Source organism: Arenibacter echinorum (assembly GCF_003259375.1).
GTDB lineage: Bacteria > Bacteroidota > Bacteroidia > Flavobacteriales > Flavobacteriaceae > Arenibacter > Arenibacter echinorum.
Genome location: NZ_QLLN01000001.1, coordinates 735747 through 793417, shown reverse-complemented (window position 1 = coordinate 793417; position 57671 = coordinate 735747). Strand labels below are relative to the sequence as shown.

General features: G+C 41.3%; 34 protein-coding genes and 3 pseudogenes (2 of these 37 cut by a window edge). 17 read left to right on the top strand and 20 right to left on the bottom strand.

What is annotated here, in order from left to right; translation table 11 throughout:
• From LV92_RS03345 to rhaM, 6 genes are all read right to left on the bottom strand, one after another.
• On the bottom strand, window positions 1-2018 hold the 5' portion of the coding sequence (locus tag LV92_RS03345) for a glycoside hydrolase family 20 protein (RefSeq protein ID WP_111622206.1). 268 nt of this gene lie to the left of the window's left edge; only the first 2018 of its 2286 coding nucleotides appear in the window; it begins with the start codon at window positions 2016-2018; its stop codon lies off the left edge, out of view.
• 208 nt (window positions 2019-2226) lie between these two features.
• Window positions 2227-2907 carry an FAD-binding oxidoreductase gene (locus tag LV92_RS03340; protein WP_111622205.1) on the bottom strand — a complete coding sequence of 227 codons (681 nt, stop codon included), beginning with the start codon at window positions 2905-2907 and terminating at the stop codon, window positions 2227-2229.
• A 194-nt stretch (window positions 2908-3101) separates the two neighbouring features.
• Window positions 3102-3818 carry a VIT1/CCC1 transporter family protein gene (locus LV92_RS03335; protein ID WP_111622204.1) on the bottom strand — a complete coding sequence of 239 codons (717 nt, stop codon included), beginning with the start codon at window positions 3816-3818 and terminating at the stop codon, window positions 3102-3104.
• A gap of 214 nt (window positions 3819-4032) precedes the next feature.
• The gene (gene mgrA / locus LV92_RS03330; RefSeq protein ID WP_111622203.1) at window positions 4033-5049 is read right to left on the bottom strand and encodes an L-glyceraldehyde 3-phosphate reductase; all 1017 of its coding nucleotides are present in this window, start codon (window positions 5047-5049) and stop codon (window positions 4033-4035) included.
• A gap of 296 nt (window positions 5050-5345) precedes the next feature.
• Window positions 5346-6359 carry a class 1 fructose-bisphosphatase gene (gene fbp, locus LV92_RS03325; protein WP_111622202.1) on the bottom strand — a complete coding sequence of 338 codons (1014 nt, stop codon included), beginning with the start codon at window positions 6357-6359 and terminating at the stop codon, window positions 5346-5348.
• Between the two features lie 220 nt (window positions 6360-6579).
• Window positions 6580-6894: an L-rhamnose mutarotase gene (gene rhaM, locus LV92_RS03320; protein ID WP_111622201.1), complete on the bottom strand. Its 315-nt coding sequence runs from the start codon at window positions 6892-6894 to the stop codon at window positions 6580-6582.
• A 484-nt stretch (window positions 6895-7378) separates the two neighbouring features.
• Here rhaM and LV92_RS03315 point away from each other — a divergent pair, with 484 nt between their 5' ends.
• Window positions 7379-8830: a sulfatase gene (locus LV92_RS03315; protein ID WP_111622200.1), complete on the top strand. Its 1452-nt coding sequence runs from the start codon at window positions 7379-7381 to the stop codon at window positions 8828-8830.
• 125 nt (window positions 8831-8955) lie between these two features.
• Here the strand turns inward: LV92_RS03315 and LV92_RS03310 are convergent.
• A pseudogene (locus tag LV92_RS03310) lies at window positions 8956-9306 on the bottom strand (dihydrodipicolinate synthase family protein); the annotation flags it as partial.
• 29 nt (window positions 9307-9335) lie between these two features.
• Here LV92_RS03310 and LV92_RS03300 point away from each other — a divergent pair.
• The 3 genes and pseudogenes from LV92_RS03300 (at window position 9336) to LV92_RS03290 (ending at window position 15648) form a co-directional block, all read left to right on the top strand.
• Window positions 9336-10466, top strand: a pseudogene (locus LV92_RS03300) (sulfatase family protein).
• Between the two features lie 393 nt (window positions 10467-10859).
• Window positions 10860-12767, top strand: coding sequence for a ThuA domain-containing protein (locus tag LV92_RS03295; protein WP_111622197.1), 1908 nt, complete (start codon window positions 10860-10862; stop codon window positions 12765-12767).
• 13 nt (window positions 12768-12780) lie between these two features.
• Window positions 12781-15648, top strand: a complete 2868-nt coding sequence (locus tag LV92_RS03290) for a family 16 glycoside hydrolase (RefSeq protein ID WP_146613504.1) — start codon at window positions 12781-12783, stop codon at window positions 15646-15648.
• A gap of 100 nt (window positions 15649-15748) precedes the next feature.
• Here the strand turns inward: LV92_RS03290 and LV92_RS03285 are convergent, their stop codons facing one another.
• From LV92_RS03285 to LV92_RS03260, 5 genes and pseudogenes are all read right to left on the bottom strand, one after another.
• Window positions 15749-16675, bottom strand: coding sequence for a sulfatase/phosphatase domain-containing protein (locus LV92_RS03285; protein ID WP_111622195.1), 927 nt, complete (start codon window positions 16673-16675; stop codon window positions 15749-15751).
• Window positions 16676-16758: 83 nt separating this feature from the next.
• Complete coding sequence (locus tag LV92_RS03280) at window positions 16759-17037, bottom strand: sulfatase-like hydrolase/transferase (RefSeq protein WP_245946246.1); 279 nt, start codon at window positions 17035-17037, stop codon at window positions 16759-16761.
• 193 nt (window positions 17038-17230) lie between these two features.
• A pseudogene (locus LV92_RS03275) lies at window positions 17231-18985 on the bottom strand (arylsulfatase).
• Between the two features lie 143 nt (window positions 18986-19128).
• A complete protein-coding gene (locus LV92_RS03265) occupies window positions 19129-20367 on the bottom strand; it encodes an ROK family transcriptional regulator (protein ID WP_111622191.1) in 1239 nt (412 codons plus the stop codon).
• A gap of 311 nt (window positions 20368-20678) precedes the next feature.
• Complete coding sequence (locus LV92_RS03260) at window positions 20679-21170, bottom strand: YybH family protein (protein WP_111622190.1); 492 nt, start codon at window positions 21168-21170, stop codon at window positions 20679-20681.
• 224 nt (window positions 21171-21394) lie between these two features.
• On the opposite strand from LV92_RS03260, the gene LV92_RS03255 reads away from it, so the two are divergent.
• Window positions 21395-22117, top strand: coding sequence for a head GIN domain-containing protein (locus tag LV92_RS03255; protein WP_111622189.1), 723 nt, complete (start codon window positions 21395-21397; stop codon window positions 22115-22117).
• A 54-nt stretch (window positions 22118-22171) separates the two neighbouring features.
• Here the strand turns inward: LV92_RS03255 and LV92_RS03250 are convergent, their stop codons facing one another.
• The 4 genes from LV92_RS03250 to LV92_RS03235 all read right to left on the bottom strand — a co-directional run bounded on the left by LV92_RS03250 (window position 22172) and on the right by LV92_RS03235 (window position 28553).
• Complete coding sequence (locus tag LV92_RS03250; RefSeq protein WP_111622188.1) at window positions 22172-23578, bottom strand: purine-cytosine permease family protein; 1407 nt, start codon at window positions 23576-23578, stop codon at window positions 22172-22174.
• 117 nt (window positions 23579-23695) lie between these two features.
• Entirely contained in the window at window positions 23696-25069 is a 1374-nt protein-coding gene (locus tag LV92_RS03245; protein ID WP_111622187.1) for an FGGY-family carbohydrate kinase, read from the bottom strand.
• A gap of 9 nt (window positions 25070-25078) precedes the next feature.
• The gene (locus LV92_RS03240) at window positions 25079-26359 is read right to left on the bottom strand and encodes a TIM barrel protein (RefSeq protein ID WP_111622186.1); all 1281 of its coding nucleotides are present in this window, start codon (window positions 26357-26359) and stop codon (window positions 25079-25081) included.
• Window positions 26360-26447: 88 nt separating this feature from the next.
• Window positions 26448-28553 (bottom strand): bifunctional aldolase/short-chain dehydrogenase, encoded by a 2106-nt coding sequence (locus tag LV92_RS03235; protein WP_111622185.1) that lies wholly within the window; start codon window positions 28551-28553, stop codon window positions 26448-26450.
• 224 nt (window positions 28554-28777) lie between these two features.
• Between LV92_RS03235 and LV92_RS03230 the strand changes: the two genes are divergently transcribed.
• The 11 genes from LV92_RS03230 (at window position 28778) to LV92_RS03180 (ending at window position 49136) form a co-directional block, all read left to right on the top strand.
• Window positions 28778-29818 (top strand): GntR family transcriptional regulator, encoded by a 1041-nt coding sequence (locus LV92_RS03230; RefSeq protein WP_111622184.1) that lies wholly within the window; start codon window positions 28778-28780, stop codon window positions 29816-29818.
• 425 nt (window positions 29819-30243) lie between these two features.
• Window positions 30244-33339, top strand: a complete 3096-nt coding sequence (locus LV92_RS03225; protein ID WP_111622183.1) for a SusC/RagA family TonB-linked outer membrane protein — start codon at window positions 30244-30246, stop codon at window positions 33337-33339.
• 58 nt (window positions 33340-33397) lie between these two features.
• Entirely contained in the window at window positions 33398-34891 is a 1494-nt protein-coding gene (locus LV92_RS03220; protein WP_111622340.1) for a RagB/SusD family nutrient uptake outer membrane protein, read from the top strand.
• Window positions 34892-34924: 33 nt separating this feature from the next.
• Window positions 34925-37606, top strand: coding sequence for a c-type cytochrome (locus LV92_RS03215; RefSeq protein ID WP_111622182.1), 2682 nt, complete (start codon window positions 34925-34927; stop codon window positions 37604-37606).
• A 2-nt stretch (window positions 37607-37608) separates the two neighbouring features.
• A complete protein-coding gene (locus tag LV92_RS03210; protein ID WP_111622181.1) occupies window positions 37609-38838 on the top strand; it encodes an FG-GAP repeat domain-containing protein in 1230 nt (409 codons plus the stop codon).
• A gap of 3 nt (window positions 38839-38841) precedes the next feature.
• Window positions 38842-39645: a 3-keto-disaccharide hydrolase gene (locus LV92_RS03205; RefSeq protein WP_111622180.1), complete on the top strand. Its 804-nt coding sequence runs from the start codon at window positions 38842-38844 to the stop codon at window positions 39643-39645.
• Between the two features lie 524 nt (window positions 39646-40169).
• The gene (locus tag LV92_RS03200) at window positions 40170-43691 is read left to right on the top strand and encodes a sulfatase-like hydrolase/transferase (protein WP_111622339.1); all 3522 of its coding nucleotides are present in this window, start codon (window positions 40170-40172) and stop codon (window positions 43689-43691) included.
• A 264-nt stretch (window positions 43692-43955) separates the two neighbouring features.
• The gene (locus tag LV92_RS03195; protein ID WP_111622179.1) at window positions 43956-44918 is read left to right on the top strand and encodes a ThuA domain-containing protein; all 963 of its coding nucleotides are present in this window, start codon (window positions 43956-43958) and stop codon (window positions 44916-44918) included.
• A 10-nt stretch (window positions 44919-44928) separates the two neighbouring features.
• Window positions 44929-45171 (top strand): hypothetical protein, encoded by a 243-nt coding sequence (locus tag LV92_RS03190; RefSeq protein ID WP_111622178.1) that lies wholly within the window; start codon window positions 44929-44931, stop codon window positions 45169-45171.
• Between the two features lie 59 nt (window positions 45172-45230).
• Window positions 45231-46988 (top strand): sulfatase family protein, encoded by a 1758-nt coding sequence (locus tag LV92_RS03185; RefSeq protein WP_111622177.1) that lies wholly within the window; start codon window positions 45231-45233, stop codon window positions 46986-46988.
• 447 nt (window positions 46989-47435) lie between these two features.
• Window positions 47436-49136 (top strand): GMC oxidoreductase, encoded by a 1701-nt coding sequence (locus tag LV92_RS03180; protein WP_111622176.1) that lies wholly within the window; start codon window positions 47436-47438, stop codon window positions 49134-49136.
• A gap of 154 nt (window positions 49137-49290) precedes the next feature.
• On the opposite strand, the gene LV92_RS03175 is transcribed toward LV92_RS03180, so the two are convergent.
• The 3 genes from LV92_RS03175 to LV92_RS21725 all read right to left on the bottom strand — a co-directional run bounded on the left by LV92_RS03175 (window position 49291) and on the right by LV92_RS21725 (window position 53868).
• Window positions 49291-50745 carry a sulfatase family protein gene (locus tag LV92_RS03175; RefSeq protein WP_111622175.1) on the bottom strand — a complete coding sequence of 485 codons (1455 nt, stop codon included), beginning with the start codon at window positions 50743-50745 and terminating at the stop codon, window positions 49291-49293.
• 179 nt (window positions 50746-50924) lie between these two features.
• Window positions 50925-53693: an alpha-L-rhamnosidase gene (locus tag LV92_RS03170; RefSeq protein ID WP_111622174.1), complete on the bottom strand. Its 2769-nt coding sequence runs from the start codon at window positions 53691-53693 to the stop codon at window positions 50925-50927.
• 28 nt (window positions 53694-53721) lie between these two features.
• The gene (locus tag LV92_RS21725; RefSeq protein ID WP_170126271.1) at window positions 53722-53868 is read right to left on the bottom strand and encodes a hypothetical protein; all 147 of its coding nucleotides are present in this window, start codon (window positions 53866-53868) and stop codon (window positions 53722-53724) included.
• A 77-nt stretch (window positions 53869-53945) separates the two neighbouring features.
• On the opposite strand from LV92_RS21725, the gene LV92_RS03165 reads away from it, so the two are divergent.
• On the top strand, window positions 53946-55679 hold the full coding sequence (locus LV92_RS03165) for an alpha-L-rhamnosidase-related protein (RefSeq protein WP_211322920.1): 1734 nt from the start codon (window positions 53946-53948) through the stop codon (window positions 55677-55679).
• 741 nt (window positions 55680-56420) lie between these two features.
• Here the strand turns inward: LV92_RS03165 and LV92_RS03160 are convergent.
• Window positions 56421-57671, bottom strand: the 3' portion of a protein-coding gene (locus LV92_RS03160; protein WP_111622173.1) for a cytochrome-c peroxidase. The gene runs 627 nt beyond the window's last position; the window shows 1251 of its 1878 coding nt (coding positions 628-1878); its start codon lies beyond the right edge, outside the window; its stop codon occupies window positions 56421-56423.

Here is a 57671-nt window from a genome sequence, read left to right as displayed (position 1 = left end):
AAAAAGTTTAAGCCAACATAAGAGAGTTCATTAACACTCCCCAAATCAATAAGCACCTCAAAATCCTTTTCTTTTATTCCTTGCCAACTAGGGTCATCGCCGCGGGCAATGGCAAATTTATTATCAAACAATGCCTTATCACCCCCACCGCCATAGGTTTCATTATAGGCATTGCTATAGGTAACCTTACATTGATCTCCAAAACCAGTGGAAAACATTTTTTTCAATGGAAAGCCAATAGGTTCCCCATTTCTGAAACACATCGCATTAAGTTCTATGGCTGTGGTATATTCAATGGGGCCTGAATATAATTCTGACTGCATTGTAGGATTTGAACCGTCCAACGTATATCTAATTTCATACAGGTCCAATTCATTATGTAACCTTAAATTGAATACTTTATTAACCTTATTATAGCTAACGTCATAATCAGGGGTTAAGGAACTTCCTGAATAATTATATCCCATTTCGTCCAATCTATCAAAATGGACATCCAATTTATTTATAAAATGTTCTCTGTTCTTTTTCTCCGCCTTGGTCCAAATAGCTTCCGAAAGTGCACTAATTCTGGGAAGCATCATATATTGGATATGGCTTAAGCTTTTCACTTGTTCCGTCCAAAGATTACCCTGCGCACCCAGAATATGATGTTTTTTATCCGGAGCAATGTCTTTTGGAACGGGATTAAAATCATATATCTTCAATACATTGTTATAGCCGCCCCATGAAGGCGGTTCATATTCACTTTTACCCTGACTGTGATCCAAATACAAAGGGTCTCCCGGAGTCATTACCACATCATGTCCGGCATTAGCGGCTTCAATACCACCGGCAAAACCTCGCCATGACATAACCGTCGCCCTTTCTGGCAACCCCCCTTCCAAGATTTCATCCCAACCTATAAGTTTTCTGTTTTTGGTATTGATATATTTCTCCATTCTAGAAACAAAGTAACTCTGCAATTCCTCGGCAGTTTGCAGGTTTTCCTGTTGCATTCTTTTTTTGCATTTATCGCATTTCAACCACGATTCCTTCCCCACTTCATCACCGCCAATATGTAAATATTCATTGGGAAATATATCCACTACCTCACTAATTATATTTTGTAGAAATTCAAATGTCCCCTCGTTCCCGGCACAATAAACTCCAGTAATGAGGTCCGTATCGCAAGAAAATTCAGGAAAACATTGTAACGCAGCCTCCGAATGCCCCGGCATTTCTATCTCGGGAATTATATCTATGTACCGTTCTTTTGCATAGGCGACAATCTCTCTCAGATCATCTTTGGTGTAGTAGCCGCCATAAACTGCACTACTGCTGTCCCTGTAGGTCGCTTCAAAATCCTCCCAAGGTTTCTTATCTCCTTTAACTTTCCTCCATGCACCTTTTTTGATCAACTCGGGATAAGCATCGATTTGAATTCTCCAGCCAATACCATCTACTAAATGCCAATGGAATTTATTCATCTTGTGCATGGCAAGGATATCGAGAACTTTTTTTATGGAGTCCTTGGGAACAAAATGCCGAGCTACATCCAACATCATACCTCTCCATTTATAGGCCGGTGCATCATTTACATGTACGTAATTTAGCAGTGGTTCTTTTATGTTAGCCTTAGGCGATAACATTTGCTTTAAGGTTTGAAGGCCATAATATATTCCTTGGTCCGTACTTCCTTCTATTACCACCCCTTCCTTTCCAATATTCAAATTATAGGCGCCATAATCCCCATCCCGTGATGTTTTAATCAAATGAATTGCATTGTCCTGTGCCGTTGTGGAATATTCAAGTGTTAAATTGAATTTATCTTTTAAAAATGAACCTAGTCCATTGGCAAGCTGTTTGGCTTCAATGTTATTCTCTACGACAATTACAGTTTTGTCGTTTATTGTAAAAGCACCTTCCTGGTAATTTATTTCGTTGGGTTGGGGAATAATTCCCATTTTTGGCGGCTCTATATTTTTACATGCAGTAACAACCAATAATATAAACAAAAGGGCTAATCTACTAGAGTACATAATTCTATTACTTTACCATTTCACATTAAAAACATCAAATATAAAGTAAATTATTGGCAGGGAATTTTAGCTTAAATACATACAGCAAGTATTCTTTAGACGATAATGAGGTGTTGAACAAGCCTCTCTTTTTAATTGGTAAAAACACATTAATTTTGTTCACCAATAAGCCAGTCCCAAAATAGCATTCAATACACCTAAACTGTATCTATTCTTCAATAATCACTGTTTCGGCCGTAGCCCCAAGCCCCAACAATAGCTCCGTAATATTTTTCACAAACTTTTTAGGTCCACACAAATAAAAGTTTTGACCAAAATCGGCAATATTTTCAACAAGGAATTTTCTATCTATTCTATTCCCCTTAAATCCCACGACATTCTCTCGTGTAAATATTTTAATAAAATTACCGTCGAGCATCTGTTGCAATTCTTCCTCCATAATAACATCTTCCGAGGTTTTATTGGAATAAATCAATTTATTGCCATGTAGGTTTTTATGGGTATACAGATGTCTAAATATGGAAATAAAGGGTGTAATACCAGCACCTCCGGCAATAAAAACACCTGGGCCCTTAAATTGAATGGCTCCAAAAACCTCATGAAGAATAAGTTCCGCCCCTGCGTGGGTGCGGCCCAACATATTGGTCACCCCATCATGATCATTATAGATTTTGATCATAAATTCCAGGAAACCATGTTCCATTATGGAGGTAAAGGTAAAGGGCCTTAATTGGTCTTTCCACTCCGGCAAATTAATGGCAACCTCGGTTGCCTGCCCTGGAATAAAATCATAACCCGCAGGTCTTTCCACCACAAAACGTTTCACATCATGTGTAATGTAATGTGTCTCCAATATCTTAACAATATGTTGCTTTTTTGCTTTCGCCATAATTGTGTTTAATTTGAAAATATCAAGGTAATAAATTATCTGTTAATTCCTATCCCGCTAACTTAGGGACTAAGCCCAAGTATCTGTAATATTTGGCAGATCAGCGCTTAACATTACACTAAATTCATGATATAAGGTTGAAGGTGGTTACAAGTGCTCGTTTTAATGGAGCTTATAAGGTGTGATGTTTTTCTTTATCCAATATTCACGTTGAACAAATATCCTACCATAGCAGTCAATCCCATTGCCACAGTTCCCCAGAATGTAATTCGGATAATTGCTTTTTTTATACTAGAGCCTCCGGTTTTCGCGGCCAATGCACCCAAAACAATTAGGAAGAAAAGCGCAAAACCATAAAGAGAATATTCCATGTTATTCAACGGTAAAAAGAGGGTTACAATAAGTGGTAGTATGCCCCCAATAGTAAAAGCTGCCCCAGAAGCAAAAGCAGCTTGCATTGGTTTGGCCTTACTTATTTCATTTAGACCCAGCTCATCCCTAATATGTGCTCCCAACGCATCTTTAGCCGTTAATTCTTTTGCAACTGTTAAGGCCGTTTCTTTCTTAAGTCCTCTTTTTTCATAAATCGCTGCCAACAATTGCAATTCAATTTCGGGCGTTTCTTTTAATTCTATAATCTCCCGATCAATATCTGCTTTTTCCACATCGGTCTGTGAACTTACAGAAACGTATTCACCAGCTGCCATTGACAAGGCACCAGCCACCAATCCGGCTAAAGTTGCCAGCACAATAGGTTCCCTGATATCACTTGCCGCTGCAATTCCAATGGCAAGACTCGCCGTTGAAAGAATTCCATCATTGGCACCAAGCACTGCCGCCCTTAACCAATTACTTCTGTGGATATAATGATTGTCCAAATAATTATCAATATTCTTTGTAGTTTCACTCATCTTAGTGGTTTAAGGTAATTACCTTCAACAATTGACCAAAAACTAAGGCAACATATTGCTTTTTTGGGCAAAGTTTTTAATGTACATAATATTTCAGTGTTCAGCTTAAAGAATAAAGCATGCACCGCTATGGTTTATTTACACCCTTCGCTGTGCATGCTATAATCTTAATTGATCTTGTCTGGGCGTATTTGATAGGATTGTAAATATCCCACTATTTTAAAATACTTTCTATCTCCTTTAGTTCCGCTCCACTAAAATTAATAATCTTGAGAGCTTCCAAATTATCCAGCAATTGTTCTGTGCGACTCACACCAACAAGTACCGTAGAAATGCGTTGGTCTTTCAGCAACCAGGCAATGGCCATTTGGGCTAGACTTTGGCCACGACTCTCGGCCAACTTATTGAGTCGACCTACCTTGTCCAAAACTTCTGGTGTAATCTGGTCTTCCTTCAAATAACGGCCATCCTTGCTTGCCCTACTATCTTCAGGGATACCTTTTAAATATTTCTTGGTCAATACCCCTTGTGCCAATGGAGAGAAAGCAATGGAGCCTATCCCCTGTTCTTTTAACACATCCAGCAATCCATCCTCTACCCAACGATCGAACATATTATATCTAGGTTGATGGATTAATAATGGCGTGCCCAAATCCTTCATTATTTTTGACGCCTTGGCAGTAAGCTCTGCAGGATACTGGGAAATACCCGCATATAGTGCCTTACCACTTTGTACCAAATGATGCAATGCGCCCATGGTTTCTTCCAAGGGAGTGTCCGGATCGGGCCTGTGATGGTAAAATATATCTACGTAATCCAGCCCCATTCTTTTAAGGCTTTGATTAGCCGAGGCAATCAAATATTTGCGGGATCCAAAATTCCCATAAGGCCCGGGCCACATATCCCACCCTGCTTTACTGGAAATAATAAGTTCGTCGCGATAAAGCTTAAAATCACTTTTAAAAATACGTCCAAAATTTTCTTCGGCAGCACCATAAGGAGGACCATAATTGTTGGCCAGATCAAAATGGGTAATCCCGTTATCGAAGGCACAACGCAAAAGGTTGCGGCCCATTTCCAGATTATCGGTATGACCAAAATTGTGCCAAAGCCCCAATGAAATTAGGGGCAAAAGAATTCCACTGTTTCCACAGCGTCGGTATTGCATGGTATCATAACGTTTATCATTGGCTTTATAATGGCCGGGATCAAAAGTGTCGTTTATTTTCATTTTTACTATTATTATCTAATTAATTTGTACAAACCCCTAAGTTAGCAAATCTTTTAAGTTAAGGATGGCCTTGTTGAGCATATGAGTATAATAACATGCTAAGGTTTACTTTTTAGCAGGGAATAAATAAAACTAAAACACGGCATGACATCGTAGGCCCAATATATTTTTTATATATCCGAGCATAAAAATTCTACTTAAATTTTATTCTTGGTTCGGATACAGTGGCCAGACCCAAAAGCAACCGAAAAGCAATCGAAATGAGAATTAATCCAATAAAAATTTTGATTCAACCCTTAGTCTTCATTCAAAATAAACTCCTCCAATTTTTCGACCATTTTAATGCTTCCGCAAAATATAGCCTCCCTTTGGTGCAATTCTGTAGGTTCAATATCCATAATTCTTTTAGTACCTGTGGTGGCCTTGCCCTTGGCTTGCTCCGTTAGAAAAGCTATAGGATTACATTCGTAGGTCAATCGTAATTTACCATTTTGCATAGGCCCGATCCTTGGATACATATAGATACCACCCTTTATTAAATTTCTATGGAAATCTGCAACCATTGACCCTATATACCTTGAAGTGTAAGGCCTATCCCCTTCTTCCTTTTGGCAATACTTTATGTAAGCCTTTACTCCCTTGGAGAAATGAACATAGTTACCCTCGTTGACAGAATAGATCCTACCGGTTTCCGGGAATTGCATATTTGGATGGGAATGATAAAAGGTGCCCAACGCCGGATTTAAAGTAAACCCATTAACCCCATTACCCGTGGTAAAGACCAACATGGTTGAAGTACCGTACATGACATACCCAGCCGCAACCTGGTCTTTTCCAGGTTGTAAAAAGTCTTTTAACTCTACTGGACTGCCCAATGGGGATATCCTTCTGTAAATTGAAAAGATAGTACCAACAGAGGCATTTACATCAATATTGGAAGAGCCGTCCAAGGGGTCTATGAGGACAACGTACTTATTGTTATTATTACCATCAATACTATTTACAGCAATAAAATCTTCCTCTTCTTCCGATGCAATTCCACATACTATCCCACGCTGTTTTAGGGTCTGAATAAACTTATCATTGGCATAGACATCCAACTTTTGTTGGTCTTCCCCTTGAACATTGGTATTACCGGCATCACCCAAAATATCCACTAGACCGGCTTTGTTTACTTCATGGTTGGTAATCTTGGCAGCAAGCCGTATGGCATTTATCAATTTTGACAATTCTCCTGTGGAATATGCAAAAGAGGATTGATTGTCAAAAATAAACTCTCCAAGGGTTCTTTTTTGATTTGTGTAGGTCATAGGATAATATTTATCGTTCTAGAATTAGTGTTTTTAATGGCGTAGAAGGTAATATTCCCTTTTTATTGACCAGGAAGCCCTAATTTTAAATTAGGCTATGACAGCTAAAATCTTCTTAATTGCTTCTACCACATTTAGAGTTGATTCTTGTTAAACATTAAGGTAGTGACTTTTTTAACGCCATCAAAGAATTACTTACTTGATTGATCTTTTTAAAACTTTATTTCAAATAAAAGACCTCCACTAAATCCTTAGAAACCGGACTATTATCGGCATTGGTCTCCATAAGGTCTGCCATATGCACCCACCAATCCTTACAAATTTGGGTATTGGCAATGGCGTTCCATTTTTCTTCGGATTCCAATTCTGCATAACCAAACAATATATTGGTTTCAGGGTCGATAAAAATGCTGTAATTGTGAACCCCGTGCATTTTCAGCACCTCTTCCAACTCCTTCCATATTGGATTGTGTCTTTGGGTATATTCTTCTGTGCTATTAGGATAGACCTTCATTTTAAATGCTTTTCTTATCATTTTTATTTTCTTATAGGAGTTAGTAAAATCAATTTAAATCCACACAGGTATTTATTTTGACAAATCTAAACCTTGAGGTAAATTTATGCATCCTGCACAGTACTGCAATTAGCAATCTTTAATACCCTTAAACTGGCTTGGACAGCATAGTACAGGATGCTTTCGAAAACATTAATATTTAAACTTGTTTTCCAATTTTACAATAAGCCCAGTAATATTTTTGATGCAGTATTAGGAAAAACACTGGTAGAAATAGCTTTAAGAATGTCTTTAGTACAACTTACAGAAGTCTCAAATTGGGGTAGGTCATGGCCCATGCATTAAAGCTTTTCATTGAAAATTAATCTATAAGCCCAATGGAAAATTAAAATGTTCAATATTCAAAAGAAAGCTTTTAGTTAAATGAAGTTAGAAGATTAACATCTTAAAATGTCTTAGCTTTAAGCATAATAACCGGAGTGTCCTTTAAAGAAGATTCATTATCATGAAAAAAAGCAACTATATCTTTCTTATACTTGGTATTATCCTAACGGCTTCCTTTGGATATAAAAAGGCAAGAATTGAGCCTAAAAAGAAGGACGGACCCAACGTTTTATTTATCGCCGTAGACGACCTTAACGATTGGATAGGAGTTTTAGGGGGACATCCCCAAGCCAAAACACCCCATATGGACCGGCTGGCCCAACGCGGCGTTCTTTTTAGCAATGCGCATTGTCAGGCTCCTGTATGCAATCCCAGTAGGGCAAGTGTTATGACCTCCCTATATCCCAGCACCTCCGGTATTTACTTTTTAAATCCAGATATTGTAGAATCCCCTGTGGCGAGCAGAAATATAGTAATGCCCAAGCGGTTTCAGCAAGAAGGTTATAATGTCATTGCTGCGGGAAAGATCTTCCATAATGGAAAAGGAATCAACGAAACCCATATTCCAAATTATGCAGGGCAGTTTGGAGGATTTGGCCCCATGCCAGAACAAAAGATTAGCACCTATCCCGGACATCCCTTATGGGATTGGGGCGTTTACCCGGAAAGTGATGATCAGATGCCCGATTATCAAATTGCAAGCTGGGCAGCTCAAAAATTGGTCGAAAAACAAGACCAGCCCTTCTGGATGGGCGTAGGGTTCTACCGGCCACATGTGCCGCAATTTGCCCCCCAAAAGTGGTTCGATATGTATCCCATGGAATCTTTGCAGCTGCCGAAAACAATTACCGGTGACCTAGATGATATTTCGCCATACGGCATCGACATCACCCGGCTGAAACATGTATCGCCAACTTTTGAATGGGTAACGGAAAATGAGCAGTGGAAACCTTTGGTACAGTCTTATTTGGCCTGTGTAAGTTTTGTGGATAATCAGGTAGGGCGAGTGCTCGATGCATTGGATAAGGGCGATTATGGAGACAATACTTATGTTGTATTGTTCAGTGACCACGGATTTCATTTGGGCGAAAAAATACGCTTTGCCAAACGTAGCCTATGGGAAGATGGGGCGCGAGTACCAATGATCATTATGGGTCCCGATATTCCTAAAGGACAAGTTATTAATAAGCCAGTACAATTATTGGACATCTACCCTACCTTGCTGGAATTATGCCATCTAAAACCCGATCCAAAGCACGAAGGCAATTCCTTAGCGCCCCTATTAAAAAATATGGACGCCGAATGGCCGCATTATGCCAGAACCTGTTTTGGGCCTGGTAACTATGCCATCGTATCGGAGCGTTATCGTTTTATACAGTACAACGATGGGTCCGGGGAGTTTTATGATCATAAAAACGACCCGCAAGAGTGGAATAACGTGATATCCAGGCCGGAATATGGCGAAGTTATTGAGAAGCACAGAAATCAAGTGCCCGCGAACAGGCATCATATCCTCGGCAATGGTTCCACAGGTCACGAGTCCTATGAGGCAACCGAAATAGAGAACAATTAGACTTGATGTTGTTCTACTTTTACCGAGTTTTCTACAAACATAAAAGGCTTCCAAAAAATTGGAAGCCTTTTATTTACAATTGATCTTATAGAATTACTTGCCATAGACCTTGCTTATCAAGCTTTTTAAGCTGGCAAGATTGGCCTATTTTTCATGGCGGTATCTATTATTTTTAAAACACGTTCTCTTTCGGCTCCTTGTAAAGGCAATCTTGGAGCTCTGACGTTTTCGGTTCCAATACCGGTCGCTACTTCCGCCAATTTAATGTTTTGTACCAATTGCGGGCTAATATCCAACTCCAATAGAGGCATAAACCAACGATAGATTTCCATAGCTTCATCAACCTTCGCTGCTTTTACCAACTTGTAAATAGCAACTGTTTCAGCAGGATAGGCACAAACCAATCCAGCTACCCATCCGTCGGCACCGGTAACCAAACTTTCTAGAGCCAGTGTATCTACACCGGTCAGAACTTTGGAAATCTGCTGGCTATGAAACCGCCTTTATGGGAAAATGGCACTTGTCCAGATTGGAAAAAAGTGAAAAATACGATGAGCCGAGTCCAAGCGACCAAGGCTTTGATTATTGGTTCGCCTCTACCCATAATGCTTTTGGAGGACCCAAAAATTTTGAGAAATTCAATTGGAACGGGGAAGCTGTTGGAGAAGTGGACGGATGGTATTGCGATGTATTAACAGATGAAGCTACAGACTGGTTAACAAACAAAAGAGATAAAAGCTAACCTTTCCTATTAATTGTTTCTATACACGAACCACACGCTCCCTTGTCGCCTCCAGAAGAATACAGTAACATGTACGATAATGCTAGAGTAGATAGTCTAGAACAATCTATTAGCTACGGTGGTGTTGCTCGTCCAGAATACGATATTGGCAAGAATAAAAAAGAATATTACGGCACCGTTTCACAATTAGACAAAGCCTTTGACAACCTAATGAAAACAGTTGACAACGAAGACTTAACTGAAAACACAATGGTTATTTTCACGAGTGACAATGGCCCTGAATCCCCTGTCAACTTGGAAGAATCCAAAGGAGAATGGGAAGCACCTACACGGGATAATTGCTTCGGAACACCCGGTGTCTTTAGAGGTTTGAAAAGATTTCCTTACGAAGGCGGACACAGAGTACCCGGTATAGTGCGTTATCCTACCAAAATAAAAGCAGGAACAACCAGCAATGAAATGGTGGTGGCAACAGATTTTATTACCACCGCAGCTCACCTTGCCCAATTAATAACTCCCAAAGGAATTAACTTTGATGGTATTAATGCGTTCCCCGCTTTTCTGGAACAAAAAATAAAAAGGGAGAAACCATATTTATGGCTATATCCAAACCATGAAGACGCCTATTCTAGAATGCCACATATGGCCATGCGCTATAACGATCATACCTTATTGGGATGGTTTCCGGAAAAACTGGAAAATGAAACTTTAATGGCATGGGTGAAGTCGTCCGTTCCGGTAAAATTTGAACTATACGATTTATCCAAGGATCCGGAACAACAAAATGACCTAGGCTCTTCAGAGCCAGAAATGGTAGACAAGTTAAAGCCTTTGATGCTGGAACAATGGATTGAAATTAGGGATGAAGGCCCAAATTGGGAGAATATAAATTAATAAGCCTACTATCCATTTTAGAAAACTGTACGCATTTATAACAAGTATTTGATTATTTTGGATTAATGTTGTCCGGTTCCTATTGCCTAGCAGTCGAACAAGATAGGTTTTAAACATGCAATCTTCATCTTTTGTAAGTACTTTAGAAGTTATAGCCGAATTTTGTTTGCAGACTCAGTAACTAGTGTGATTTCTCCTCGCTATCGCCCATTCGATGACTGTGAGGGTCACTTCGAAAGAGACCCTTTTCAGGAAGACGGGAAGACGCACAAGTGCAAACCAGTTTTAAGAATTCATTCTTTATAGTGCAGGTATTACCGGTAATGTATATTTTTAAGCTGTAAATGAATAATCCCTTCATTTGATTGTAGAAGGATAATAAAAGTAAAGGTTATGAAAAATAATTTCGGCAAGAAATTTATCATTATAGTTTCAATTTTATGCTTTAGCATAAGCAGTGTTGAAGCTCAGATAAAAAACCCTTCTTTTGAAAAAGATCAAATTGCTGGTGAAAGACAGATAGTACAAAAACTCAAAGGTTGGACCATTGGTAGCGGCAACGTGGAATTGATTGCAAGTAATGTATTCACTGCAGTTGAGGGAAACCAAGTTCTGGATTTAAATGGAAACCAACCTGGGAGTATTGCACAGACCGTAAAAGGTCTTGAAAAATCTACAGATTACACCTTAAAGTTCGAATATGCGGACCAAAAAGGGAGACAGCCCGATGATCAAATGCTTTTGGCAACTGCCAATGTTATTATTAACGGGGTAACTGTGGCAACTCTCCAGAACCTATCACCAGCTCCTAACTATATTGGAGGTATTGGGTTTGGTTTTAAATCAACATCCAAAGGGACCGCCACTATTGAATTTGTTTCAACCACAAAAGGGGATATGGGACTGGTAATCGACAACCTTAGAATAGAAAAGGGACAACCTATGAAACCTCCTGTAAACAATCATTTAGTAAATGGTGGTTTTGAGATGAAAGTGATTAGTGATAGTGGAAACCCACATTTATATGGAGAGCAGTTGCCAGGGTGGTTGATTATGAGAGAGAATATAGACCTTATTGCCATTGACCGCTTTGGCTCCCCAAGTGGAAAATGGGTAATTGATTTAGGTGGCCACGGGCCCGGCGGTATAGCACAAACCATTACCGACCTGTCACCAGGGGCTAAATATCGTTTGTCAGCATTATATTCACGACATCAATATTGGGATCAACAAGATCCACTTACAGGTGAAATCTTTATCGATGATGAATTAGTGTTGAGTTTAAACAGGGATAAATTGGCAAAAGCACCACGTTGGGAAAGGATATCTCACGATTTTATAGCGCCATCCGATGGAGAAATAACACTCTCTTTATTTTCAACGGCATTTAAAGTAGGTGGTGGAATTTTATATGACGATATTAAAATTGAAAAGCTCAGTGATATTGTTGAACCGAAAAAAATTCCTGTATTGATTATTGATGGTTTTAGCAATCACAATTGGGAATTGAACACTGAATATTTGCAAAAAATACTTGAAGCTACTGGGAAGTTTGAAGTATCTGTAAGTACGTGTCCGAATCAAAACGAAAATGCATCGGAGTGGGAAAATTGGAATCCTGATTTTAATTCCTATCCTGTTGTAATACAGACCTGCAATAATATTTTTAAAGAAGATAGCTTGCAATGGCCCGAACATGTAAAAGAGGCTTTTGAAAAATATGTGGCAGAAGGCGGTGGGGTTTACATGTACCACGGGGCGACCAATGCCTTTAAAGGATGGCCTGCATATAATAAAATGTTAGCCTTAGGATGGCGAAATAAGGATTTTGGCGTAGCCGTAACCATTAATGACAAAGAAGAGCTGGAGATTATTCCAACTGGAGAAGGCGAAAACACTGGGCATGGCGAACGAACTGATGCCTTGATAACAAGAATAGTCGGTCACCTCCTTCATACTGGTATGCCAAAATCCTGGAAAGCAGCCGATGTAGAGATTTACCGTTACGGAAGAGGAACTACCGAAAACCTAGAAGTATTATCGTATGCCAAAGACCCAAAAACGGAGTTGAATTTCCCGATGGAATGGACCGTTAAATTTGGGGAAGGCAAGGTTTATTGTTCTACCTATGGCCATTTGTGGAGAGATCAAGAATGGCCCCCAAATATGCGTTGTGCCGGATTTCAACAATCTATGGCAAGAGCGCTACAATGGTTAAGCGGCAATGCGGTAGATAATTATGTTGAACCTGACTTTCCCACTTCTGAAAGTACCGTTTTCAGACCCCCTATTTTAGAATAAACTTTTATAAAATATGATGTGTAAAGTAAAAGTATCGGCCTCCTCTAAAACATTCAATAACTATGTATTGCTCTTCACCTTTATTTTACTTTCCTTTTTGTCATGCGGTAGAGAAGAAAGTAAAATAGATTCAACTATAGATAATGAAACGGACCCGCTTGATAATTACACAGATTGGTCAATTTATAGAGGCGACAAAAAGGGCAATCAATATTCAGAACTAGCACAAATACATGCTGCCAATGTACATAAGTTAGAGTTGGCATGGCAGTATCAAACAGGTGATGCTACAAAAAAATCGTCCATTCAAGTCAATCCAATTATTGTTGATGGGCTCCTGTATATATCTACCCCTAGTTTAAATGCGGTAGCTTTGGATGCCGCAACCGGAAAAGAAGTCTGGGTTTTTAATTCTTCAAAATTTAATGAAAATCAAACGGTTTTTCAGGGCAGAACCAGAGGTGTTACCTATTGGAGTTCAAAGGATGGTAACGACCAACGTATTTTTCTTTTTGTTAAAAACAGGGTTTATGCTTTAGAGGCGAAAACAGGAAAACTCATTACCTCATTTGGAACAAACGGACATATTGATTTACGGGAAAATTTGGAGATGGATATTAATAAAGCCTCCATTGAAGTAACATCGCCCGGTATAGTTTATGAAAACTTTTTAATAGTAGGTTCCCGTGTTCCCGAAGGGTACGATTCGACACCCGGCAACATTAGAGCTTATGATGCCGAGACAGGGGATTTTAAATGGGTTTTCCGTACGATTCCCAAAGAAGGGGAATATGGATTTGATACCTGGCAATTTAAGGAAGGGGAAACGTATGGAGGTGCCAATACGTGGAGTGGTTTTACTGTTGACGAAAAACGCGGTTGGGTATTTTTGGCTACAGGTTCGCCAGCTTATGATTTTTATGGAGGAAACAGAAAAGGTGAAAACCTATTTGGAAATTGTGTTTTGGCCCTCAATGCAAAAACCGGGGAGCGCATTTGGCATTATCAAACTGTTCATCATGATATTTGGGATTACGATAATCCATCCGCTCCAATTTTAATTACAATTAGCCAAGGTCAAGAGAAGAAGGATGCCGTAGTGCAACTTACAAAAATGGGACTAGTATTTGTTCTGGATAGGGAAACGGGAGAGCCACTCTTTCCTACTTTGGAAACACCTGTTCCAAAATCACAAGTTGAGGGCGAAGAAGCATGGCCTACACAGCCCATCCCAACCAAGCCACTTCCTTTAAGTCGCCAAGGTATTACGGAAGCCGATTTAACTACTATTTCGCCAGAATCCCATGAACATGCAAGAAAAAATTTCAATAATTATATGTCCGCAAGTATATACACGCCACCTTCGGAAAGAGGAACAATAACAAGTCCCAGTGTACTTGGGGGTGTAGAGTGGCAAGGCGGGTCTTATGACCCATATACCAATATTCTTTATGTTAACTCCAACAATGTAGCTAGTATATCCCAGCTAAAAAAAGTTTACGAAACTACGGATAGCTCCAGCTTAACAAATTTGCAATTGGGCAACCAAATTTATTTAAAAAACTGTGCTTCCTGTCATGGCTTAAACCGCAGTGGTGTTCCTCCAACATATCCTTCGGTAATTCATTTGAATAAAACAAAGGAAGAGATAGCAACAATCATTACAAATGGTAAAAACATAATGCCAGCTTTTTCACAATTTACTACAAAAGATCTTAATGCCATTACCGATTTTATAATGAGCAATGATACCGTTTCCTATAATGAAAAGGATGTTTTGGAAACTAAAACAAGGTACACGCATACGGGGTATAATCTTTTTTTAGATCAAAATGGGTATCCTGCTACTAGCCCCCCTTGGGGAACATTAAGTGCAATTGATATGGGTACCGGTGATTATGTATGGAAAAAACCTCTAGGGGAATATCCAGAACTGGTAAAACAAAATATTCGCAATACAGGAACCTTAAATTATGGCGGGGCCGTGGCAACAGCAGGGGGTATTGTCTTTATAGCTGCTACGGCAGACGAAAAATTCAGGGCCTTTGAAAAAAATCGCGGTAATATTTTATGGGAGTACGATTTACCTGTGGGTGGATATGCCACACCTAGTGTGTATATGCAAAATGGGCGCCAGTATGTTGCCATAGTAGCTGGAGGTGGAGGTAAGAACAATACACCTTCGGGGGATTATGTAATGGTATTTGCTTTACCAGAAGGTAATGATAAACCCAAAGAAACATTAAAGAATACTAAGACTGACTCCAATGGATGGATCTCTCTTTTTAATGGTGAAACCTTGGATGGATGGGTACATATGAACGGCTCGCACACCTATTCGGTAGAGGATGGTGCTATTATTGGAAGAACCACGGAAAATAGTCCCAATTCTTTTTTGTGTTCTCTTCAAGAGTTTGAAAATTTTGAATTGGAATGTGAAGTTACAGTTGATAATATTACAAACCAAGGCATTCAGTTCCGTTCCTCCGTTCGACCTGTTACCGAAAAGGATCAAGATGCCTGGAGAGCGGGAAGGGTTTGGGGACCACAACTGGAAATACGCAGAAAAATGGGTGAAAATTCTATTACTACGGGCTTACTTTATGGTGAAGCCCTAGGAACCGGTTGGCTTTCATCAAAAGAAAAAGTCGAAAAAGGACATGATTATTTTATTTCTGAAGGATGGAACAAAATTAGGATTGTTGCCGATGGCCCTAGAATTCAAACTTTTGTAAATGGTCATTTAATCGAAGATTTAGTAAACGATGAAGTATACAGAACCCATCCTAAAGGCTTTATCGCTTTGCAGATTCATGGAATTAATGGTGAACGTCAATTCACAATGCAGTGGCGAAATATTAAGGTACATCCAATAAAATAACCACAATTATCCTAAAAAGATGCAATTAAAAAAGGCCTTTTTTTACCGATAATAAGATTTGTGCTGTGAAAAACAATACAGGTCAATAGAAAAAAGCGTATTAATTCACCCTTCGCTGTTTCATTAACTTAGCTACTGCAGAATCACATTTCTTGGAATAGAGATCTACCAGATCCTTATATTTATCCTCATAGGCCAAATTGGTCACCTCGTTCACATCCTCTTTAAGGTTGTATAGCTCAATGAATTCCGGGTTAGCTTCATACCTAATGTACTTCCATTCATCGTCCCTAAAACATTCCGTCTTGGGAAGCAAGGACTCCCCTTCCCGTTGATGTTCAAAAAATGCTGAAGACCGCCAATTTTCCGTCTTGTCCGTATAAAATGAGGTTAAACTTTCTCCTTGATAGGATTTAGGAATCTCCACCCCCGCCAAATCCAATATGGTAGGTGCAATATCCAGGTTCAATACCATTTCTTCAAAGGTTTTCCCCCTGTCCGACTCAGCTTCCCTAGGGTCATAAATCATCATGGGCACACGAAGTGACTGTTCGTGCATCAACCATTTACCTGCAAATCCACGTTCACCCAAAAAGTAACCGTTATCACCCATAAATATAATTGCAGTATTGTCTGCCAAACCTTCTTCTTCCAAAGTAGTCCTTAACCTACCTATAACACTATCCATGGTACTTATCATCTTGTAATATCCCTTCACCATTTTTTGGAACTTCTCTGGGGTATCATATCGCCAGTACCATCTTTTTCGATTCATTGAATGCTTCATAAATTCAGGCAAAGCTCCAAAAAATGCAGGATCAGCTGTTCCTGGCACCGGGATTTCATTTTCCACATATAAACTATCTGCATATTTTGGCCAGAAATACTGTTCTTCTGCACCATCATCGGCACGTGGCGACCAAAAGGACAACGAAAGACAAAAAGGCTTGTCCTTGTCCGACTTAATAAAGTCGATCGCATGATCCCCGTTGATATCAGCAAGATGCTGCTCCTTGCCATCTACCATTTTCAGATACGGCCAAAAGGTCTTAATACTGGTGTCGAAAATAGAATCCTCTACACCCTAGTTAACCTTTACACCAAACTTACCTATAAGTCCGGTTCTATAACCTGCTTTTTTTTTAGCAGATAGGGATAACTATCATACATATACCCATTGTTCAATTTGGGTTTTCCAAAATTAAAGTCATGGGTTCTCTCATACAGACCCGTAAGAATGGTGGCCCTACTAGCAGCACAGATAAGCGTGGTAACAAAGGCATTTTTAAAATAAAGGCCCGTACTGGCCAACTGATCCATATTGGGAGTTTTTATAATTGAATTCCCTGCAAACCCAAGGGCATCCCATCTCTGATCATCCGTAAGGATAAAAATAATATTTGGCTTTTTCTTTACTACTACTTATTGCTTCTGCGCCCCTTCTTTACAAGACGATACAAGTATCAATAATAGACCTACAGAAACTACTTTTATTAATTTTCTCATTTTACTACATTAAAATCCAACCACCTTAAACATTTATTTTAATCGAAAAGCACCACTTTCTGCTCATACCCCTTCCTTAAAAGTTCATCTCAACAGAAGGTACATATTCATTTATGTTTTGATTATCCCCCTCACCCATATAATTTACATATACAAAGCCAGCTCCACTGATCTTATCGTTTCCTTTTAATTTAAAGGCCGACTGAAAGCAGGTAATTCCAGCTTTTAGATCCACTACGAACTTGGCAGAGGTCATATCTTTATCTACTTCCACAGTTTGCAATATGTTGCCCGCTTTTAAAGTGGCACTTTCTATCCTATCCTCCAAAGCACCCTTACTGTTCTCCCCAATTCTTTTACCCGACTCGTTGGGCCACCTATTTACATCCAACTGGTATCTACCATCACGAGCTACGTTTACCACCCATATCTTTTCTCCATTTCTGGTATGTGCATCATGTGAATAGAGTGTTACCGGGTTTTCATGTTCCGATCCAACATACATTTTTGCATACCCACCAAAATCAACCGAAACATCCTGCCACCAATCTTCATATCTTTTGTAAAGTTCTTCAACTACTTGAGGATTCTCTTCCACAACGTTGACCTGTTGCCCCCCATCATTCTTGATATTATACAATTCCTTTTCTTCCCTGTTCACCAACCGCCAATCCTTGGTCAATACCTGATACTCCTTATCTTTTAGTGGATATTCCACGCGTTGGTTATGAACAAACACCGTTCTATCGTCGTCCCATTGGTTTATCTTTCCGTTCAAAAGTGGCATAAGGCTCCTGCCATCGAAGCTTAAACTGTCCGCCCGTTTTAATCCGCATAGCTCTATAAGTGTTGGAAGCACGTCTATATGTGCGGATAGTGCATCGATGTCCTTTCCGCCCTGAATTCCTCCTTTTGGCCAACGAATAAAAAACGGTACTCGGTGGGCATTCTCATAACCCCATATTTTTGCACCTCGCATTCCTGCAGTATAGCCTTCCTCCACAAAACCCGTTTCAAAATCCATCTCAACCCCAACAAACCATGGACATGGACCATTATCAGTCATAAAAATAACTATGGTATTCTCGTCCAATCCCAGCTCGGTGACCTTTTTAAATAAGGTAGCAACATCTTCATCTATTTTCTCTACCATCCCGTAATACTTTGCCAAACGTTCCGAAACCTTACCCCTAAAAGGCGCTACATATTTTTCGTCCACGTTCAAGGGCGCATGGGGCAAGTTGGTGGGTATATAGCAAAAAAATGGTTCGTCCTTATTTTTTTCTATATAATCAATAGCCTCGTTAAACCATACCGTATTACAATAGCCCGCATATTTCTCAAATTTACCATTGTGCTTATAGGTATCATCAAAATAGTCGTTTCCCCAAAAATCCGGAGATTGACCTATTCCTCCTCCCCCATGCACCAAGGCTTCCTGAAATCCGCGATCGTTAGGTCTAAAGGGATAATTCTCTCCAAGGTGCCATTTTCCAAAGACGCCTGTCTTATAACCATTATCAGTAAAAACATCTGCCATGGTAACCATACCTTCTTATAACAAGGATCTACCTCCTATGGTATGCCACACTCCTGCCCTTGCAGAATAATTACCGGTAAGTAAGGCCGACCTAGTTGGAGAACAGGACGGGTCCACATGAAAGTCGGTAAAACGCACACTCTCATTATAGAATTTGTCCAAATTAGGAGTCTTTACATATGGACTTCCAAGACTGGCCAGATCACCATACCCTTGATCATCGGTCATAATAAGAATAATATTGGGTTTCTTATGTTCGGATTTTGATACATCACTTTTCGCGACCTCCATACAACTAAGTAGAATTAGCCCAAATGACAGGACTATAAGAATATATTTTAATTTCCTCATTTAAATTTTTATTGATTACGTCCCAGAAGCAGAAAAAAGATAAGTCGCACTATCCAACAAGTGAGCTCTGACTTACTACATTTTTAATTATTATAATTGACCCCGGACAGTTCTAAGTTTAATATTTTCTGCAAGACCACGGAAACAGCACCAATTGAGGTGGCCTGATCACCAAAGGTGGAAGGTTGAATGTTAACCCTCGCGTTTCCAGGCAACAAATACTTGTCCTTTTTCTTTTCTATTAAATCAAAAAGCAAATCCCCATTTAAGGAAATTCCTCCTCCTATATACACGGTTTCCGGATTTAATAAATTTGCAATGGTTCCTATTCCCTTACAGAGATACTCGGCCACATCATCATATATCTTCATTGATGCAGGGTCACCCTTTTTTGCGGCCCGTGCTACCAACTCGGCGGTAATCAAGTCTTCATTACCATTACATAACTCCTTCAACATTTCCGATTTATTCTCTGCCAAAACCTGTTGGCCCAGGGAAGCTATTCTATGACCCGAAGCTAAAGCTTCGAGACAACCGTACATGCCGCATTTACATTGCACAGTGCTATCCGTATCTACCGAAATATGTCCAAACTCCCCTGCAAATCCGGAAAAGCCCTTTAAAAGATTACCTTCAACCACCAAACCGGAAGCTATTCCGTAGCCAATATTTATTACGGCAAAATTTTTCTGATTTTCCTTCACACCCATCTTCAACTCTCCCAAAGCCATTAAACGAGTGGAATTATCATAAAAAAAAGGCAAATCCAAATGCTTTTCCAACTCCTTCCTCAAATCAATGTTTGTCCAACCGAAATCCGGGGAGGATTCAATAATTCCCGTTTCACTGTTGACCAAACCAGCCACCCCAATCCCAACTCCCCATATTTTGGCAGTGGCTTCTTTTCTGCTTTGAAGTTTATAAATCATTTTAATCATCTTATCTACAATACTCGAAAATCCCTTTTCTAATTCCGTAGGGACCTGTATCTCCGAAACAAAATTGGCGTTAAGATCAACCATGCACCCTCTTATGTAAGTAGCCCCCAAATCTATCCCGATTATATAATTATTGTCGTTCTTAAATTTTACGATCAAGGGAGGCCTTCCTCCACTGGAATTACCTACTCCTAGACTTTCAACCAAACCGTCCAAGTTTATCAATTCATCCACTATGCGAGTTATTGAGGGCGGGGTCAGCCCAGACTCCTTGGCCAGGGCAGAGCGACTAATTTGACTATTATGTTTAATAAGTTTTAAAACAACTTTTTTATTGGCAAGATGCAAAGAGGCCGCATCCATTTTTGCATATTCTTTTTTCATTCCATTGAAGATTATCTAAACCAAAGATATTAAAATACCTTTCATAAATGGTTTTTCATTGAAAATTTTTAAAAGATTATATCCATTTTAAATAGCAAATACTATATGTGCGCTAGTTAATTTTAAATTAATCCTTTAATAACCTAAAGTGAGGATATATCTCCTAATAAAACTAACTTATAATATATATATTAAAAAGTATGTTAAGGAAGACCATAGTAGGATGATGAGGGATCTACAATCTTGACATATCCTTGCAAAAAGACGACAAACCTGTCAAAAAGTGGATAGAAATAAAAATCAATTCAATATCACATTTTAGCCATGCTTAGCCATTCTTCTTTGCTTGCAGGTAATTTTTGGTGTTCAAGCATTAGCTGCCATTTTCCATTCTTTTTTGTCAATAGGGCATCGAAATGGATAAACCTTTCCGTACGTTCCCCATTTTCATCCATTAGGTCATGCCTAAATATGCCCCTTTCAAAAGCAGTGGTAATATCTCCAGTACGTTCTGAAAATCGAAAATCCAAATTTACTTTAGTGATACCCTTTTTTGTTTTTTCCAGTCCATCTTTCCATTTTGCCAATGCCTCTTGCAAAGAGTAACAGACCTTGCCACTATCCGATACCAAAATGCCATCTTCATGGAATGTTGCCCCATATCCCGAAACATCCCCAGCTTCCACTTTTTCCTTTACTACATTCCAATACGCGTTCAATTCGCTTATTCTATTCTGTGCGAACGAATTACATGTGAATAATAAACCTATGAAGGCTACTTTTAACAATACCCTGATTTCCATTTATTTATCTTTTAATAATCTATTCTGAAATATTCTAATACTTGGATTTTATATCAATATCCGCAAAATAATCAACACTTTATAAATAATCCAACATAACCAAACATCAAAAATTCCCTTTTAGAAAAAGAAAAGTCTATTTCTAAGGAAATAAATATTCAAAAAAATGCAACCTTTTATCCACTTACTTGTCTTTAGAGCATCAACAATAAAATCTTGAGTAAATGAAAACAAAATCTATTGGCATCGGTCTTATTCTTTTATGTAGTCTTATTTTATCCTGTGATCATGAAGTTATTAGGGTACGGGGAGATATTACGACCAGGGAAGAGAGTTTTTCCGGGTATTCGGCTTTAAAGGTCTCGGATCCCTTTAACACTTATGTCCGATTTTCGGATACGGAAGAAAAGATCGAAATTGAGGCAAATGATAATCTACATGATAATATCATTGTTGAAATGGTGGACGGCACCTTGCGCATCAGGTTAAAGAACCATACGATCATAAGGGGAAACCCAACCTTGAACGCTTACATTGTTACCAAAAGGATTACCGATTTTGATTTGTCAGGGGCTTCCAAGCTGAGCTTGGAATCTGAATTGGTGGCGTCCGACGTCTCTATTGAACTATCGGGGGCTTCCGAATTTACCGGAGAGTTGAATTTGGAGCAGTTGGATCTGGAAGCAAGTGGAGCGGCCGATATAGACCTCTTTGGACAAGTTGACAAACTGGACGTTTCCCTATCTGGGGCAAGCAATCTAAAGAATTACGATTTATCGGTCAAGGCATTGGATATCCGATTGTCCGGGGCAAGTGATGCCTATCTTTCGGTTACCGAAACCATAGATATAGACGCCTCCGGTGCCAGTAAATTGAGATACAAAGGAAGTCCCATTATTGTCAAAAGTAAACTATCCGGAGCTTCTGAAATCATCAAGAAACTATAGAATGAAAAGCTATTGGTTATATGTGAAATAACACATATAACCAATTACCTAATTTCAACTCTTTTGTATCCTTTTGCTAAATACTAAAAACAGGACACCACAAAGGAGCCATGCCGGTAAGGTAACAAAGGATAGAAACACATCGAACTGAACGGATATAAAATAAAAGAGACCAAAGCTTATTGCCCATGCAAAAAATACGGCCTTATTAAATTTTAGATTTGCCACTTCTGCAAAATTCTTAACGATGCCTGCCTGTTTGTGGAAAAAATGTTCAAACACGATAATTGCACCGAAAGGAGCGAGGATAAACCCGTAAAGGGCTACAAAATCCAACAATTTCATCGCAAAGGCCGGAAAAAGACCTGCTATGGTTGCCAATGTCCCGGCAATTATAGTAACCCAAAAAGTGGATAGTTTGGGCACAATGGCCTGAAAGGCCAGACCCGCTCTATATATAGTTGGGTTGGCGGTGGTCCACCCGGCCAAAACCACGGCAATTATTCCAAATACACCTATGGCATTATAGGCCAAAGGTCCCGGGGCTACTGTAGGTGCCTCGCCGTTTGAAAGCAGTCCTTGGGCTTCAGGCGATTTTAAATAAACAGCATATAATAGAGCCGCTGCTATCCATGCCATATAATGCCCTACGTACATACCTGCTGCAGTTGTCCATCCACTACTGGCCTTTTTCGCAAAACGGAATACCGATAAATCGGACATTCCCACGTGCATGGCCGCATTGGCGAACCAAGACCAAATAACAACATGCCAGAAGGTATATTTTATCTGTCCTGGAAAGGGTTCGGAACCTTCTCCCCATATATTCCAAAATTCCGATAGGCTGCCTACCCCCAACTGACTTAAAGCCACAATCCCACAGGCCAAAAAGGCCAATACGATGACGGGCGACATCCAATTTGCCGCTTTGGAAACCGTTTCATAACCTTTGGACGCAATCAGCGAGATCAATGCACCTAAGACAAGAACAATAATCACCCATGTCATTCCATTGGGCATGGTATCCGTAAGCTTTGGCATTTCCATATTAAAGGGAATCCCCACCGCCGTGGCCGAAACCGTGATCATGGCACCTGCCAGAAAACAGAAAAGTAGCCCATTCGCCAAATTATAGCCGGTAACCAGATTTTTTCCACAGATCTTTTCTAGTTGGTAGTACAAGGTCAATCTATATTTTACGGCAATTTCTGCTGTTAGGAAACGCCAGCTGAGTACGGCTAAAAGGTTGCCTAACAGAAGTCCAATAATAAGATCAAAGGCACTTACCCCTGTTGTCAGGAACAAAGGCCCGATTACGAATTCTGTTCCTGCAGCATGTTCCCCTGCATACATCCCAAGAAAACTCTTCCAACTTTTAAGTTTGGAGGTGGGTACGGGTACACGTTCAAATTCTCCGCCTGCAATATCTTCTATTTCTTCTTCTATGTTGAATTGGCTCATATTGATTGGTTATTATGTTAGGTTATGGTGTCCGATTAAATATTCAATTTTAATTTCTCTGTTTATGGTCAAAAATTAGGTGGTTTCAGTATTACTTGAATTTCTTAGTGTTCCCGACTATTGTATAATTAACGGCACATGTTTCTTTAAGGAATAGTTCTTCTTAAGGAATTTCGGTTCCAAAGTAATATCGGAAATAACAATGGCCGCACCCAAGGCCGACCCCAAAGAGGAATCCGTAGTACTGATCTTTATGTTGGCTAGATACTGCGAGAGTAGATGTATATACACCTCGTTATCACTAAAGCCGCCATCCACATAAAGTCTCCCGATATTTGCATCTCCAATGGCCGACCTTATGCTTTTCACTTGTAACAGCACCAGTTCCAACATCAGCTGATGATAGGCATGCTCAAATCTATCGTAGGTAATTTCGGTCTCCTCCGGCATGTTTTCGGATGTAATGCTCATCCATTTAAACATGTATAGAAAATCTTTCTTGATTTCATAAAAAATGTCCTGGTCAAATTTCACTGTCTTGTGATAATCATCAGGTACGTTGAAATGAGTGGACAATGCTTTAATTTGAAGTTTATATTCGTTGCCCAGAAAAAGTGTCGAGACCTTTACAGGGCTACCGTCTATACGCATATTAAAAAGACAGCCCTTGCCAATATCGTCTATGGTCAACATTCCCTTGTTGAATGGGTTGATGGAGATACTCCAAGTTCCTGTCGAAACTAACAAAAAAGGCTTCTTAATACTTCGGATATAGGGCAAAAGAGCTGATGAGCTGTCATGAATGCCTGCTCCTATTTGAATAATCCTACCCTTATAGTTTATGGGGGTTGTTTCCCTTGAAGAACAGATGGGAGGCAATTTTTCATTTATTTCTTCCTGATACACCCATTTATGATAGTCCTTTTTTTCAAAATCCCACAGCATGGTATGGCATCCAATACTGGTAAATTCACTTACAGCTATTCCAGTAAACAAATAACTAAGGTATTGGGGAAGATGCAGAGAATATTTTATTTGGTTGTACACCTTTGGACTTGCATATTTTAACCAATAGAGATGCATGCCCGTATTCAGCATACCCAATTTCTGGGATCCGGTTATCCTGGAAAGTTCATTTTCGGGACCATATTTGTCATAGAAAGTTTCATATACTTCAGCTTTTAATGGCTTTATATAATTATAAAGAGGAGTAAGAACCTTCCCGTTTTCGTTTATGTGAACCAAGCTAGCCCCGTAACATGAAAAATTTAAGGCCTGTATCTCAAATTCTGGTGAATCCATCATTCTATCAAATACTTCTTTGACCCATTTTTCTAGGGCTTCCAAGTTTTCGGTAGGATAACCGTCCTCATCCGTAATTTCATCGAAACGATTATACTCCCGATATACCTCTTGAAAATCCGAATCGAACAGAAAGAATTTCTTGTTGGTTCTACCAATATCAAATACAGCTGTTACATTCTTTTTCATCCGGTTGTATTATAATCCTGAAGCTACGGAATTTTTGCCTCTTGCTTGGATCAAATTTTCCCGCACCTTAAGTGAGCGATAGGCATTTATGGGAGAAAGTGCACCTCCGCTCTTACGTCTTGCTTCCTGTAACAAAGGTCTTACATCTGTACGATAGGCATTCTGAAGTATCTCTTGACAACGAACTACATCGTTTTCCATTTGTGCCAACCTTAATTGGTCCTGATCTATCAAAAGTGCCTTGGCATATGCTTCCTGAATGGCCTCCAAAGATTGGATCAAATCCTCCAAGGGGTCTTTGATATTATGACTAGCATCTATCATCCATGCAGGATATGGATTTTGAGGATTGTTGTTCATCCCATAGACCAATTCGTTAAAAATTAAAAAGAGGGCATAAGGTTTAATGCTCCCTACGGTAATATCATCGTCCCCGTATTTACTATCATTAAAGTGAAATCCGCCCAATTTACCCTTCATCATCAAGGTAGCAACAATCTGTTCTATATTGGTATTGGGCAAATGATGTCCCAAATCAACCAAGGAATACGCCTTATCGCCACATTCGTTGGCCAACATAAAGGAGGTACCCCAATCCTGGATTACGGTACTGTAAAAATTGGGTTCATAGGGTTTGTATTCAATGTACAACTTCCAATCCTCTGGCAAGGCCCTATAGATATCCTTAAGACTGTCCTGGGTGTTCTGCAAGGCATTCTGGAAATTGTTCTGTCCCGGAAAATTGGACCCATCGGCCAACCAGACTGTAAGACTTTTGGAACCCAATTTGTTTCCGATATCAATAACATCAATATTGTGCTGCACTGCCTGTTCCCTGATAGCTTTTTCCTTATTGCTCAACGATCCGAACCTGTAACTTTCCTTAGCATTTTTTTGATCCTGAAAGGTGTTGGAATTAACCGCATCAAAAACAATGTTATGTGAAGTGGCTAATTGCTTTATGGCATCATAATCTTTGGGTACATCCCATGGAATATGGAGCGAAATGGCTCCTGCCGTCTGGGTGAGGGCATGCAAAATACCTACATCATCCATTTTTTGTTCCAAAGTGGACGGTTCCCCTTGAAAAGAGAACCTGCCAAATCTGGTCCCGCCCGCGCCAAGGGCCCAACTTGGAATTGCTACTTGAAATTCGGATAATTTATTGATTATATCAGGTACATTACAACCATCCTTTACTAGGAAATTCGATAAAAAATCGAATTTTTCCTGGTGTGATTTTAAGCCCTTTTGGTTCTTTTCCTGTAATATTTCTTTATCTATTCTCATTATTTTCCCAATTAGAATTAGACCTGTCAGAAATTGGTACTCTACCCTGACAGGTCTTAAAAAAAACTAACTCAAACTAACTTACTAACTATCTTACAAATGCATTGGCCATACCGCCATCAACATTTATTATATTGCCCGTAGTCTTATCCAGAATGGCCACACAGGCGAAAACACCGTTGGCAATATCCTCTGGGTAAATAATCTCGTTCAATAAATTTCTTTTGGCGTAGTGTGCAGGCAGTTCGTCCACGGTAATTCCGTAGGCCTTGGCCCTGCCTTCGGCCCAATCGCCTTCCCAAATCTTACTCCCTACGATAACCCCATCAGGGTTCACTGTGTTGACACGGATCTTGTCCCCGCCCAATTCGGCGGCCAACAAGCGGGCCATATGCTGTTGTGCTGCCTTGGCGGTCCCGTAGCCCACATTATTTGGACCGGAAACAAGGCCGTTCTTACTGGCTATACTTATAAAATCTCCTCCCAAACCTTGTTGGCGCATTATAACAACTGCCTGTTTGGCAAGTTCAAACTGCCCTTTCACCAAAACATTCTGTAAAATATCCCAATCCTTTTCAGTGGTCTCTTCCAAAGGTTTGGAAATGGCAAGTCCTGCACTATGTACCACTATATCCACACCTCCAAACTCCAAACAAGCTTTCTTATATGCTTCCTGGACAGACTCACTTTTGGTGACGTCACAAACGGCATAACTGACCGTATCGGGCTTATAGGTGCCCACAGCCTCTTTCAGTCGGTCTTCCGCTATATCCGTCAAAACCACATTGGCACCTTCCTTTGCCAATTTATCGGCAATTGCCTTACCAATACCACCACCTGCTCCGGTAACCAAAGCCACTTTTCGGGATAAGGGCTGTTCTTTCGGCATACGTTGCAATTTGGCTTCCTCTAGCAACCAATACTCAATATCAAAGGCTTCCTGTCTAGGTAAAGATGTATATTCCGTTATGGCCTCCGCACCCCTCATTACGTTTATTGCATTAATGTAAAACTCGCTGGCCACCCTAGTGGTCTGCTTGTTCTTTGCAAAACTGAACATCCCTATGCCCGGATAAATTATAATCACGGGATTAGGGTCGCGCATCGCAGGGCTATTCTCCTTTTTACAGGTTTTATAGTAGTCCTTGTACCCCTGTCTGTAAGCTTCAAATGCCGGTTCCAGTTTTTTCAGAACAGCTTTGGTATCGCCAAGATCCTCATTAGTAGCCAGATCCAATACCAGAGGCTGTATTTTTGTTCTCAAAAAGTGATCGGGACAGGAAGTACCCATGGGTGCCAAGCGCGCCAAGTCCTTACTGTTGATATACTCCATAACCACATCACTGTCGGAAAAATGTCCTATCATCCTATTCTCGGAAGAACAAAGTCCTCTTAGCAACGGCATTAATTGAGAAGCTTTTTCTGCGCGTTCATTTGGGGGCAAACTATTGACTTTTTGTCCACCAAAAACGCTGCCTTTTTCTTTAATCTTTTTTGCAATATACTCTGAAGCCTTTTCTATAACCTCCAAGCTGTTCATATAACATTCAAAGGAGGTATCCCCCCAGGTAAAAAGCCCGTGGCTTCCCAAAACGATTCCCCTTATACCCGGATTGTCGTTCAAGCATTTTTCCAATTGCAGGCCTAGATCAAATCCTGGCCTTTGCCAAGGCACCCAGCCCATGGTATCTCCCCAAATTTCCTTGGTCACCTTTTCACTATCCTTGGCCGCAGCTACCGCTATCAAGGCATCGGGATGTAAATGGTCTATATGTTTAAAGGGAAGTAGGCCGTGCAAGGGAGTATCTATGGACGGAGCCTTGCTGTCCAAGTCGTATATACAATGGTCAAAAAGACCAACCATGCGGTCCTCATCCGCAAGGCCACCATAAACATTTTTCAAGTTTCTTAATCTTTCTGTATATAGTCCGGCAATACCTGCCTTGTTCAAAGTACCTATATCCCCTCCAGAACCTTTGATCCACATTACCTCTACCTCTTCATTGGTCAAAGGATCCTTTTCAATGGTCTTACAACTGGTGTTACCTCCTCCATAATTAGTGATTCTAAGATCGGCCCCCAAAATATTGGACCTATAAAGAAACAGTTCTACCTGATCGTCACCCAGCGCCTCCGCCTTGTTCTCCTCCCAGAGATAATTAACGTATTTAAAATTCTTTACGGAATGATTCATCTTTGATAATTTTATAGCTTCATAAGTTTTATATTCGCTAATGTATTACACAGTTCTCCTGTATGCATCCTGTACTGTACTGCAACGAAGGATTTTTTTATTTTTCCGCGTTGCGATAACCAAAAGAGCTTAAGATCAGCAATAAAATTCAATATAAATACCTTATTATTGAAGTATAAACCAAAGCGATAAACCTATTATTTTAAATTTCTATTATTATAGATATGTTCAAATACCTCAAAATCGATGAAAATTCCAGGATCCCTAAATATAGGCAGATAGTAGATTCCGTAATAAATAATATTTCCAATGGCAACCTTAAGATCGATGAAAAAATTCCTTCCATCAATAGTTTCAGTGAGGAATTTCTACTTTCCCGTGATACTGTTGAAAAAGCCTACCAAATATTAAAGGACCGTAAGATAATTACCTCTATTAGGGGTAAAGGTTACTACATAACCAGAACAAAACTCATTGCCAAGGTCAATATCCTATTTCTCATCAATAAGTTGAGCGCCTACAAAATGCGTATTTACAATTCTTTTATAAACACCATAGGGGGCAACTCCCATACGGACCTACATATTTACCATTGTGACAACTCCCTTTTTATAAATTTAATAGAGAAAAATATCAACGCATATGATTATTATGTCATCATGCCCCACTTTAAGACAGACGATCTTAAACACATAAGCTATACAGACGAAGCCATAAAGGCCATCAATATGATCCCCAAGAACAAACTCGTTTTGATGGACAATAATAATCTTGATATTAAAGGAGATTTCATTGAAATCTATCAGGATTTTGAGAATGACATTTATAATGCCCTAAAGGAAGGATTGACAAAGATATCGCGATATGGAAAAATGATTCTCGTCTATCCTGAAAATGCCGTTTACCCATATCCCAGAAGAATTTTGCACGGCTTTCGTAAATTTTGTGTGGAACACAAAATAGACTTTGAGGTTATTGATGAGATATATGACGATATCATCCTTAAAAAAGGAGATCTCTTTATTACCATTGAAGAAACGGACCTAGTAAATTTGGTAAATCAGATCCGTGACAAGGAGTTTATATTAGGTGTTGAGATCGGGGTAATCTCCTATAACGACACCCCGCTAAAGGATTTGTTGGGTATTACCGTTATTTCTACTGATTTTAAAGCAATGGGGGAAACTGCCTCCAGAATGATTTTGAACAAGGAAAATGGAAAAATTAAAAACCCGTTTAATTTTATAGACAGGAATTCCATTTAAGCAGTTCAGAGTGCAATCACCTACAGATTTTTTCATTAGTAGACATCCTATTTTCTCCTCCAATCAAAAAATAAAGTACTCCCCTTTCCATATCCATATTATTGAATATACCCCAAGAGATCTTTTTTGGGGTATTCAACCTCCTTCCCAGAACTCATATTCAACCAATTTATAAACTTTGGACAAAATATGGAGTGCCAGTAAAAATTACTCTTTCTATATAAAATATACCTGTGTATATATTATATGTGCATGTTAAAAATTTAACATCTCAAATTATAGGTGCAAGGTTAAAAATTTAACATATCTGACCAGCATAGTACAGGACAGTTATAGAGAATCACCTCTATATATTTGAGCAATCCTTGATTATTTCTTAAAATTTTAAGGATTACTAATTAAACTAAACTAAATAATACAAGATTATGAAAAGAAGAATTTGCAGGATTCCCCGGAAATTCCTATTCCTTTTAACTATGCTTTATGGCATAGCCATGCAGGCACAAGATGTAACGGTAAGCGGTACTGTGGTATCGGCAGACGACTCACAGGGCTTGCCGGGAGTAAATGTTGTTGTAAAGGGAACAACAACGGGAACAGTAACAGATTTTGATGGCAACTACAGTATTGTTGCCCCCAGCGCGAACAGCACTTTGGTTTTCACTTACATTGGCTTTACCGCCCAAGAAATTCCGATTAACGGAAAAAGCCAAGTAGACGTAACCATGGCCGAAGATGCTGCTGCTCTTGATGAAGTAGTTGTAGTTGGTTACGGTACACAGATAAAAAGACAGGTAACCGGGTCGGTGTCTACCATACAGGCAGAAGAACTTGCCGATATTCCGGTCTCCCAGATTACCCAAAAAATACAGGGTAGGATTCCAGGGGTTCAGATTAATCAGAGCACAGGTAAACCTGGTCAGGGTATGTCGGTTCGTATTCGTGGGCAACTATCCGTTTCCGGGGGAAGCGACCCATTGTATGTGGTTGATGGATTCCCAATTTCCGGAGGGATCAACAATATAAACCCGGATGAAATCCAGGATATTTCAATTTTGAAAGATGCCGCTTCCACTTCTCTTTATGGTTCAAGAGCAGCCAATGGCGTTGTCTTGATTACCACCAAAAGTGGAAAAGCCGGTGAAACCAGTATAAGTTTAAATGTTTCTACCGGTATGCAGACCGTTCCTGATAGAGGAAGGATAGAAATGATGAATGCAGTTGAATTTGCCCAATTTAAAAAGGAGTACTATGAGGATCAAGGTGATCCAGTGCCGGATATCTTCCAAAACCCTTCTCAGTATGAGGGTCAGAACAATGATTGGTACGATGCGATGCTTAGAACTGCTCCGATGACCAATTACAATCTTACCATTACTTCCAACAAAGAAAAATTAAGAACCTCAGTGATTCTAGGCTTCTTTGATCAGGAAGGTGTGGTCTTGAGTTCAGATTACAAGCGATATTCATTAAGGGCAAATTTGGATTACAGCCTATCGGACAAGGTCCGTATTGGAGTGAATATAGCACCAAATTACATTATAGACAATATTCCAAGAACAGATGGTAGCAGGGGTACAGGGCTTCTTTTCAATGCCTTGCACACTTGGCCCATCATGCCTATCTACAATGAGGATGGAACTAGAACGGAATTCAATCGTTTTCCGGCAAATACAGGTAACATCTTCTCTTATGCCAACTGGCTTAATTCTGCCGAAAGGATTACAGACGGAACCAAAGAGGTTAACCTTTTGTCCAACGCGTATATTGAATACGAACCAATTGAAGGACTTACCATTAAATCCAGTTTAAATGCTGAATTGTACAATGAACAATACGAATACTTCAGTCCAACCAATGCCACCTATGCCATTAACCGTCCAATACCCACCAACAATGAGGCAGTTTGGGACGAAAGGACAACTTTTTCTTGGTTGAACGAAAACACGGTTAATTACAATAAAAGTGTTGGTGATCACAATTTCTCTCTCCTAGGAGGTTTTACATACCAAAAATATAGAATGGACCGCAATAGGGTTGCTGCCAGTGATTTTGCAGATGATAGATTACCCAATATTCAGGGAGCGGCAAACATTAATAGAGGCGGCACTTATGACCAGGTACAGGAATGGAGTTTAGTGTCCTTTCTTTCTAGGCTGACCTATAATTACAAAGGAAAATATCTGTTGACAGGTTCTATTCGTAGTGATGGATCTTCAAGATTCGGTTCCGATAATAGATGGGGTACCTTTCCATCGGTATCTGCTGGTTGGATTGCATCCGACGAAGCTTTTCTAGAAAACGTGGAATCTATTTCACTTCTTAAACTGCGGGCAAGTTATGGTGTTACCGGGAACAACAATATAGGTAACTATACCCAATACGCCTTGATCGACAATACTGTAAACGCCGTATTTGGTAACGATTTTGCACCAGGTTCAGCGGTTAATTCGCTCTCGAATTCCAATTTGGGATGGGAAACCACAAAACAGTTCGATATTGGATTGGATTTAAGCCTCTTTAATGATAGGGTATCCTTGGTGTATGACTATTATACCAAGAACACTACCAATTTACTTTACAATGTTCAAGTTCCAAGGGAATCAGGCTTTACCAATTTTAGCGACAATATTGGTGAAATAAAGTTCTGGGGGCATGAATTTGGTATAAACACCGTTAATACTACAGGTAAATTCAGATGGACCACCAACGCCAATATATCCTTCAACAGAAATGAGGTAGTAGCTCTGGCCGATGGAATTGACAGGGTCTATGGTCCTGGTGGATGGCATATTACCCAGGTAGGGAAACCCTTTGGCCAATTTTATGGGCATCTATCCGATGGGGTTTATCTGAATCAGCAAGACTTGGACAGCTCGCCCCAAGTTCCGGGACGTTCTACAGTAGGTAGTATTAAATTATTAGATGTTAATGGCGATGGAATAATCACCAATGGTGGAGATTTTGACGACCGTGCTATTATGGGCAGTCCTTTTCCAGATTTCAATTATGGCATTACCAATACCATCAACTATGGTAATTTCGACTTTTCAGTAGTGGGTACCGGTTCTTATGGTAATGAATTGCTTGTTAGACATTTGTACAGTACCACCAACTTGGATGGGGTATTCAATCTTTTAAAAGATGTAAAATACAGGTTTAGATCCGTTGAAAATCCAGGTAGGGGCTTTTACGGTACTACTGTAGGTGGCGGTAATGTTACCGGTATAGAAAGAGACTGGATCAATGACCGTTTTGTGGCAGATGCTTCTTACTTCAACATTCGAAATATCACTTTAGGCTTTACTATCCCTAAAATGGATAAATATTTCAAGTCGGCAAGAGTATATGGATCGGTTCAAAACGTGCATATATTCACTAAGTATTGGGGTGGACCAAACCCTGAGATTAGTGTACAGAACAATGGAGAGGGAGATGGTGGAAACCTTGCCTCAGGAGTAGATATTTCAGGATATCCGGTTCCACGTATATTTAGTTTAGGTTTAAATTTAAACTTCTAAATCGAAAACTACTATGTCAAAAATTATTTCACTTTCGACAAATTTTAAAACAGAAAAAATGAAAAAAATATTCTATTTAATCGCAGCAATGTTAGGTTTTCTGGCAAGCAGTTGTGACAAGGAATTAACGATTTTCCCAGAAGACTCGTTAAGTGTACCTACTTTCTTTAAAACGGAAGAGGATTTTACACAAGCCATTAATGGGACCTATGTGCCCCTACGCGGCATCAACAATGCATCCAAACCCTATTTGGCCGAGATGCACTCGGACAATACCTATTACGCACGTAACACCGCTTTCGGAGCTACAGACAACCAAGAGGATATTGCCGACCACTCCATACCAAGTGATGGAGGTATAACTGCAAACTCCCATGTAAATAATGTTTATGTTAGTTATTATGAAGTTATTGCTAGGGCCAATCAGATTTTGGCAACCATAGATGAGGCCGATATTGATGCGGCTGTGAAAGCAAACGTAAAAGGTCAAGCACTTTTTTTAAGGGCCTATTCCTATTTTGACTTGGCACAGTTTTTTGGTAGCGTACCTTTGCATCTTGAACCGGTAGTGGACCGCGAAGGAGCAGCATTACCTCTTGCTTCGGAAGATGAGCTTTATGGACAGATTATCGAGGATGCCAAAGCGGCTATTACCTTATTACCCCTTAAATCACAGCAACAGCCTGGTAGGGCAACCTCCGGTGCCGCTCAAACTCTTTTAGGAAATGTTTATGTAGTACGTAAGCAATGGGGCGAGGCTGAAACCGTGTTACAGCAAGTTGTGGATAGTGAGGAATATATGCTAATGCCCAATTATGAAGATGCCTTTTCCGGGAATAGCGACAACAAGAACAATATGGAGTCGGTTTTTGAAATCCAATATCGGGAAGGTGCCGACGGACTTAATGGAAGTTTTTTATACAACTTTCTACCAAGACCACTTACTGCCGAAGAAGTTGGTTTAGTAACTGGCACATCCAATCCCCAACCACTTAACGGTGAAGGTAACAATATACCCACACCAGATATTATCGAAGCCTATGAAGATGGGGATTTAAGGAAGGATGCTTCAATAATGTACATTACTGCCAGTGAGAGTTTTTGGGAAGATGGTATCTATCCGATCATTAAGAAGTATGTAGAGCCGCACGCCTTAAATGGAAACCATGGTATGAACTGGCCAGTGTATCGTTATTCGGAAGTATTATTATTATTGGCCGAATCACTTGAGGAACAGAGTAAAGCAGGTGCAGCGGACTACCTAAAGGAGGTACGTGACCGCGCCGGATTAGGGGATTATTCCGGGGATTTGGGAGAAGCTATCTTTAATGAAAGAAGGGTAGAACTTGCATTTGAGAACAAAAGATGGTTCGATTTGGTAAGAACCGGTCGCGCTATAAACGTGATAACCGCTTATGGGAATAGAATAAAGGCCAATCCAATTGACTATTACTACCCTGTGGGTGCAGAACCAAGAGGTAATGCTTTTACCAACATTACTGAACGATATGCACTTCCGGCCTCAGAATCGTCGTTAAATCCTAATTTCTAATTATATTAGGGACCAAATTAAAAACTAAAGATAATGACCAGATTAGTTGCCGTACTTATTTTTTCAATGCTTTTGTCCGTATCTTGTGAGGATTCCAAGAAAATGGAAACTGCAAGTGGCCAAGAGCTTCCTCCAAAATTGGCGAAGCTGAAATTACAGCCGGGCTTTGAAGCGGAACACCTTTATAGTCCCGCCGATAATGACCAGGGCTCATGGGTAGCCATGGCCTTCGATAACAAAGATCGACTGATAACAGCCGACCAATACGGTACGCTATATCGCATGGAGCTCCCTGCCATCGGATCTGATGTCCTAACCCCTAAGATTGAAAAACTTAGGATACAAACCGGGGAGGCCGTGGCCGATTCGATTATCCAAATGGGTTATGCCCAAGGACTGCTCTACGCTTTTAACAGCCTTTATGTGATGGTAAACCATCGTGGTGATGATGAATTCGAGAAGGGCAGTGGACTTTATCGTTTACAGGACACGGACAACGATGACCAATATGACAAGATCACCCAGTTAAAGGCATTGAACGGAGCAGGCGAGCACGGTCCACATAGTATAGTGCTTAGCCCGGACGGGGAATCCCTGTACGTCATTGCTGGTAACCATACCGATCTTCCTGAAATGGATACTTATCGCCTGCCCAAGGTTTGGCAGGACGACAATCTCTTCCCCCAAGTTAAGGATCCCCGCGGCCATGCCAATGATCGCGGTGCCCCAGGGGGATGGATAGCAAAAATAGACCCGGAAGGGAAGAATTGGGAATTGATAAGTGCCGGTTTCCGGAATCCATTTGACCTGGACTTTAACGATGAAGGGGACATGTTCGTATACGATTCGGACATGGAATGGGATTTGGGAATGCCATGGTACCGTCCTACCCGTATCTGCCATGTTACCAGTGGTAGCGAATTTGGGTGGAGAACAGGGAACGGAAAATGGTCCCCGGCATATCCGGACAATCTTCCTGCTATAGTAAATATTGGACAGGGATCTCCCACCAATGTGGTTTATGGTAGAGGGGCGAAATTTCCTGAGAAATATCAAAAGAGCATTTATGCCTTCGACTGGAGTTTCGGTATCATCTATGCCATTCATCTAAAGGCCAATGGATCTTCCTATGATGGAGAGAGGGAAGAATTTTTATCTGGGATCCCGCTTCCTTTGACCGATGGAGTTATAGGACCTGATGGTGCCATGTATTTTATGACCGGAGGACGAAGATTGGATTCCGATCTTTACAGGGTGCACTATACCGGAACCGAGGATGTAGCACCTGCCAATAAGGCATCGGAACTTACCGAAGGGAATAAGATTAGAAGACAGTTGGAAGAATATCATACGGGTCCAAAGAGTGGTGCGGTCGATTTTGCATGGCCATATCTGAACAACGCGGATAGGTTTATCCAATATGCGGCACGTATTGCGGTGGAGCACCAGCCAGTCAAAGAATGGCAGGGCAAGGTGCTTTCCGAAAAAGATCCGGTTACCTTGGCACAGGGAATTATAGCCTTGGCCAGACATGGCAACAAATCACAGCAAGACCAGATGCTCAATGCCCTATTGGGGGTAGACTACTCCAAGCTTACTGCCCAACAACAAGTGGCCCAGTTACGGGCTTTCGAGCTTACTTTGTCCCGTTTTGGGGTACCAGGAACATCTGTTAAGAACAAGGTCATCGATTATCTTTCGCCACAATATCCGGCGACTACAGATGTATTGAACCAAATGCTCAGCAAAACACTTGCCTATCTGGACGACCCGACCGTAGCTTCTAAAACATTGGCACTGTTGGAATCAAATACAGGGGAGAATGTGGATGTGATGGCCAATACGGCCACTGACGCTTCGGACCTTATTTTGAGAAATCCACAATATGGTATGGATATAGCCCTAACCTTGAAAAATATGCCTCCTGCCCAGCATACCTATTACGGAATGGTGTTGGAGGATGTCGACAAGGGATGGACCCCAGAACTTCGTGAAAAGTATTTTATGTGGTTCAACAAGGCCTTTTCATTTAAGGCGGGAAGAAGCTATATCGGTTTCATAGACAAGGCCAGAAAAAAGGCATTGACCCATGTACCTAAGGATCAGTTCGATTTTTACGATAAGATGTCGGGGGCAGATCTTTTGTCCAGTTCAGGCAACGATTTGGCTGAGAATACAGTTCAGCCAAAAGGCCCACGCCACAATTGGGAGGTAGAAGAAATAGAACCCTTAGTAGCCGATGGCCTAAAGGGTAGGGATTTTGAATACGGTAAAAGTATGTTCGCGGCTACCACCTGTATCACTTGTCATTCTATGCAGGGCGAAGGAGAGAATATTGGCCCGGACCTAACACAATTGGGGACCCGTTTTTCGCCCCAGGATATACTCAAGGCTATTATTGAACCCAACGATGTAATTTCGGACCAATATAATACCACTGTGTACACCTTGAAGGATGGAAAATCGATCGTTGGAAGATTGATGAACGAGACGGAACAAAATTATATTGTCTCGCAAAATCCATACGCACCTGATCAAACCCGGGAAGTACCCAAGGACCAAGTTGTGGACACCAAACTTTCCACAATATCCTGGATGCCCCCAGGAACCATCAATAGGCTCAACGAAGAAGAGGTGAAGGACCTATTGGCCTATTTGGTTGCCGGTGGAAATCCTGAAAATCCAATTTATACCGAAAAAGGGGCGAACAACTAGTAATGGCAAATTTAATTGCACTGAACAATCCTTTCAGGTTAAAAAGACCTGCACCGTTTAAGTTAAACGCTATTAACTTAAACGGTGCAGCGTTTTTTATAAACGCGGTCTTTTTACTAACAGCTGCTTTCCTGTTTGCACAACCGCAACCCTTAAAGTTTGCCAAGCATCAGATTGCTTCCGAAAGCTATGAAACGGTTGGGGTATTCGATGTGGACAACGACAATCTTGTCGATATCGTCTCTGGAGCTTATTGGTACAAAGGACCTGAGTTTCAAACCCGTCACTATATAGGTTCGGCAAAACGTTACGGCGAATATTATGATGATTTTTCCACCATTCCCTTGGATGTGAATGGGGATGGCCTAATGGACTTCATTACCGGTGGCTGGTTCGGGAAACAATTGGTTTGGAAACAAAATCCTGGTGATGCCGGTGAATGGCAGGAACATTTGATAGCCGAAGCGGGTAATATTGAAAGTACACGTTCCTGGGATTTGGATGGAGACGGCATCATAGAAATAGTTCCCAATACTCCCAATGACTCCTTGGTAATTTATAGATTGCAATTGGATAGCAATAAAAAAGGTACAGGAATGCTCAGCAAACACTCGATTTTTGGTCCGCATGGACATGGTCTTGGATTTGGCGATATAAACAGCGACGGACTTACTGATATAATTGTAGCCAAAGGTTGGTTGCAAGCACCAGAAGATACCTTTACAGGAGAATGGAAAATGCATAATGATTTTGAATTGGGCACCGCAAGTGTTCCCATAATAGTTGCCGATGTAAACAAGGATGGCCTTTCGGATCTTATTGTTGGCCAAGGACATGATTACGGCCTATCTTGGTACGAACAAAAACCCGCTGCCAAGAAACAAAAAACCCAATGGATAAAACACGCCATTGACCCCTATAATTCACAGTACCACAGTATGGAATGGACAGATATTGACCAGGATGGGGAAAATGAACTAATAACAGGTAAGCGCTACCGTGCCCATAATGGAAAAGACCCCGGTGGCAACGATGAACTTGGACTTTATTATTTCAAGTGGAACGGGGAGAATTTTAGTAAACAAGTTATTGATTATGGACCCTATGGTCGCGGAAAGGGAACCGGAGTTTATTTTAGTGTTTCCGATGTGGACAATAACGGAATGCAAGATATTATTGTGGCCGGAAAGGACGGCCTTAACATTTATTACAACGAACCTATAAAACAGTAAATAATGAAATTGAAAAGAATATTTAAGCCACATATATTAGTAATGCTTGCAATTGCTGGCCTACAGTCCTGTAAGGAGAAAAAAGAAAACGCACCACAGCAGGAAGTGGCTGTGGCCACAGCGGAACAGGACGGATTTGTACAGATCTTTGATGGCAAGACACTTGATAACTGGGAAGGAGATCCCAACTATTGGAGGGTAGAGAACGGCAATCTTGTAGGTGAGGTAACCCCAACTACCTTATTGAAGAACAACACCTTTATTATTTGGCAAGGCGGACAACCTGCAGATTTTGAGCTTAAGCTCGAATTCCGCATAGCGGAAGCAGGGAACAGTGGTATAAATTACCGCAGCGATAAAGTGGATACCATTCCTTTTGCTTTAAAGGGATATCAGGCCGATATTGATGGAAAAATAAGATATACCGGACAGAACTATGAGGAGAAAAAACGTACTACTTTGGCCTATAGAGGTGAAAAGGCCAGAATAACGACTCAGGAAAATCCCGATGCACCCGGGTCCTTAAGGGCCAATGTGGCACAGAATGCCTGGCAGAGTAGGGAGATTTTGGAATCACTTGGGGATTCGGACGAGCTAAAGACAAAGATCAAAAGTGAAGATTGGAACGAAGCCCACCTTATCATCAAAGGAAACCAATTACAGCATTACATCAATGGGGTTCTCATGAGCGAGGTAATCGACGATGATACCGTTAACAGCACATCTTCAGGGTATTTGGGAGTTCAGGTGCATGTTGGCCCACCTATGAAGGTAGAATATAGAAATATCAAATTGAAGAATTTATAGCATTTATAATTTCTTCTTTTCATGAAGCTCTAGGCCCGACCATCAATTGTTGGGTTTTTGTTATAAGCTTGAAAAGTTCACTATTAAAAGAAGGGATGAAAATATAAATTTTCATCCCTTTTTCTTTGTTGCCCAAAGGAAGTCCACTCCTCCACTCTAACTATTTAAAGTGAGTTAGATCGATCTTTATTGGTGAATGAGTTGTTCAGGGTAATGTTGCTGTCCCCTCGAGCCTGCCTGCGGAAGACATGCGCAGTCGAGAGGTATTGGGTGCTTAATATCACTTAGTGAGAAATTTACTTGTGGACAGGACAGCACAGGATAGGTAATGGCTACATAAAGATTAAGTTTGATGAAGTCTATTTTCAATCGCTATAATACCTTGTTTTCTTATATTGGAGTTTCAATTCCAATGCCTAGGAAAACTACTTTTCTTTGATGACAGACTTGATATAGCTTAATTTATGGACCAAATAACAACTGGCAAATTAGTGCTGCCGATTAAAAACAAAAAACACCGATTGATGAAAATAAGAATTATTGTTGTTGCACTCCTTTACGTTTGCGCTCTGCCACTAAACGCACAAAAAATAACAGAAGCACAGCAAACCAACAAACCCAACATCATCTTTATTTTAACGGATGACCAACGTTTTGATGCCTTGGGTTATGCAGGCAACAAACTCATTTCCACTCCGGAAATGGATAAATTGGCCCAAGAAGGCACTTATTTTAAGAATGCCATTGTAACAACCCCCATCTGTGCGGCCAGTAGGGCAAGCATACTGACCGGGCTTTACGAGCGCACCCACAGTTACAATTTTCAAACTGGAAATATTAGGGATAGCTATATGGCTGACTCCTATCCCACCATTCTAAAGAACAATGGATACCACACTGGTTTTTTTGGGAAATATGGAGTACGATATGACCAGCTGGACCAACAGTTCGATGTTTACGAATCCTATGACCGGAATGGTGCCTATCCTGATCGAAGAGGATATTATTATAAGACCTTGGGCAAAGATACGGTGCACCTTACACGATATACGGGTCAACAGGCTATAGATTATATTGCCGACGCCAAAACCGATAAACCATTTTGCCTTTCGTTGAGCTTTAGTGCACCCCATGCCCATGACAATGCTGTGGATCAATATTTTTGGCAAGCTGAATCCGATGCTTTGCTTCAGAACATGGAAATGCCCGGACCTGAGCTAGGGGAAGACAAATACTTTGAGGCACAGCCCAAATTTGTACGCGATGGCTTTAACCGTTTACGCTGGACTTGGCGGTACGATACTCCCGAAAAATACCAACATAGCGTAAAGGGTTATTACAGGATGATTTCGGGCATAGATAGGGAAATTGCCAAGATCAGGGAGGAGCTAAAGAAAAAGGGACTTGATAAGAACACCGTAATCATTTTGATGGGCGATAATGGCTATTTCTTGGGAGAACGCCAGCTTGCCGGAAAATGGTTGCTATATGATAATTCCATAAGGGTGCCCCTAATTGTGTTCGACCCGCGTTTAAAAAAGCAGAAAGACAATGATGCCTTGGCATTGAACATTGATGTACCCTCCACTTTACTGGACCTGGCCGGGATACCACAACCTAAAGGATGGCAGGGCAAAAGCCTAATGCCCATCATTAAAAATCCCAAAACCGATTTTGAACGGGATACCATTTTGATAGAACATCTTTGGGAATTTGAGAATATACCACCTAGTGAAGGGGTACGTACCAAAGATTGGAAATACTTCCGTTATGTAAATGACCAGTCCTTTGAGGAACTTTATAATTTAAAAGATGATCCAAAAGAGATCAACAACCTTGCTAAAGATTCAAAATATGCCGATAAACTGGAATCCTTTAGAAAAAAAACCAACAGCCTTTTACTTGAACTTTCGGACGATTATTCCAAAGGTCCTTCCAACCTAATTGTTGAATGGATTAGAAACACGGCCGGGGTAACCATTATTGATGACAAGCCGGAATACGGTTGGGTAGTACCTGAAGGCGCTGTTACACAATCGGCCTATCAATTACTGGTAGCTTCCACTAAGGAAAAGATAGATAACAACATAGGAGATGTTTGGAACAGTGGGCAAATAAGATCCAATGTCTCAACAGAAATAGAACACGGGGGAACCCAGCTAAAAAGTAGTGAAACCTACTATTGGAAAGTGCGTATATGGGATCAGGACAATCGTCTATCCAGATATTCCAAAACCCAACCCTTCACTATGGGCAGCCCCAAAGCAACCATAACAACACCCAACAGTTTTCAAATAGATAAAATAAAGCCGGTCCTATTCGAAAAAAGAGGCGACACTTATTTTGTCGATTTTGGGAAAGCGGCCTTCGCTACCATCGATTTCACCTATAAGGCCAAAACCGCCCACACCCTTACTTTCCGAATCGGGGAACAGTTGGAGGGAGAAAATATCAACAGGAAACCCTTTGAAAAGAGCCATATCAGGTATCAAGAAATTAAAGTACCGGTAACGCCCAAACAAACCCAATATCAACTTCAGATAAAAGCTGACAAGAGAAACACCCTGCCAGGCAAAGCACTGCCGCTGCCGGAAGGTTTTCCAGTCTTATTGCCTTTCCGATACGCAGAAGTGGAAGGGGCCAAAGAACCCATGACCGCTGAAAATTTTACACAACTTGCCCATCACAGTTATTGGGAGGATGATTCCAGCAGTTTTAGCAGTAACAATGATATTTTGAATCAGATTTGGGATCTTTGCAAGTACTCCATCAAGGCCACTACTTTTAACGGACTCTACGTAGATGGGGACCGGGAACGAATTCCCTATGAGGCCGACGCCTATTTGAACCAATTGAGCCATTATACTACCGATCGCGAATATGCCATTGCCAGACAGACCATTGAATATTTCATGGAACATCCCACATGGCCTACCGAATGGCAACAACATGTGGCACTAATGTTCCATGCGGATTATATGTACACTGGCAATACCGAACTTATACAGAAATACTACGATCAGTTAAAATATAAAACCCTTTATGAGCTCGCCAACGAAGATGGATTGATTACCTCTACCAAGATGACCCCGGAATTAATGGACAATCTTGGATTTCCAAAAACTATGGAGGAAACTTTTAGGGATATTGTGGATTGGCCCTCTGCAGGCTGGGGTGGCGATCCTACTAACAAAGGTGAGCGCGACGGTTACGTTTTTAAGGACTACAATACGGTAGTGAACGCATTTTATTACCAGAACATGATAATCATGGCCGAATTTGCCGAGGTGCTAGGTAAAACCCAAGAAGCTTTGGATTTTAAATTAAGGGCTTTGAAGGCAAAGAAAGCCTTCAATGAAAAAATGTTCGATGCCAAGAGAGGAATTTATATTGATGGCATCGGTACAGACCACGCCTCTTTACATGCCAATATGATGCCCCTGGCATTTAATATGGTTCCCGAAGAACATATAGGCTCTGTGGTTGAATTTGTAAAATCGAGGGGAATGGCCTGTAGTGTATATGGCTCACAATATTTAATGGATGGTCTTTACAATGCAGGCGCCGAAGATTATGCCCTGGACCTTTTGACCGATACCAGCGACAGAAGTTGGTACAATATGATCCGAATTGGCTCTACAATAACCTTGGAAGCATGGGATTTAAAGTATAAGAATAATCTCGATTGGAACCATGCATGGGGGGCCGTACCGGCCAATGCTATTCCTCGTGGACTATGGGGAATTCAACCTAAAACCCCTGGTTTTGGCATTGCCTCCATTAAACCTCAGATGGGCGATTTAAAGAATAGCAGTATAGAAGTGCCGACTATTAAAGGAACCATTAAAGCAAGTTATACCTACGCTAATCCTAGATTGCAATTGTACAACATTGAAATCCCTGCCAATATGGTTGCGGAATTTGAAGTGGCTCCAGCACCCGGAAAGGAACTGATGCACAATGGTAAGAAAGTGGCATCGGCCTTTGGCTCTGTAAGGTTGGAGCCTGGAAAGCATGAGATAAAATTGGTTATTAATTCTTTTTAGATAAATTGACACTAGAATTCGGTTAGGAATTACAAAGAACAAATTAAGTTTAGCTTAGCATTACATCTTTTGGTTCAGTTTGCCATAAGTGGATCTGTGTTGCGCGCACAAGACTATGACCTATCCATATCAATTTTAATGAGGCAAATGGCAGATTTACATTGGCCACTGTGCATGATGTAAAAAAAATTGTTGAATTTTATTGAAAATCCTGCAGACCGATAAGCAATCAGTAACTTGTAACTTTAATATACCAACAAAGTCATGAAATTCTATCTTACCTACCTCCTACTCCTATTGTCACTCTCCATTACTGCGCAAAGCAAAATGAAAGTGCTTATCGTTGATGGTCAAAACAATCATGTTGTTTGGCCAAAATCGACCATAATGATGAAACAATATCTTGAAGAGACAGGTCTTTTTGAGGTTGATATACAGCGCACCCAATATCTATGGCAGGCAGAACGGGAGAAAGATTATTTACCCCTTGCAAAAACAGGAGAAAGTGAAATTTTAGAACAGCCCAAAACCGACCCGGCGTTTAATCCGGATTTTGGCAAATATGATGTGGTTGTTTCCAACTTCGGATGGAAGGCAGCACCTTGGCCCAGCGAAACCCAAAAGTCGTTTGAAGCCTTTGTAAGGAATGGAGGTGGATTTGTAAGTGTCCACGCAGCAAATAACTCCTTTCCTGAATGGGAAGCTTATAACCAAATGATCGGTTTGGGGGGTTGGGGCGATAGAACAGAAAAAGACGGCCCTTACGTTTATTTTGACAACTTGGGGAATAAGGTGATAGACACCTCGGAAGGTGCTGCCGGTGCGCACGGGGACAGCCACAATTTTCCGGTTACTCTTCAAAATACCGAACATCCCATAACCAAGGGGATGCCAAAGGTGTGGATGACCGGTATAGATGAATGCTATGCCAAATTACGCGGTCCGGCCGAAAATATGACGGTATTGGCCACTGGCAAGGACCAAAGCAACAATGCCCCTACAGACCGACAAGAACCGGTACTTATGACCATCGATTACGGCAAGGGACGTATATTTCATAACGCTTTGGGGCACGATACCGATTCCTTTGAAAACGTTGGGTTTATAGTTTCCTTTCTACGGGGAACGGAATGGGCGGCATCAGCCAAGGTAACACAAGACATTCCAGCTGATTTTCCAACAGCGCAAGAACCTGGTCAACGCATATTTAAGCTTAAAAGCAATTAAATAATATCCTGTGCCGAAAATAATATCAACTTTAATTTTAGCATTTATAATCGCCTTTACCAATCCAAAGCTTTTTAGCCAAAATGACGTTGACACCTCCAAAAAAAAGGTGACATCAAAGGAATGGTCTCTACTTTTGGATGAATCCCTATCACAATGGGAAGTGTGGACAGGGGTACCTGAACCTTCGGTAAAAAATCTTCCGCCCAATTATAAAAAAAAGGGGCAAGGCAAAAACAAAACAGCGATATGATTTGGGGATCCTATAGTACTTAAAACAACCATTAACTATAAATAAAATTGGCAGATAAAATGAATTTATTTAACACAAATACCAGACCTTCAGTAATTATTTACTTGCTTGGAATACTGCTGGTCGGTTGCCAAACCGGCCCCAAGAACAGTGAAAAAGAAATTGCAATATCAACCGAAATCCAATTACCTGAGCGACCGAATATTTTGTGGTTGGTAACGGAAGATATGGGGTCCTACATTCCCTCTTTTGGTGATTCCACTATTGTGACACCTAATTTGAGTCGCTTGGCCGCAGAAGGAGTAGTATATCCAAATTTGTATTCAACTTCAGGAGTGTGTGCTCCGAGTAGGGCTGCCCTAATTATGGGGATGTACCCTTCCAGTATTGGGGCCAACCATATGCGTACCACATCCTATACCGAGGTTACCGGTTTGCCCTCATACGGGGCAGTGCCCCCACAGCAAGCTCGGATGTTTAGTGAACTGCTACGGATGACCGGGTATTATTGCTCCAACAATAATAAAGAAGATTATCAATTTGAAGCCCCTAAAACGGGCTGGGACGAAAGTAGTGCCTATGCCCATTGGCGCAATCGCAATGAAAACCAACCCTTCTTTTCTGTATTCAATTTTACGGACACCCATGAGTCGGGACTGTTTGAGCCTTATGGTTTTAGGAAGGCGGAAACAAGGCATTATCATGAAGGGGACAGAAGGTACAAATGGGGTGCCGATCGATTGACGGAAGAAGAAACCCCAGTACACTTGTCAAAAGACACAGATTTTGATATTCCTCCCTACCTTCCGGATACACCCAAAGTACGTAGGGATATGTGGAAATTGTATAACAATATAGCCGAAATGGACAAGCAGGTCGGGGCCGTTTTAAAGCAGTTGGAGGACGATGGCTTATTGGAAAATACCATCATCTTTTTCTACGGAGACCATGGCGGACCATTGCCTAGGGAAAAGCGGTTGATCTATGATTCCGGATTAAACACCCCTTTGATTGTGCGTTTCCCCAATAAGCAACTTGCCGGAACCAAAGATACCCAACTGCTCAGTTTTGTTGATTTTGCGCCTACACTGCTATCCCTTGTAGGAACAGAGCCTCCCTCTTATATGCAAGGACAGGCTTTTTTAGGGAAATATAAGGCAGAAAAAGAGCGCAAATATATTCATGCTGCAGCGGATCGTTTTGATGGTTTTACCGATGCGATCCGTGCCGTAAGGGATGACCGATTTAAATATATTAGAAATTACAGGCCAGAACAAGGGTACTATTTGCCTGTGGTATATAGGGAAGGCATACCCACCATGCAGGAATTATTGCGTATGCGTGATGAAGGCACATTGGATAGCATACAAGCACTCTGGTTTAGGGAACAGAAAGATCCGGAGGAATTGTATGATTGTACTACCGATCCGTACGAATTGAACAACTTGGCCCAAAACCCGGATTACAGTGGAAAAATGGAAGAATTACGGACCGAAATGGATAGATGGCTACAACAAATTGGGGATGTGCCCAACCTTCCGGAGAAGGAATTGATATCCAAGCTCTGGAATGGGGCCGAAACCAAACCAATAACATCAGAACCCATAATAACCTCAGCAAACAACAAAATTACGATTGACTGTGCTACCCAAGGGGCTTCAATAGGGTATAAAATAGTAGATAAGGATAGTGCTGCTACAGAAGTATGGTCCGTTTATCTAAACCCTTTTGAAATTCCAGAAGGAAGTAAGGTAATCGCTCAAGCTTATAGGATTGGATATGTGCCTGGTGAAACAGTGGAATCAATCACGGAATAAATTATAAGATTTACAAAATTCTGTATTAATTTCAACACGCAATTGCAGTACAGTGCAGGATACGTTCTTTTATTCTAAATACTATTTTTAGATGCCTTTTTCATATCTGGTATATATACCAACGTGAGTTAGATTTATATTTAATTGTTAATGAGTTATTTATGATAATTTTTTCAGGTCGAGCCTGCCTACAGTAAGCAGGTGCATCCCGATGTTATCGGGAGAGACCTCAATTAAAAATCGTTATAGTACAATAACCTCTCGACTCCGCTCGAGGGGACAGTAAAAATTTTTTAATTTACTCGAAATCAATGTCTTGCAATTATTTTTTATGTCGAATTCACGTTATACTAGTATGAAAAAAGGATTGAAACAATGATCGGATTGCCCATTCACACTGTCTTTTGGCCTGTGAGAGGGGTTACTTTTAATACTTAATTAAAGAGAATGTCAGTAGAATTGAACACAAATACTTTTGATGCCATTGTCGTGGGAACTGGAATAAGTGGCGGATGGGCAGCAAAAGAGCTTTGCGAGAATGGTCTCAAAACCCTGGTTTTGGAACGTGGAAGAATGGTGAAACACGTCCAAGATTACCCCACCATGAATCTAGATCCTTGGGATCTGCCCAATGCTGGGGAGACTCCTGCCAAAATAAAGGCCAAGTATCCCAAGCAAACCCGTTGGGGTTTCGATGAAACAACAAGGCATTTTTTTAATGACGATTCGGTATATGATTATGATGAAGCAAAACGTTTCGACTGGATAAGGGGCACACAGGTAGGTGGCCGTTCCTTGATTTGGGGAAAACAAACCTATCGTTGGTCAGATATGGATTTTGAAGCGAATGCCAAAGACGGTATTGGGGTCGATTGGCCCATACGTTATAAAGATATTGAGCCCTGGTATGCCCATGTTGAAAAACATATTGGGGTTAGCGGTGAGGCGCTGGGCCTCCCCCAATTGCCCGATAGCGTGTTTTTGAAGCCGATGGAGTTGAACTGTGTGGAAGAACATTTTAAAAAAGGCATTTCAGAAAATTACGAAGATCGGGTTTTAACCATTGGAAGGGTGGCACATATTACCGAAGGCACCAAACCCGGAGCTGGAAGGATTAACTGTCAGTACAGAAACCGATGCAAGCGAGGCTGCCCTTATGGTGCCTATTTCAGTTCAAATTCTTCTACCTTGCCAATGGCGGAAGCTACAGGGAATATGACCATTCGGCCAGATTCTATTGTGTGCGAGGTGCTGTACGATAAGGATAAAAAGAGAGCTACCGGTGTAAAAGTTATTGATGCCAACACTAAGGAAGTGATGGAGTTTAGATCGAAAATTGTCTTTCTCTGTGCCTCATCCATGGCTTCCACAGCCATTTTAATGCAATCCAAATCTGAGGTTTTTCCCAACGGAATGGGTAATGCAAGTGGGGAATTGGGCCATAACATTATGGACCATCAACTGGGTGGAGGTGCCAGTGGAAGAATTGACGGATATGACGATAAGTATTACAAAGGAAGAAGACCCAACGGATTCTATATACCCAGGTTTAGAAACATAAACGGTAATTCCAAAAATTTGGATTTCATTAGGGGTTATGGGTATCAGGGTGGTGCCGGCCGCAATGATTTTAGTACAGTCATCCCTGAATATGTCTATGGAAAAGAACTTAAGGAGGTCATGTTTAAACCGGGAGAATGGCGAATTAACCTCGGCGGCTTCGGAGAAGTATTACCGTATCATGAGAACCATATGTACCTCAATTATGATAAACTGGATAAATATGGCCTGCCCACTATTGTTTTTGATGCCGAGTTCAAAGAAAATGAGAAGCTCATGAAAAAAGATTGGATAGAACAAGCGCAGGAAATGCTGGAAAACGCCGGTTTTAAAGAGGTAAGGGCCAACAAAAGAGAATCCTTTATGGGCGGAGGAATACATGAGATGGGCACTGCCAGAATGGGCAGGGACCCTAAGACTTCGGTCTTAAATAAATATAACCAAATCCATGAGGTTCCCAATGTATATGTTACTGACGGTGCCTGTATGACCTCTACAGGTTGCCAAAACCCTTCATTGACCTATATGGCATTGACAGCAAGAGCGGCTAATCACGCTGTTGCAGAATTGAAGAAAATGAATTTATAATCCTGTAAAGGGATACTGGAGTCCATTCCGGTTATAATAACTTACTTCCATTAAAAGATTTCGATACTGTAAATAGAAAAAACCTTTCTTTTTGGGTTAAACAAAAAATGCGGGACCTTGGCCCGCATTTTTCAAATTACCGTGTTTTTATATTTTAGTTGGTGTAGGGCACGGTACCAGTTTCATCAACCGGGTATCCCCACTTTTTAATGTATTCCATTCCCGGAAGAAATTCATCCCCGGTTTCTTTCAATCGATGTGATAGCTGTTTTTCCAATTCGTCCTGCAAGGTCCTATAGCCCTCATTGCCTACAAGGTTGAACAATTGGTAAGGGTCATTGATATTGTCGAAAAGCAACCAGGGCCCGTTCAAATCCCGGGCATAGGTATATTGAAGGGTCTTTATGGCCCTATACTCCCGACCACCATGTTTCACTTTGTTCCATTGTCCAAAAGGTTGCACACAGCTAAGCAAGGTAGCGTGTCCTATATTTTCTTTCCCTTCCATATAAGGCCTATAATCTAAGCCTTCCACAGTTGCGGGGATGGCAATATTGCACAAACTTAGAAGGGTGGGCATAATATCTTCGGAATTCATTAAAGCGTCCCGTTCTCCAGCAGCGATCTTTAATTTTTCAGGAATATAGTAAAGCATGGGTACCCTGGCCGATTCTTCGTAGGGTTGCTGTTTTTTATAGGCGCCATGGGAGCCCAAGAGATCCCCGTGATCTGCCGTAAATACAATGATGGTATTTTCAAATTGCCCGGATTCCTTTAGATTTTTGATCACTTTGCCGATCATATCATCCAATGCCGCTATATGGGCATAATAACCTGCCAGATCCTTTTTTGCCCGTTCCTGAAGACTATCCGGTACATTTTTGCGTAGTTGGATCTTTTCCGGATCAAATCGGTTCCTGTATTCCAGTGGTGCCGTGTGGTATGGCGCGTGCGGAGTACCATAGGAAAGGATCATCATAAACGGATTCTTGGACGACTTTCGTTCCGCAATATAGTCGATGGCAGCATCGGTTTGTTGAAAGGTATCATAGCCGTCCCAAATTTTTCTATCGGGGTCATCGTTGTCATAGTAAACGGATTCATTGTAATCATGGGTACATTCGTTTCCTTTCCAGAATTGAAATCCCTGCCTTCTTTGGCCTGGGGCAACATTCTGTAACCTTCCATGTCCGTCCAAATGCCATTTCCCGATATAGCCGGTATCATATCCTTCCTTGTTGAACACTTTTGCAATGGTTACCGCATTGGTATCCAACTGTACGTCGTTCATAAAGACCCCATGCGTCAATGGGCGTTGCCCGGTCAAAAGCGACGCCCTAAATGGAGAACATACGGGCATGCCGGAAACCGCATTTTTAAAATTGACGCTTATGGCCGCCAAACTATCCAGATGCGGGGTATCTACATTGGGATCACCCGCATATCCAGTGGCCTGTGCCCGCCATTGATCCGTTAATAGCACCAATACGTTTGGCTTGGTGGGGGTTTGAGCTTCTTCGGCCTTCTTTTCGTTACAGGCGATAACTGTAACAAGGGTGCAGACCAAGATCAGCAATTGACGAAAGATTATTTGAACTTTGTATTTCATTGATATTCTATTTTAAAAATATTCGAATGTATAAAAAAAGATGGTGTTATGGATAATGAGCACATCGATACCCTGAACATTTAGAACGTCCCTCCCGACTGACTATCCTGCTTCCTTATTAATTCTAAAAAAATAATGGGGCATTGGCATATCATTCAAAAAGAGATTCCACCAAAAACTTACCTTACCCCCTTCACCCTAAAGGAATAAGTTCCCGAACCAATTTCAAGAATGGTTTCCTGATCGTTGGATTCCAAAATACTAATGGATGCCACCTTTGATAATGTTTTATTTCCTTCCTTAATATTGGTAATTTCCGCCGTGGGAATATAAACTTTGGCTTTGGTGTTGACAGGAATTTCGATATTCATTTGCACTTCTTTTCCTTTCCAATTCCAAGCCGATGATATGGTGCCATTGATACTTTTATAACTCCCGTTTATATAATCCATCTCCTTACTAATGGATGGTTTTATAATGATATTGCGATAGCCTGCATCCTCGGTATCTATGCCTACAGCATGTTGAAACATCCATTCCGCCACCGAGCCAAAAGCATAGTGGCTAAAGGAATTCATGCTGGCATTGAGGTCCGAGTTCTCCGCATCGTCTTTGGTATAACTGTTCCATCGCTCCCATATGGAGGTGCTTCCATTTTCCACGGAATACCCCCAACTGGGATATTCGGTCTGCTGGAAAATTTTATAGGAGATATCGTCATAACCATATTTGGACAGGGCCAACATTACATGTTTTGTCCCCAGGAATCCCGTTGAAAATTTAAATCCGTTTTTCTCTATTTTTTCTGCCAACCTAGCAGCTCCTTTTTCTGCCAGATCCTTGGGGTACAAATCGAAATATAGTGCAAGCGCATAGCTGGTCTGGGTATCTTCGGAAGTGCGACCGTCGTCCAAAATATATTTCTGTGCAAAGGCCTTTTTAATATTTCCAAAGAGCTTGCTGTACTTTGCGGCATCTTCGGTTTTCCCCAATGCTTCTGCCATTTCGGCCATCAGTTTTGCATCATATCCGTAAAAGGAAGCGCCTACAAAATCGTGACTGGTCTCTTCGTTGACGGCGAGCCAATCCCCCCAATTATTTCCCCCTCCAGGTCTTAAATAATCGGTGCTGGCATCTTCCTGAAACTCCATGAATTTTTCCATCCCCTTGTACATATATTCCACAATACGGGTATCATTATAAACCTTATACATATTATAGGGAATAATAACCCCGGCATCCATCCAGGCAGGGGCATATTGATTTGGCCGTGAGTAAGGAAAAGGCGCAAAGTTGGGATAGGCCCCATACCAGCGTTGGGCATCATCCAAATCGATCAAAAACTTGGTCATAAAGGCTGCTACATCCGCATTATAGGTGGCAGAACGCATGTAGATCTCGGCATCTCCCGTCCATCCCAAACGCTCATCCCGTTGTGGGCAATCTGTTGGTATTTCAAAAAAATTGGCACTTTGGGTGGTTTTGATATTCTTGAAAAGCGTATTGTTCATGGCATTTGAAGAACCGAAGGTACTGGCATCGGTTTCTATGGAACTAAATACGTGTCCTGTAATGGCCTCCAGTGTAGGTTTTCCAGGAAAACCAGTGACCTCAACATATTGAAAACCATGATAGGTGAATTTTGGCTTCCATGTTTCCAAGCCCTCCCCTTTTAGAATATAGGTGTCCGTTGCCCGTGCTTTTCGTAGGTTTTCGGTCTGTATCTGGCCGTCATTCTTTAAAATTTCCCCGAACCGGAGTTGAACTTTGGTGCCTTTAGGTCCCTGTACTTTAAGTTCGGCAATACCGGCAATATTCTTTCCGAGGTTAAAGACATAGGTTCCCGGACTAGGCTCTGTCATTGCTATGGGCTTCAGTATCTCCGTATTTTTGACCTGGGTTCCCGGATAGGCTTGCAATTTTCCATTGGGATAAGTGTAGACTTTAGGCTTTTTCCATTGGCTATCGTCATAGTTGGGAGCGTCCCAACCTGTATTTTCCAAACGGGCATCATAGGTCTCGCCCATAATGATATCCGCCTCACGGATGGCGCCTTCGTTGGATTTCCACGTTTGATCCGAAGCAATGGTCTCCATACTTCCATCCTCGTATTCAATTTGTATTTGCCCCATAAAGGACGGATTTACCCCATAGAACTCACGGACCTTATCCAAACGTACCAAAAGGGCATAGCCTATATAGCCTGCATACCAACCATCGGCAATGACTGCCCCTATGACGTTCTCTCCTTCCCTTAAATTATTGGTAATGTCGAAAGTCTGGTAGTATAAGCGTTTGTCATAGTCTGTCCATCCCGGTAAAAAATTAGCCTCGCCAACCTTGTTACCGTTTAAGCGTAGTTCATAAAGACCCAATGCCGTAGTATAGGCCGTTGCCTTTTTTATTTTCTTGTTCAGGTTAAAGGATTTGCGCAAGTAGCGGGCAGGTGGAAGGTATAGACTATCGTATTTATCGGCCTTATTATATCCTACATCATGACCTATAAAGAGTCCTTGCCAATTGGCAAATTTCAAAAGCCCCATGGACCAATAGGCGGGTGTGCTCCAGGTGGATACCATATCCGCTTCGTCCCAAACACGCACCTTCCAATAATATTTGGTCGCGGAAACCAACGGAATCCCCTCATATACGATTTGATTGGTCTGGTTGGATACAACCTTACCGCTATCCCAAATATCCGCTTGGTCTTGCGAAAGTTTTTCCATGGAGGAAGCCACTGTAATTTGATAGGCCGATTGCACCCTATTTCGACCTTCCCCCTTTAAAATCCAGCTAAATCGAGGCTGAAGTACATCAATGCCTTCAGGGTTTTGGTGATACTCTACCCTAGGTTCAAGTATGCCAAGGGATTTTGAATCCTTATTTTGGCCATAGGAACTGCCAACTGTTAAGAGGGTAATAAAAAGGAGCGCAAGTCTGTTCTTCATCGATTATTTACCTTAAAAATTATAAAAATTAAAATATGGTCTTATACCACAATATTAACACCCATTGGAATGAAACCCATCCTGTACTGTGCTGTTTTAGATTTCCCCCTATAACCTTGGAGCCGTGATCCATAATCAATAGCAGCACGGTACAGGATAGATAGACTTTTTTCAAATCCTATTTTTACGAAAAATAGGATTTATTGACTTTGTGTTAACCCAATTTAAAAAATGTAAAACGTACTACCATTATTGACTGCACTGTTGTACCTACAATTTGGCTTTGGACAATTGCCCCCTGTATTTGGAGAGGAATACAATGACAAGGCGCAACATTCGGAAATGATAAAAACCTACTTAACGCCACAAAGGATTGTTTGGCAGTCCGACGACTCCATTGAATCCATGCAAAATGCCGAAAGCCTCTTAAAAAAGGGAAACGGGCAGGTGGCCGTGAACGAGGAAAACCTATTTAGATTGATAAGCAAAGCGGATAAAAAACCTGCCATACTATTGGATTATGGCAAGCAGATCCATGGAGGAATAAAAATTTCCGCGGGCATCCGTGCAGATAAAGCACCGGTAAAGTTGCGATTGCGATTTGGCGAATCGGTCGGGGAAGCGATGTCCGACATTGGGGGAAAACAAAATGCCACCAACGAGCATTCCCTACGCGATTTTATTATTGAAGTCCCTTGGTTGGGAAGCGTGGAAGTTGGTGAAACCGGTTTTCGGTTTTTGCGCGTAGATGTGGTGGACGCCGGGATAGACCTTCCCATAAAATCTATAGAGGCCGCCTTTGTGTACCGGGATATACCCTATTTGGGCAGTTTTGAAAGTAATGATGAGCGCTTGAACGAAATCTGGATTACAGGGGCCTATACCGTACAACTCAATATGCAGAATTTCCTATGGGACGGCATTAAACGCGACCGCTTGGTTTGGGTGGGCGATATGCACCCCGAAGTAATGACGATCAATACCGTTTTCGGAAACCATGAAATCGTCAACAAAAGTTTAGACCTGGCCCGTGACCAACACCCCCTACCCCAATGGATGAACGGCATTAGCTCCTACTCCATGTGGTGGCTGCTAATCCATGAGAACATCTATAATTACCATGGGGACCTTGCCTATCTAAAGGAACAGGAAACCTATATGATCGGTTTATTGGATCAATTGGGCACATTCATTGACAAGGACAACAAAGAGATTTTAAACGGACATCGGTTCTTGGATTGGCCGACCAGCGAAAAACCCGAAGCCATACATGCAGGACTTCAGGCCATGATGGTAATGACCTTTGAGGCCGGTTCGGAGATGATGGCAATTTTGGGCAAGAACGACCTACAATTGAAATACGAAAAAGTGGCCAAACAACTTAAAAAACATAGACCAAAGGATATTACCACCAAACAGGCCGCTTCGTTGATGGCATTGGCCAACCTTCATGATGCCGAAAAGGTGAATAAGGAAATACTCACCAAAGATGGAGTACAGCGCATGTCCACTTTTTATGGATACTATATATTGGAAGCCATGGCCAAGGCCAAGGATTATAATGGTGCACTACGAGTGATTCGAGATTATTGGGGTGGAATGTTAGATTTGGGCGCCACCACTTTTTGGGAAGATTTCGATGTCCTGGATGTTGCCAATAGTGGCAGAATAGATGAATTAATTCCTGCCAACAATTTTGATATCCATGGCGACTTTGGAGAATACTGCTATGTTGGCTACCGCCATAGTCTATGTCATGGTTGGGCCAGTGGACCTACCTCCTGGCTGAGTCAACACGTTTTGGGCATCAACGTTTTGGAGGGGGGTGAAAAGGTTAAAATTGACCCCCATCTAGGAGATCTGGAGTGGGCAAAAGGAAGTTTCCCCACAAAATATGGAGTGTTAAAAGTAAGCCATAAGAGGAATGCGGATGGCACTATAAAAACAGAAATAGACGCCCCGGAAGGGCTGACTCTAATTAACTAGAGCTAGGATTGGGAAGTATTTCAAAATTGTCTTCCAAGCTTATATTTTGGGCGTTCCCTCCTAGGTCGGGCGGGCCCTTGGCTATATCCCTTGCGCTGCTGCGGGGATGCCGCCTCGGTCCCTAACGCGGAACATATTGTTCACTGAGATGCTGGGCAGATCTTCGTCTGTTGTGAAGATATCATGGCCGCACCCTGAGTCTACCTGCGGTAGGTAAACCCGCGATGACGACACCAAGGGCTCCTTCCCTAGGTTAAGCCTGTCCCGCGTTTTCCGCGGGAGGACAAGGTGGCTTCGCCACAAGCGAAGACGGAAGGGATTGACAGCCCAGGTCTTCAGGAGGTGACAATGGATTGGGGATAGATTTAAGGTGCGGGATTTCAATCTCCCCTCCCGATCGTTATCGGGACATTCACGCCAAATGGCGCAAAATTCATTCCCCTCTTCGTTCCAAGAGGGGAGCCGTTAGTTTTAGCATACAAAAGGAGTTCTTTCCCAATAGTTCATGATTCCGTCAATCTGCGGCAGGCAGGCTCAACCGGACAAGGCAGTCACTTCGACATGAGCCCTTTTTCGGGCGATTGAGAAGTCACACATATGTGGTCAGAGCAGCTTGTGTGATTTAGCTCTTGCCATTTCTATTTTACGGGTATTCGTGAACCTTCGGTTTCTCATATTCATTCGAAATGACTGTTTCGGCAACTTTCCACTTTCAACTTTTAAACATTGAACATCAACCATTTAATCCCCATAGTCACGTACATCCGTTAGGGTTTCCATAAAGGCAATAATATCCTCAATTTCCTGCTGGGACAGATTCAAGGGCCCATCGAGCAAGGTTTGGTTTTCTACTTCCAAACCCATTCCTGCGCCTCCACCTAGGTTGTAAAATGCCAGAACATCTTCCAGGGTAGCGAATAAACCGTTGTGCATATAAGGTGCTGTCAGGGCTATATTTCTGACCGTAACCGTTTTGAAAGAATTTTTAAGAAAAGGATGATTGTCCATTTTTAGACCATTGCCCATTCGTCCCAAATCCGTATCCAACTTTGGGGCAATAGAATCAAAACCCTGGGTAATGCCCAACACCTCCGATTCCGATTCTAGATAAAACGGAGGAATGGTGCCATTGAACACCGGGGCAAAATGACAACTTCCGCAGGCCGCTTTCCCCATAAACAGATTAAATCCCCGTTTGGCATTCTCGGGATACTCCTTGGTTTCGTTACGCACATATTTATCGAACGGACTATTGAAGGATTTTAAAGAGTTTACATAGGCCGCAATGGCATTGCTTATGGAACGCTGATTGATATCCTCTTTGGCAATACCGCCATAAGCCTCTTTAAACAATTTGTTGTAACGATCACTTTTATTGAGTTTATTGACAATCGCATCAAAATTGGTATTGAACTCCAGATCGTTATCTATAACATGTATCACTTGTTTTTCAAGATCCAAGGCCCGCATATCCCAAAAATATCGCGCGGAATAGCCCGCAGCCATCAAAGTGGGGGCATTTCTTGCCGTAAAAACACCTTTTTGATTGGATACACTTTTGGGCAAACCATCGGAAAAACCCTTGTTAGGGTTATGGCAGCTGGCACAGGACATGACATTGTCCTTGGAAAGCTGGGGATCCCCGAACAACAGTTTCCCCAAGGCTATGGTCTTGGGGTTGTCCAAAGGCAAATAAACCAGTTCCGAATAAAAATCCGTGTTCACAAAATTTATATCGAAAATATTCATGGCCTTATAGTTTTGGGCATGCTTTTTATAGGGCTCCAGCTTAATCTTGTTTGCATTTTGAAATTCCAACAAGGCCGCATACAAGGGGTTTACGACCTCCTTTAAAAAGGCCAACCTATCAAAATCGTTAAAATGGGTATTGGCTTTTAATATGTTCTTGCCCTTGGTAAAGTGTTTTTTGATGGCTTCAAACTGGTCCTTGGCTGCTGGGGCCATCCCCGCTTCAAAGTTTAGAAATGTGGT

Excerpts from the sequence above, each read along its gene's own strand:
- LV92_RS03245 (WP_111622187.1), bottom strand. The coding sequence starts at position 25,069 with ATGAAAAAGAATGTAACAGCTGTATTTGATATTGGTAGAACCAACAAG.
- LV92_RS03210 (WP_111622181.1), top strand. The coding sequence starts at position 37,609 with ATGGCAAATTTAATTGCACTGAACAATCCTTTCAGGTTAAAAAGACCT.
- LV92_RS03255 (WP_111622189.1), top strand. The coding sequence starts at position 21,395 with ATGAAAACAAAATCTATTGGCATCGGTCTTATTCTTTTATGTAGTCTT.
- LV92_RS03195 (WP_111622179.1), top strand. The coding sequence starts at position 43,956 with ATGAAATTCTATCTTACCTACCTCCTACTCCTATTGTCACTCTCCATT.
- LV92_RS03220 (WP_111622340.1), top strand. The coding sequence starts at position 33,398 with ATGAAAAAAATATTCTATTTAATCGCAGCAATGTTAGGTTTTCTGGCA.
- LV92_RS03185 (WP_111622177.1), top strand. The coding sequence starts at position 45,231 with ATGAATTTATTTAACACAAATACCAGACCTTCAGTAATTATTTACTTG.
- mgrA (WP_111622203.1), bottom strand. The coding sequence starts at position 5,049 with ATGAAAATAAACGACACTTTTGATCCCGGCCATTATAAAGCCAATGAT.
- LV92_RS03250 (WP_111622188.1), bottom strand. The coding sequence starts at position 23,578 with ATGAGCCAATTCAACATAGAAGAAGAAATAGAAGATATTGCAGGCGGA.
- LV92_RS03285 (WP_111622195.1), bottom strand. The coding sequence starts at position 16,675 with ATGGTAGATGGCAAGGAGCAGCATCTTGCTGATATCAACGGGGATCAT.
- LV92_RS03215 (WP_111622182.1), top strand. The coding sequence starts at position 34,925 with ATGACCAGATTAGTTGCCGTACTTATTTTTTCAATGCTTTTGTCCGTA.
- LV92_RS03170 (WP_111622174.1), bottom strand. The coding sequence starts at position 53,693 with ATGAAGAACAGACTTGCGCTCCTTTTTATTACCCTCTTAACAGTTGGC.
- LV92_RS03290 (WP_146613504.1), top strand. The coding sequence starts at position 12,781 with ATGATGTGTAAAGTAAAAGTATCGGCCTCCTCTAAAACATTCAATAAC.
- fbp (WP_111622202.1), bottom strand. The coding sequence starts at position 6,359 with ATGACCTACACAAATCAAAAAAGAACCCTTGGAGAGTTTATTTTTGAC.
- LV92_RS03315 (WP_111622200.1), top strand. The coding sequence starts at position 7,379 with ATGAAAAAAAGCAACTATATCTTTCTTATACTTGGTATTATCCTAACG.
- LV92_RS03225 (WP_111622183.1), top strand. The coding sequence starts at position 30,244 with ATGAAAAGAAGAATTTGCAGGATTCCCCGGAAATTCCTATTCCTTTTA.
- LV92_RS03265 (WP_111622191.1), bottom strand. The coding sequence starts at position 20,367 with ATGAAAAAAGAATATGCAAAAATGGATGCGGCCTCTTTGCATCTTGCC.
- LV92_RS03180 (WP_111622176.1), top strand. The coding sequence starts at position 47,436 with ATGTCAGTAGAATTGAACACAAATACTTTTGATGCCATTGTCGTGGGA.
- rhaM (WP_111622201.1), bottom strand. The coding sequence starts at position 6,894 with ATGATAAGAAAAGCATTTAAAATGAAGGTCTATCCTAATAGCACAGAA.
- LV92_RS03200 (WP_111622339.1), top strand. The coding sequence starts at position 40,170 with ATGAAAATAAGAATTATTGTTGTTGCACTCCTTTACGTTTGCGCTCTG.
- LV92_RS03230 (WP_111622184.1), top strand. The coding sequence starts at position 28,778 with ATGTTCAAATACCTCAAAATCGATGAAAATTCCAGGATCCCTAAATAT.
- LV92_RS03205 (WP_111622180.1), top strand. The coding sequence starts at position 38,842 with ATGAAATTGAAAAGAATATTTAAGCCACATATATTAGTAATGCTTGCA.
- LV92_RS03175 (WP_111622175.1), bottom strand. The coding sequence starts at position 50,745 with ATGAAATACAAAGTTCAAATAATCTTTCGTCAATTGCTGATCTTGGTC.
- LV92_RS03295 (WP_111622197.1), top strand. The coding sequence starts at position 10,860 with ATGAAAAATAATTTCGGCAAGAAATTTATCATTATAGTTTCAATTTTA.
- LV92_RS03235 (WP_111622185.1), bottom strand. The coding sequence starts at position 28,553 with ATGAATCATTCCGTAAAGAATTTTAAATACGTTAATTATCTCTGGGAG.
- LV92_RS03335 (WP_111622204.1), bottom strand. The coding sequence starts at position 3,818 with ATGAGTGAAACTACAAAGAATATTGATAATTATTTGGACAATCATTAT.
- LV92_RS03260 (WP_111622190.1), bottom strand. The coding sequence starts at position 21,170 with ATGGAAATCAGGGTATTGTTAAAAGTAGCCTTCATAGGTTTATTATTC.
- LV92_RS03240 (WP_111622186.1), bottom strand. The coding sequence starts at position 26,359 with ATGAGAATAGATAAAGAAATATTACAGGAAAAGAACCAAAAGGGCTTA.
- LV92_RS03340 (WP_111622205.1), bottom strand. The coding sequence starts at position 2,907 with ATGGCGAAAGCAAAAAAGCAACATATTGTTAAGATATTGGAGACACAT.